The organism is Antarcticibacterium sp. 1MA-6-2, from assembly GCF_021535135.1.
GTDB lineage: Bacteria > Bacteroidota > Bacteroidia > Flavobacteriales > Flavobacteriaceae > Gillisia.
The window spans coordinates 57,672-115,342 of record NZ_CP091036.1 but is presented as its reverse complement, the minus strand read 5'-3'; the positions used below and the strand labels follow the sequence as shown (position 1 = coordinate 115,342).

Below are 57,671 nucleotides of genomic sequence, written 5' to 3'. Positions count from 1 at the left end.
AAATAAAGATTTAGCCCGGTTTTAGATATAGCTGGTTTTTTTTTCGATACAGAAATTAAAGACTTTAATTCTGAAGCCCAAATAATTTGATCTTTTGTTTTAGAATAATATAACGGCTTTTCCCCGAAAAAGTCCCGGGCAATAAAGACCTTATTAATGTTCTCGTCATAAATACTAAAGGCGAACATCCCATCTAACATTTTAAAAGCAGCAGTATGAAATTTCTCGTATAAGCGCAAAATCACCTCAGTATCCGAGGTAGTTTTAAAAGTTACGCCCTCTTTTAAGAGCATCTCTTTGAGAGTGGGATAGTTATATATTTCTCCATTAAAGACAATAGTTATTTTTCCATCATTTGATTGCATAGGTTGTTTTCCTGTGCTAAGATCAATGATTGAGAGTCTTCTCATGGCCATTCCTACTTTGACACTCCCCTTCTCTTTTACAAAAAATCCATCCTCATCTGGACCACGATGAATTATTTCCTGATTCATTCTGGAAAGCACTCTTGAAATGTCTAAGTTTTGTTGTTGATCCTTCAGTAATAATCCGTTAATTCCACACATAAAGAAATAAGCTTTAAAGGCAGGCAAATGTAATTTAAACTTACTTAGCTACTCTGAGGTTTTATGATTTATAGATGATTTTTCCTATCCCTTCCATGTTTTCTGATAAAAATTCATACCGGGAATGTAAGTAACTATAATGTTTTAGAATAAATTCTAAATCTTCTAAACTTTGCCGGGGCTGTTCCCCAAAATTATGTGGATGCCACCATAGATGGTAATATTCCCTATTTTTTGCCGCAATTTCTAGTTCCTGCATGATCCTTTGTAATTTAGCCTTTCTTAAAATTTCGTTACTCTCAACAGGTCTTAAAAATCGGCTTGCCTTCTGTTGGAGTGGAAGGTCCTTTACCTTTTTTAAATCTTTTCTGGAATAACTTTTCTTACCTAGTGGTGCATAAGCGTCCCCTGTGCGAGCAATTTTTGTAAAAAGCGAATTTGAATTTGAATCCTTCCAATACCATGAGGAAGGGTTAGAGCGAACATTTGTAACACCTAAGCCTTGACAAATTTCAAGGTAATCTGGTTTAAGCTGATTTCGAGGAAAAACAAGAGAACTCATTTTTAAATCAAACTTATCAGCCATTGAAATAGCTGTTTTAATATCCCATGAAAATTCATCTTTAGTTTGGCCGGGTTCAAGACAATAGTAATGTGAATAGGTATGTGTTGCTATTTCCTGCCCTGAAAAATCAGATATTAATTTTATCAGGTCAGGCGCAAAACAAAGTTCTTCAGTTCTTCTAGATTTAACGCTTTTTCCAAATTCATAGGCAGAGAGATTTTGATTATTGTATTTTGGTATTAATGTAGGAATATTTTGCTCCCACTCTTCCCAATTTTGATTAAACAACATACCTACAGTTGCCCAGGTAGCCTTGATTTTATACTTCTTAAATAAATCCAGTATTTTAGGAATAGTCCTCCTTGTATTTTCAAAGTATTCTCTCTTTTTATTGAAATCAACAACATCAAAAACTCCCCATAAAAGTTCAAAATCTAAAGAAATTATTAACCCCCCGTTGTCCTTTTTTTCTTTATTTATCTTCATATTATTCTGTGGCAAGTTGCTGCTGTTTTTCCTTTTCATTCAATTCTCTTCTAAGACGTAGCTTTCTTATCTTTAAAATCTTGTCGTACTTCTTTTGAGCCAGGTAGTAATAAATTACAAAGAAAAGAAAATACATTACCATAGACTTTTGTCTCATAATTATACCCAGGTTTGACATTACAAATGTCATTGCAAAAGAAGTCATAAAAAATATTACAAAACTCATTTTTACCAGGGAGGGAGACTTCATTATAAACTTAATAAAGTCCATTTTCAAAATTTTAAAAAAAAGTAGTAAGTACAGAAGATTTTCAAAAGATGTTATAATTCCCAGCATACTGGGCGCATCTATAAATAAAGGCCTAAACCAGAAGGTAAAAAGTTTGAAAGGAATAGAATAAGAAGACATATCTACTCCAGATCCTGAAGAACTTAAATCCTCTGCTCTTTTTTCTGTTGTTGCTTCAAAATCTTCAATAATATTTTCAGAATTTTCTAGCCCTAAAACTCCCAAAATTTGATCTTGTGCAAGAATTAATACTCCAGTCATTGAAACAAAAATCATGGCTTTTTTCCAAAATGCTATTTTTTCCTGGCCACTCATATATCCTAAAATTGTCCCTACAGCAACAAACATAAAAACGTGTGGACGAATGTGAAAAATTATTATTGAAGCTAAAATAAGGAGCACAATTCGAGATTTAGGATTAATTATGGCATAGGTAAACATCATTAAACCTAAAAAAATTGGAGCACCCTTCCCTAACGAGGCCGTCCAGAAATGCATATTTGGAAAGAAAAGAATAAGGGTAAAAAGATCTAGCTTTTTAAAAACTTTAATGTTCAGGGGAATCTTTTCCCGAAAAAAAAGATAAGCATATACAAATCCCAGGTAACCAAACCAGGCAAAGGTTAACATGAGCATTTCATAAGAAAACCCTAGTTTGTAAAATGGGTAAGAAAAAAAGTTTATAAATAAGGTGTCCGTACCAAATAGATCAAACCAGGAGCCAGTGTGTGTGCTCACGTCACGATAATACCTAAGAGAATCGGATGGGTTATTGGATGCATACCAACTATAAATACCATAAAAAACCAGATGGTATAAATATAACAGGTCCATCTTTTTAGTATCAAAAAACTTATGTTTTGTTTGATATGCGCGAAAGATCCCCTTATTAATGAGATAAAATATAACAATTAAAACAATTACTCCTACCATTCCTAAAACAATTCAAGGTCTCCAAGGCTGTACCTCCAATTTTCAATAGTTCTCAAAAATTCATATTCTTCCTCATCAAGATCTAATCTTCTCAAAGTAAGTACCGGACCAAAGCTGCCCACGATTGAAAACGGTAAGTTAAGAAACAAATTTGGTGAATATGAGACAACCTGCACTCCAAATTTCTTACTCCACTCATTAATTTTCTGTTTTATTTCTCTTTCAGTTTTTTTGTTTTGTTTAAAAATGCATTCAGCAATTCTTAATTCTTTTATTTTTCCCCTGTTTTTAACATAACCAGCTAAATAAAAGGAAGAATTTGAAAATACCTGATAATGTTGTAATGGATTGCTTTCATACCTCCAGAACAAATATTTTGCAGATTTTGGTGTAAAGATTTTACCCTGTTTTTTGAGGTCTACATTCCACTCATTATAAAGTGTGTCGACTGCCCCTGAAGAGGTCTTGGAAATTTGATAATTCGCAGGTGAACTATTAAATTTCCAGAAGGAATTAAGAGCGGGTTTAATGGCAACTTTAATCTTCCCGGTCTCGATCCATCCCATTTTTAAATAACCTGGTTTACTTTTCTCATTGGGAGTATTAAAGACAAATCCGTCTCCATTTTCCACGGCCGTTTCTACTGCATTCAGTGTAAGTTTTTTAAATATACCCCTCCCCTGAAATTCAGGATGAGTGGCCGTGTCTACCGCCCTAAATGCTGAATATTTTTTAAAACCTATACACCATTCCCATTTCATAAACGCCCGTACTCCAGCAATTCTACCTTCTTCTTCGGCAATAAAAATCAACGATGGACCAAATGGATTATTTACATGCTTAAAATCCCAAATTTCCCGGGAAAGAGGCAAATCTGCCTCTCCAAGGCTGGCTTTTAACACTGATACGATTTCGGGAAGATCCTGGGATGTAGCCTGTCTAATATGCATTGCAATTATTTTGTTTTTACTGTTCGCCCCGAATAAACATCTGTATAAGTAGTTTCTAAATCTTTGACCATTGACGCTAAACTGAAGGAGTTCTCTACCCGCTTCCTGGCCGCACTCTGCAGCTCTTTTCTTTTAAAGGGATCCTCCACAACACTTAAAGCCAATTCTCCTAAAGATTTCCAGTCATTTACTTCACACAAAAGACCATCTTTTCCTTCTCTCACTGCTTCCACAACTCCCCCTGCCTTAGTAGAAACGACAGCACATTCCATACTCATGGCTTCCAGAAGGGCTATAGGTAGTCCTTCAAAAATAGAGCTCATCATAAAGATATCCATTGCAGAAAAATAAGAAACCGTATCGGTTTGTAAACCAGCAAGGAAAACTTTTTTCTCAAGATTTAGCTCTCGTATAAGTTGGATTATTTCATTTTCCTTAGGTCCTGCACCTACAACAATTCCATAAACAGCAGGATTTTTTTGACTTACCAAATGAAATGCTCTTATCCAGCTAAGTTAAATTTTTTTGTTCTCTAAAAACTGCAATATTACCAATAACTACTGCAGTATCGGGAATGTTATACTCTTTTCTAATTCTATTTCTACTTTCATTCTTTCTGGTAAAACGAGTTGTATTAACTCCATTTAAAACAGTTTTTACTGTATTTTAGGATTAATATTTTCTTTTATTGATCTTGTTACATCTTTAGATACTCCCAGTGCAATTGTCTGTTGGTTAAAGGTAGCTCTATTTAAATATTTAGTGGCAAAATGATAACGCTCCTGAATATTATGTTCAGTATATATTACCTAGTATTTTTGTTTTTTTGTGCACAATACGACCTAAGAACCCAGACCAGGGTAAGTGGCAGTGGATAAGATCTATTTGCTCATCACGGCAGTACTTCACAACATCCTTATACCTTGCAAGAAGTTTAATATTATTGGAAGCAGGGAAACAATGAACTTTACCACCCGCTCTTTGGATTTCCTTTACCATTTGATCCTTCCATGGCAGGAAAAAAATATAATGAAAATCGAATCTTTCCTGATTGTGCAGTTTTAGTGTTTCTGGCAGTAACATTTCAGCTCCACCACGTCCCAGAGACTTGATAATGTGCAGTAATTTTATTCTTTGCATTAAATCTACAGATAAGTCCAGCAAAATTAACGCATTTGTATAAGGTCACAAGATTTTAAGAGAATTTTAGTGCTGCGAACTTTTATAGGTATTTATATATAAAATTTGTTACCTCTGCAGGAGTTGTTTATAGGCTTCTATAAAATGTGTAGTAATAAAATCATTCATAAAACCAGCCTTTACCATTTGATGAGCCGTGTCTATTCGTGTTTGAGAGGGATTTCTTAAAACTTCTATTGTTGCATTAGCAAAAAGATTTTCATCATTTAAGGGTATTAAAGCACCTGTATCAGGATTTACAATTTCCTCTATCCCTCCTACATCGTATGCAACGACCGGAGTTTTACAGTACATCGCCTCGATTAACACTCCCGGAAGACCTTCAATAATACTTGGCAAAACTAAAACATCTGCAGCCTTAATGTAACTTAATGGATTTGTAACAAAACCATAAAAGCTTATTTTATCAAAAAGTCCCAATTTCTCCGCTTTATTTTCAATCTCTTTTCTTAAAGGTCCATCACCTATTAAATGAAGATGTACTTTCATTTTAGATGCCTGGATAATTTTAAAAATTTTGAGAAGTCCCTTGTGATTTTTTTCAAAGCTGAATCCGCCTACGTGAACAATATGCTTTGTATTATAAGGTTTTAGATTTATTACATGAATATCTTCATCCTTTTCCAGTCCTACAGTAATTACAGAGGTTTTATTTTTTAAAAATGGAAAAATATTAAGAATATCCTTTTCTGATGCTTTAGAGACCGATATAATCTGATCTACCTTTTTGTACAGGAAAGAGTTTAACAATTTCTGTGGAAACGAGCGAATATACCTTCCAACTTCACTTGCATTTCTTACAACAATAGGAGCGTCCCAACGAAATATTACTTTAGAAAAAACAGAATACTTTAAAGTGTCCCCTGCATTTGCCTGCACAATATCAGGCTGGAAGGAATCAATAATATTTGCAAGTCGTTTCCACGCACCAAAATCATAGAGACGGTTTTTTAAGTTTGCACCCAAAGCAATAATTTCTCCGGAAAAATTGAGTTCCGCATCCCCGTCATAGATTGAAACTATAAGCACGTCGTGCCCCAATTTCTTTATATGATTTGATAACTGACACGCAAACGTCTCGGCTCCTCTATTTTGGCGTGTTTGAATGAGTTGAAGAACTTTCAATACTAAATAAATTATCAATTTTTAAAAAATCTGTGGAACCAGAAGGCCAAAAATTTTTGTAGGTCAAAAATAGAAAAAATAAACTTATAATGTAGGAAGTAGCTTTTCATGAAGCACAAAATTTTCTAAAATTTTATATAAAACTCTAAAGTTTAAAAAGTAAATTTCCCGCACCGGGCATACATTCTTAGGTATCTTTAATTTTTTTTAAATTTGCCGTCAAAAAACATGCAAAGAAGCTTTCTCACCAAATTACAAAGAGCGCCTAGGGCGATTTACCTAAAAGCGAGAATAGTTAAAAATTGGTTACTCTTTAAGATATCAAAAGATTGGGTAATCCTGGACAGAATAAGTCATAGTGTAAGGCTAAGCAATTTGGAAGATGACTGGTTGCAACGTTGGCAAAAATGTCGCAATAGGTTATGATGTATATTATGATGTTCATAATGCCAACTTAATTCATCTTGAAGATGATGTATGGGTTGCCGCCAGATGTTTAATTTTTTGTCACAAGAGAGACCTAACTACTTATCACAAAGGGGATGTTTATAATGACTTAGGATATAATAAAATGCTTAGTAGTTCTCAAAAAGGGTTGTGTTGTTGGAATGGGATCCATAGTAATGCCAGGTGTAACAATTGGAGAAGGAGCTATTATTGGCGCAGGCTCTCTCGTAATTAAGGATATTCCTGCCTGGACAATAGCCGTAGGAAATCCCGCAAAAGTTGTAAAAGAATTAACCGAAAGATCAGTTCAATAAATTAGTTATTGAAGCATAGTCTCCAATTCTCTGTTATATATTATTCAATAAGATGATTTTTTCTCTTCGCTCAATTTAATATAAAGCTGAAGAAGTTTGTTGTTATTTTCAGATTCCTGAAACTTCTCTTTATAATTAATATAACTTTTCCTTCCAAAATTGCTTCTCTCTTTTGGATTCTCTAGATAGAATTTTAGAGCCTCGGCAATGGATTTTACGTTATGAACATCAAAAAATTTTGCATTCTGATTTTCATTTACTACCTCCTGAAGAACTAGGTATATTATTACAGGCAATGGGAAGACTTAAGCAGCCTGTGCTTCAATTAATGCTCCTCCAAGACCTTCATAGAGGGATGGAAAAATGAAAATATCAGATTCTAATAGGCGTTCGGGAATATTTGTACTATAACCTTCGAAAGTAACATATTCTCCCAGGTTTCGTGTTTCCACAAAATCTTTTAAAACAGGAGTTACTGTTCCTTCTCTACCGTAAATTCTAATTTTAAAACTATAACCTTCCTCTTTTAAAATTTTTGCTGCCTCGAGCAGGAATATCTGACCTTTTTGAAATTCATGTCTTCCAACATTAATAAAATTAACTTCCTTATTGGGCAGTTCAATTCTATCTGCAAAATTTGAAAGGATAGGTTTCCTACCTCTAAAAATTACAGTAATTTTTTCAGGATTCAGTCCCAATTCATTAATATAATGTGTTTTTACGGTCTCCGTTATACTATGAAAATGATCAACTCCTTTTCGAGCCGTTACTTTATCACAGAATTTAAAAAATTTTAAAGCAGTCTGATTCACTTTTTTATCCAGTTTTCTTTCCTTGGAATAGGTAGTATTGACCAAACTTTCCAGGTGGATAAAATTTGTTATAAACTTTGCACATCGTGTTCTCAAATTGGAACGAAAAAGTATACTATGCACAAGACTGAACTTCTCCTTCTTAATTATTTGAGCAAGTAGTCGTACTTCTCCCAAAAATCCTCTCTTTTCTAAGAAAGAAATCTTGTAACCTTTTTGTAGCATTCGGGTTTGAACCCCTACATTCCTTTTATCTAGAACAATAATTTGAAATGGAATATCCTTTTCATAAAGATAATCGCATAATACCTCTGTTGATCTTTCAGCACCTCCTGAACCCAGGCTGTCTATTATTATGAGTATTTTCAATTTATTATTTGACACTTTATACTGCTTCCTTAACTAACTTTGTATATAATTGAAGAAGTTTCTCATTGTTAACTTTCTCCTGAAACTTTTCGTGAAAATTTTGAAGACTTTTTTTTCCGTACTCTTCCCTCTTATCAGGATTTAAGATAAAAAACTTTAAAGCCTCTACAATTGAATTAACATCATTTACATCAAAAAATTTGGCGTTTTGATCCTTAATAACAACTTCATGGAGCACAGGAATATTGTTGCAAACAATGGGCAAACCAGCAGCCTGAGCTTCTATTAATGCCCCTCCTAAACCTTCATAATGTGATGGAAAAGCGAATACATCGGAATTTAAAAGATGCTGCTGTATAGTACTGGTGTATTTTTCAAGAGAGACATACTCCTCCAGAGCATTATTTTGAATAAATGCTTTTAAATCAGGTGTTACTGTTCCTTCTCTACCAAAAATCTTCAGATGAAAATATAATTTTTCTTCTTTGAGAATCTTCACCGCCTGTAACAGGTAGATCTGTCCCTTTTGAAATTCGTGTCTACCAACATTAATAAGTTGGACTTTTTTTCCTTCCCGTTCAGGTCTGTCTTTAAAGTGAATAAGAATTGGTTTTCTACCACGTGGAATGACAGTGATTTTTTTAGGATTTAAACCTAATTCCTCTACATAATGTTCTTTTACAGTTTCTGTTATACTATGAAAATGATTTACTTTTGACGCCGAAGCCTTGTCGAGCATCTTGTAAAATTTAAGCGCAATTTGATTTACTTTTTTATCCTTTAACCTAGTCTCAGAATAGGTTGTATTCACTAAACTTTCAATATAATTAAAATTATTTAAACCCTTGGCAAATCTTGCACGAAGGTTAGACCTAAATAAAATACTATGAACGAGATTAAAATTGCCCTTTTCAATAATTTTTCGGAATGACTGTACTTCAGAAAGAAAATTACTTTTAGGCAGCAATTTTATAATATAGCCCTTCTCCTTCATTTTTTCCTGAGGTCCTATATTACTTTCATCCAAAATTAAAACTTCAAAGTAAATTCCCTCTTTATATAAGTAATCGCAAATTACTTCAGTAGATTTTTCAGCGCCTCCAGCACCTAAACTATCAATAAATATAAGTATTTTCAATATAAATTTTTTACAAAATTGTTATATAAAGCGGGATGCAATCCAGAAACCTTCACTTGAAACTCCTCGAGTGGAATATTTGTATCTACCCGAATACGTGAAATTCGCAATGGATTAATTTTATTTTTATTTAATTTATGATCGAAAAGGAAGGCCATTTTTATTCCTTTTTCCTTAAGCACTTCCTCTACTTTCAAATCAAAATTTCCATTAGGATAAGCAAAAATTTTATCTTTAAATCCCATAGAATTTAGAATTGAAATTGATTTACTTATCTCCTCCCTGACATTTTCTGCAGAACATTGGTCTAACATAGGATGTGTATGAGAATGGTTAGCTATATCCACCCCAGACTCCTTCATTTTGTTTAGTTGACTTTCGTTAAGCTGGACCCGAGTAATGGGAGGTTTTGAAGAGTTTTTTCTAAGTTCTTCGAGATAAGCCACTCTATCTTCGTTTTTCCAATTCTTCACTTCCCAGGATTTTTCAAACCCTTTTTCTTTACCTAAATAATATCGAATTTCTTCCCACCAAAAAGGTTTCTCGGTATTTATGAGGTCTGTTATCACAAAGCATACAGATGGTATAGAAAATTTTTCAAGCAGAGGAACACCTTTCTGCCATACCGAAAGGTCTCCATCATCAAATGTAATTAATAAAGGATTTTTTGGAAGTTTACGTCCTTCGAAAAAATGTTCGTTCAAAACATTAACATCAATAATTGAAAAATTTTTACTCAAATATTGCAACTGCGCAGTGAAGTTGGAAATATCTTCTACTCCGTGATAAGCCAGAACTCTCAGTTTATCAGAATTCAACTGAGTATAAAGTTTTGAAAAAATAAATAAAGATTTATAAATAAGAGATCTCATATAAATTGAGTAAAAAACTTTTTAAAACTAATTTTTAAAAATGTATAATAATTAGGTTTTATTAAAGTACTTTAAATAAAATAATTTGAAGTACTTTAATTTAAAAGAGTCTAAGATCAACTTGAATATTTTTAACTTTCTCCTTTTGGACGCGCTTTTAAAATTGCTTAGACTTTCTTCAATAAAATCTTTTCCCTCTCCTATAGATTTATGAAATGCTATTAAAGAAGCTGCATTTTTCACAAAACTTAAATGAGCATCGGGTTCTGCAATGAGCCAATCTCTATATTTAGTATACTGCATTTTCAAGGACCTCACTGCACTGTCTGGATTATACATCCTGTCCCCACTGTGGTGATGGTATAAAACAAGGTGTTCAGGCACAAAGTCTAGTGTGTATTTTCTGCAAATTCGCACAGCAATATCCCAATCCACCGCTGCAGGCATTTGAGGATCAAAATATGTGTTTTCACCTTTAATAATGGAAGAGGGAATCATCATAAAAGGAGACCCTACTCCTATACTTTTTCGTTTTGCCAATAAACTTTTATAATAGTCCTCTCTTTTGATTGGCATTCTCCTATTGTATTCTATTCCATCTCTATGATCAATCGCGCCACAAGAAACTATACCAAGATTGGGAATTTTTGTATTCAGAAAAACTTTTACCTGCTTTTCGATTTTAGTAGGATCATATTCATCATCCGAATCAAGAAAGGTTATGTAATCTCCAGTACAAATTTTCATACCTTCATTTCTAGCACCACTACAGCCCTGATTCTTTTCTAATTTTAGATATTTTATTCTTTCATCCCGGGATATATAGGATTTTACCACCTCTTCAGTATTATCGGTAGATTTATCATCTATAACCATCAACTCCCAATTTTGGTAGGTTTGATTCATAATACTTTCAATAGCCCTCCCTATACAATAACCTCTATTATAGGTGGCCATCATTACCGAAACTTTTTTGGAATTGTTAATCATTCTCTTTTTATTCATTAATTCGATTGCATCAAAAGTTTTTTAAGTACTCAAAAGCAGTAAAGATACTTCATTTTCCTACAAATCTGAAGCGTCTTATTTAATGGTAAACCAGCATTTGGATAGCAAATTATTTTTTGTTCTTTTTCTTTATCAAATTTTGGAGGTATTCTCTATTACCTTCTGGAATAAGAAAAAATACTGCTACCACTAATCCAAACACAAAAGTTTTTATAAGCAAATCCAATATGACGTGTTCAATTTTTAAAGAATTAACTCCTTTAAGAGCAATTGCTGTTACTGCACTACCAGCAATTGGTAACAAAAAAATTTCCAAAAATTTTAAAAATGATTTTTTTAAAGCAGTTTTTATAAGCATATAGTAAACCACAAAGAAATTGATATAGAAAGCCACAACTAAACCATATCCCACATCGATTAATTTCTCCCCATAGAAAACTCCATAGGCAATACCGCTTATCATAAAAACTGAACTAATTAAACCTGATTTGAATAGAAGGTTAGTTTTATTTGTAGCCTGGAAAATAGCGCTAGTAGAAGACATACATACCTGTATACCCACACTTAGTGCCAATATCTTAAACATAAGTACGCTCATCTCCCATTGGGATCCAAACATTATAAGAATCAATTGGGAGGCTGTAAAATATAAAAATACAGATAGCGGGAAACCAATACCCGCCAACAATTTTAACACACCCAAATAAGCTTTATAAATATAACCTGGATCATCCTGGTGTTTTGCCAACACGGGATGCATTACAGGAGTAATTACATGCGTCAGGTTATAAACCAGTAAATGCATTAAGGAATAGGATTTGCTGTAATATCCAAGAGGAGCATTTCCTAAATATTTCCCTATTAATATATTATCCAGGTTTCTTGAAAAATAATTAATAAAATTATATGCAAATTGATAACTCGAATAAGAAGCAATTCTTTTTAATGGAGATTTTTGAATTCTAGAGACTATTTTAACTGGATATAGAAAATAGAAAATAGAGAAACTGATAAAACCTGTCAGTACATTTTGAATAATTAGGGAAAAGTAACTAAAACCATTTAAGGCCATAATTATAGCTATTATTCCCGTCGCTGCCTGTACAGATATATTCACTACGCCCATTTGTTTAAATCGCAATTCTTTTTTATTAAGAGCTATTGGAACAATACTTAAAATGTTAAAAAAAATACTTAATGATAATAATCTTACTACAGGTACCAATTGTGGTTCATCATAAAACTCTGCAATCATGCCACCACTTAAAAAAGAAGAATACAGCAAGCACTAAAGCCATTAAACCTGAAAATGCGAAAATAGAACCTATGTCATCTTCAGTCAAATCCAAAGTTTGAACTATTGCAGGCCCAATTCCCATATTGCCGAGGAGATTAAAAAAACCAATAAAAACAAAAACAAGGGCTACTATTCCAAATTCTTCCGGTGTGAGAACTCTTGAAAGAATAGCTGTAATTCCCAGATTTATTAATACACCGGAATATTTAGAAATTGCATTGTAAAAAATTCCTTTCCACATTAATTTTCTAATGAATTAAAGGAATTAATAAAACAGGTTAGACTGAGAAGGACTCCAATTGAGGAACGGTAGCTATTTAATTGAAGAACATATAAATCTGTTTTGGTAAACATTTTTTGCTAATTTGCTTAAAATAAAAGTAGGGCCAAAATTAGCTTATTCCATATTAACAGGGCAATTTGAAATCACAAAGAATTCTAAAAAATGTTTTTATTCCATAGTTACACTGCTACTACTTACAAGTCTTAGGTTACACTCTTCTGCCTTATTAGACGCAGGTATAAAGTTTCAAAATCCCGTGCATTTTTTTCAGGGTTATATTCTTCTATAGCCAAATCATACGCATTTTGCCCAAGCTCTTTGCGTAACTGGGAGTGATTTGCTAGCGTAATTAATTTTTCTGTAAAGAAATCTTTATTGAAATCATTTATGATGTAACCAGTCACACCGTTTTTTAAGACTTCTTTTACTCCACCTACATTTGTGGCAACAGTAGGAACTTTTTGAACAGCAGCTTCCAATACCACTCCTGGTACTCCCTCCACTAAACTAGGTAGCACAAAACAATCAGCAGCAGAAAGCATTTCGAGAATATCTTTTCTAAAACCCAAAAGAAAAATTGTATTGTTTAAACCTCTTCTGGAAATTTCCTCTTTTATTTCCTCAAACAAAATTCCATCTCCCACGCATACTAACTTTATGTTCTGGTGGGTGGAAGCTATTTTTGTAAATACGTCAATAAGAAAAATATGATTCTTTTCAGGACTAAAGTTACCAATATGCATTATAATTTTATCGCCTTCACTTAGATCAAGACTGGAAAGAAGCTTTTGTTTTGAAACTTCACGATTAATCTCTCTCATAGGTATTCCCCTTCTAATTACAGAAGTTTTTTCCCGGGGGTACTTACATGTTTTAATAAAATCTTCAACAGCCTGTTTACCTACGGAAGAAACATGATCTATTCTCTTGAAAAAATATTGATATAAAAATTTGTGTGGTACTCCTCTTAACCAGTTACTTATCATACTAATGTTTCGGTAAACAATAGGGGTTTTTGGGAGAAAGAAAGATGCGGTAACCATATACTTTAACGTATCCGATCCATTGCACTGAATAATATCAGGACTTGTTTCTTTTACAAGCTTTACGATTTTCTTTACAAGTAAAGGAGAAAAAGATTTACTCTTTTCACTCATAAGATCTATATTCTCTGCATTAGGAACATGTAAAACATCTTTAGAATTTTCATATAGGCTTAGCGTAAATAATTTGATGCCCCAATTTTATAAGTTCTTCACTTAAGTTGGCCGCAAATACTTCTGCTCCCCTATATTGTCTCTTTGTGACCAGGTGAAGGATCTTCATAAAAGACTAAATTCCGATTTCTGTTTAGGTTCTTTTTTGAAGAAGCATAGGAAAAAATCCAAAATTATTCTTTGTGCCATAAATGAATTCATAATAGTTTGTAGGCAACAAAAAATGCCTGTAGTTGAGTAAATTTAAAAATAAAACCTTTTCTCATAAGTTCCAAAATAAGATTCCCATGTTGGAGTTAAGCTTTCTTAAATTACAAATTTTATTCACGAAACATAGTAGCTATTTTTGAAAGACATCTTACAAATCAATAAATTATCTTTTGTAAAAACCTTACTCAATTAAAAAGATTCATACGATTCTTTATTTTTAAAAAACAAAATTTTAAATTATATCTCCCAAAGATTCCAACGAATCGTATCCTAAACATACACATTTTGTAATTTTGAGAAGAAAATAATACCTGAGAATGCCATGTCCAAAGTCTTATATGTATGTTCGCGAAAACCTTTTACAGGATCTAAGATTGAAGCTAAAGTTCAGAGAATTTGCGAAGATTTAAATGCTGGAAACCTCGAAAGTAAGCCTTCAATACTATACCACGAGAAAAACATTGTATATGGTATTAGTAACCCAACTTCTACAATAAGAACAAAAGGATTAAATGTTTTATTGGGTAAGATCTTTGGGGAAGAAACAAAATGGTTTGATTTACTGGCCGAATCTCCTGACGGAAATTTCGTTATTTTAAGATCTAATGATAATAATGTGGAACTTGTGACAGATTACCTGGGAACCAGGAGTATTTGGTATTATTTTGATGAAGAAATTTTTATTGGCTCAACTTCTCAAAAAGCAATAATTCAATATTTAGAAAGTTTTGAGTTCCAGGATAGGATAATTCCCTGGATGCTGTCTACTGCTCTTTAGGCCCAAATCATAGTTGGGATAAAAGAATTAAAAAAGTACCCGGTAATGGATCCGTTAATGTTGACAGAAAGAATTGGAAGATTTCGACAAGATCCGGTAAAGTAGCATTTGTACTTACCACGCGTTCCCTAAAACAAAATAAGGAGCTTCTAAAAAAAGCATTACTAGAAACCTTCGGCAGCATTAATTTAGGATTGGATAAATGGGCTGTTACTTTGTCGGGAGGCCATGACAGCAGAGCCATAGCTTTCCTGCTTCAAAAATGTAAAACATATCAATCTCCGCTTAAAACTATTACCTGGGGAGCAGAAAGTAGCCTTGCCGATGCCCAAAGCGACGCATATGTTTCAGAAAAAGTAAGTGAAGTACTGAAAACCGAGCACAGGTTTTTTTCAACTGAACTTCCTGAAGTCCCCTTAGAAAACATTATCAGCAGATTTATACAAAATGGTGAAGGAAGAATTGATCATATCCCTGCCTACCTGGATGGTTTTAAACTGTGGAAAAGGATCTTTGAAGCGGGTATAGAAGGCATTATACGCGGGGATGAAATTTTTGGTTACAATCAAATTTATTCCCCTTTAGTGGTAAAAAGTTTTATGGGTTTGACTTTATGTTCAGATTATTCAAACCTAAAGAAATATGATTACATAAATTCTCTAAAGCAGGAGATGCCGGAGATTTTGAAGCAACAAAGAAATGAATCGCTTCCCACCTGGAGAGACAGAATATTTCAGCTTTACAGAATACCTTATATTCAGTCCTCATTAGCCGATATTAAATACCCTTATATTGAGCAAATCAACCCATTCCTGTCCAAGAGAATTGTAGAGGTTATCCGTACAATGCCCGATAGTCTTAGAACAAATAAGAGACTGTTTAAAAAGGTTATGAAACAGTGGGCTCTCGGTGTTCCCTTTGCGCAAAGAGCATCCACTTTAAAATTTACTGATATTTTGAGACAGGAAGATTTTGTTGAGCTGATCAAAAAAGAACTTTCCTCTGATTATGCTAAAAAGATTTTTCCGGAGACTTTTTTAAATGAAGTAATTAAGAATATTAAAAAGGGAAAACAAAATGAATCGCAGCAAAAAAGAGGTGCCGTTGATAGATTAAAGGGTTTAATTCCGTTAAAAATTAAAACTTACCTCGCACAGCAGAAGTCTTCTTTACATCTGGATGAAAATAAATTAGCTTTCAGAATTTTTATAATATGCAGGATGCATAAAGAATTAAGTTCTTAAGAAATTCCGCGACTCTTCCTATCACAACAAAGGGGGCACCAAAATGCTTTTTCAGGAACATCCGGCACTCCTCTGCTGTCTTTTCTGAAGAGGAGGAGTTCTCTACTTTAGATCAATTTTGTTGTACGTTTTCCATCCCTGAAAATCTCTTCCAGTAAGTTTCTTTAATTCTTCTACATCAGGATGTAATCTGCTTTTTAATTCCCTTAGAGTTTTTTCATTTAATCGAGGACGATCTATTTTTATTTTCAAAGCATAGAAAAGAAGGTGATACAGCTTAGCTCCAAACCTCGGCAAATATTTATGAGCTGCATCATAGTTCTTAATAAGGTACTTATTTGTACTTGGATTTGGATTCCCTGCCTTTGCCTTCTCTTCAAAATTGATCTCTTCTACTCCCAAAAATTTACAAATCTTATTAAGTGTACCATTAAGATCGGCTTTAAGATTATTAGTTTCAATAAATAAGATTTGATCCTTATTAAAGTACTTGAGGTAATAACTTATTTGATAGTAATACTGACTCGTCCTTAGGTATTGCTGATCCTTTAAAACAATTTCATCTATATTTTTCGGTGGAAATCTGTCGCGATACAAGTCGTGATGTAAGTGAGAAATAATTCTGTCTATAGGATCTCTAACAATATAGATAATTTTTGCCTCAGGTACGGTCTCGTATATCCGCTCCGCTACCCTGGGGAATATATGAGCCCAGGAATAGCCAGGGGTCGTATCGCCATTGATGGGTTTATCATCAGTAAACTGTTTCGAATACCAATTTACGGTTTGTCATAATGCCTTGAAAAATAATGAAGTTCCTTTAATTTGCTCATCCCGATCTTAGAGTGAAACTGCAGATTTGTATACAAAGTGGTGGTACCAGATTTCATGGCTCCGATAATAATAAAATCGGGTAAAGGCATCTTCTTATTTTTTAGATTTTAAAATACTTTTATCTTTAATCTTTCAATTCTGGCGCAGCTCTTAACTTAATACTTCATCGTAGGTGGTTTCATATTCTCTGGCAATATTGTGAATATCAAATTTTTGGATAGCCACCACTCTTGCTTTCCTGCCCAGGCTTTTCAGTTCCTCCTGATTTTCTAAAGAATCTAAAACTTTTTCAGTCAATTCTTCGACGTTTCCTCTTCCAAAGAAAATAGCAGTTTCTGTATCAACACATTCCTGATTTTCGGGAATATCTGAACATACTATAAGTTTTTCAGCAAGCATGGCCTCTATTAAAGAACCGGGTAAGCCCTCAAAATAAGAAGGATAAACAAACAGATCGGCTATTTTCAGAAGATCCGGAACATCCTGTCGTCTTCCGAGTAACTGGACATAATTTTCTAGTCCCAATTCTTTGATCCTTCTGTTTAACTTAGTTTCATAATTTCCGTGGCCAGCAATTAAAAGAACTATATCAGGATGTACTTTAATGATTTCAGGCAAGGCATCGATCATATCCATTTGACCTTTTCTTTCCAAAAGTCTGCTAACATTAAGCAGCACTTTCTTGTTTAGAACATTTAGAGATTTTTTCAGAGCATCTAATTTCTGTGGATCAAAGTCCGTCTGAAATTTTTGAACATCTCTCCCTCTAAATATCACCTTGACTTTATCTTTATTTACTAAAGTAGATTTTGCTTTCGCTTCTTTTATTGTTTCAGAATTCGAGATAAAAAAATCTACCTTTCTCGACGAAACCGCATCGTATAGCTGCACAAGCCGCATCTTCAAACTTTGAACAAAATTCAGGTTCTCAAATCGTAGAGGGTTGTAATTGTTATTAACGTAGCTGCTGATTAACGGAATTTTATATTTGGACTTCAGCCTGCGGGTTATTAAATCAGATTTAAATAAGGTTGAGTGAATGAGATCCGGTTGTTCTTTTTCATAAACCTCCCCTAATTTTTTGGCAGCGAGGCCAAAATTTTTCTCCATCGGGATGTTTAATGAATAAGCTTTTATTCCGGCTTTTTCAAGTACAGGCACCATCATATTTCCTTCATAAACGTGTGCAAAAACAGGGGTGTATCTTTTAAAATGTTGAGCTATTTCTACCAGACTTCTCTCTGCACCAGATCCCTGGAGTGTATCAATTACAAATAATACCTTTTTCTTATTCATCATTTAATTCAGTGTTTTTCCTCATCCATTTTCTTCTTCTTAAGGCAGGAATCTCAAAAATTAGAACCTTCGCAAGATTTCCTAAAGAAGGATGGGTTTTTAAATTCTCGTAAAAAACTTTCCGGCTCTTTTGGAACTTTCCGGCTCTGGTATAATTCACTGCAGAGGAAAGTAAAAGATCGTCTTTTCTAAAATGAAGCACTCCTCCCGTTTTATATTTATTGTATAAATGATAGGTCGCATCACCTCTATACTCATCTCTTAGTCGTGTCTGGGCTGCAGTTGGATGATTCTCATATCTAAAGTTAATATTATTGGTGTGCTCAATTGACAGATTGTTTTTTGTACAATAATCCAGGGCACGGGCAGTCATTTCCCAGTTTTCACTCTGCTTTAAAACAGGATCGTATCCTCCAATTTCTAAAAAAACGTATCGTCTAAGAGCAAAAGTTCCGGCGAGAGATGAATATCTTTCCGAAGATATCTTTGTATCTAACTTAGGAAGCTTTTCGTTGCCATTTCTTAAATAACCGCAGCTCACATATCCTACTTGTGTAGAATCTTTAATAAGATCCTGAAAATCATTTAACCAGTTTGCCTCCACCTCATCATCACTATCCAGAAAAGCTATGTAATTGCCCGTTGCGTTTTGTACACCAAAATTCCTGGCTGCCGTTACCCCTTTATTTTCCTGATAAAAATATTTGATCCTGGAATCCCCGGAATAATTTTTAAGCAATTCTACTGTCTCATCTTCAGACCCATCATCTACAATAATCAGTTCCCAATCTGTAATTTCCTGATTACAAATACTGTCTATAGCTCCCGGTAAGACATCGGCATTGTTATACGTTGGAATTATTACTGAAAAAAGAGGTTTCTGCATTACTTCTATATTACTGGTATCTGACAGTTTTAATTCCTGAAAATTAGGCTCCTTAATTCCCCTGAAAACATTAAGAAGGGTTTCATAGTTCTTTGTAAACGTGGAACCCGGAGGTAAATCAACAGCTTCCAGCGGAAGATAATAAAATTGAATTTGAGGATAAGCTGCTTAAGCAAATTCATCACAACAGAAGATTGAAAAGACATAATTATTCCCGGTAACTCCTTTTCAGATTCCATTTTTTCCTCGAACGGAATTTCATTGCGCACTATTTCTCCAAAGAATTCATAATGCTTCAGGTTTTTTTCTCTTCCCTGCGATGTGAGAAATAGTATATTTCTGATCCTTTAAAATGCTCCTTAATTTTCTTCAAATAATAAAGCTGTCTCTCCAATGTGATATATTCGATTTCTACCAGAGGACTGCCAATAAATAAGATCTTATTCCTGTCTACAGTTGAAGATTCTGAAGGTTTAAAGTGAAACGTTTCCAGGGTGTCTCCTTCAGCAACATCTATTTTTACAGGACTATAAAAATGCAGATTTTCTATAGGCTCAATATTTAACAGGTCTTTAATTATAAATTTACCACCCCCGAAAGGCACCGATTTTAAATTAATAGATTTATCTTTTTTCCTAAGTTCGGCCACTGTAAGGACCCGTGTACCATCACTCAGTAAAACTTTTCTTTTTGATTTGAATTGTTGAATAATAAAATGCTGCATCCAGGTGTGGTAATTAGCAAAAATCACTTCGTCAAAATATTCAAATTTCGAGGCTATATTTTTGACCTTTAGAATATTTTTAATCACCATGACATAATTCCATCCAGGGAAACTGTGGTCTGTAATCATTACCTCCAGAAGCTTAAACTCCGTATCACGTGAAAGCTCTTCACTAAATTCTTTATAACCTTTAAATTTCCTGATAGTAAGGAAAATAAAATTTTCTGCCGCAGGTTTATTTTTTATGTAATTCCTGGCAATGAGATAGTGGGTTCGATTTTTTATTACAAATAATCTTTTTTCCATATAATTAATAGCCAATTTAGGCTATCTGGTCCGGCATTAATCTGTTTTAGATCAAATTTGTATCAGGAGAAATTAAACTTCCTGAAGTTCCACCATCTTTTTAAATTTTACTGAAGATTCCATTAGTTCCTCAAAGTTTCCAATATTTTCAATGGATCCATTCTTCATAACTATAATTCTGTCAGAATTTTTGATTGTGGAAATTCTATGAGCCACAATAAGAATCGTATAATTCCCTTTAAGATCATCAATATTCTTCTGAATTTCCTTTTCAGTCTCTGAATCTAAAGCTGATGTAGCCTCATCTAGTATCAGGATCTCCACCTCCTTAAAAAGTTCACGGGCAATAGACAAGCGTTGCTTTTGACCACCACTCAAATTTACCCCGTTATTCCCAAGGATAGTTTGTTCCTTGTCAGGCAAACCATTTACAAAATCTAAAATTGCTGCCTGTTGAAGAGACTTCCAAAACCTTTCCTTATCTTCTGAACTGTCTGCCCAAAACGTAACATTGTTATATAAGGTATCACTAAAAATTACAGGATCCTGAGTAATATATCCAATTCTCTCCTGAAAATTTGCCATGTTAACTTCGCTACTCTTTTGATCATTAATATAGTAATCTCCTTTATCTACAGGTAAAAGTCCCGCAATTATATTTACTAAAGTAGTCTTTCCACTACCACTTTCGCCTACAAAAGCAATAGTCTCATTCCTTGGGATTTTGAGATTTATGTTTTTAAGTACGGGTGTATCTCCATAATAGAAAGAGACGTTTGAAAGAGTCATTTCCTTCACAGTATCCTTCAGCGAATTTTTACTTTGAGTTTCCTTATTCTCTTTAAGTTCTTTAGTAAAAGCCTGCATATTTTCTAAAGAACTGGCGACCCCTAAAAACTTGTTCCATCTGGCCTGCATCTGCATTAAGAAACTAAGAGCACGATAAAAGAAGAATAAACTTGCTAAAATTTGTGCCAGTGAGGATCCTAAAATTTCTGTCTGCACATAAATTACTATCACTACGACCAAAATAAGCAATGGTTCCCGGGCTGCCATTAATATAGAATCCAGGACACCGATTTTGACGTTACTTTTTTCAATTTTTAAAACTGATTCTTTCAACTTTTTACCATAAGTGTTTAAGGAACCTGTAGCTTTTAAGTACTTGTAGTTGCCAACATTCTGGATGATCAGACTTTGAAAAATATTATTTTCACTAAGTAAGCTTGCGGGAGGCTCCTTTTGTCTTTTTGTACAGATTTTTATACAGGAAATTTGTAAGAGCTCCTCCTATAGTCACTAAAATAGCAAATTGAGGATCCATCGCAAATGCAAAAGACATATAGACAATAACCATAACTCCAAACTGCACGGCATAAAAATAATTTGCAAAAGAAAAAGCTACCCTATCAACCTCTCCGGTTAGGGTGTTTTGAATTCGGCCAACATCTGCTGAAACAAAATATTTATAAGCCAAATTATTTAATCCTTTGATATTCTGGAACCTAACCTTTTTAATAAATTTTTGAAGAGTGATCATTCTATACACTCCATTGATATATTGCATGATCCCTTTTAAGAAAAACATAATAGTCATGAAGCCAAGAATAGTAGCGAGAGATAATGATAAACCAATATCGTTAACAAACTCAAGGAGGAAACTTAGACGTCCCATACTCTCTGCCTCTACTCCACTACTATCACTTACCATTTCAAGCAAGGGTATAAACATCGCAAGACCGAATCCGTCGAGCAAACCCACGAAAATACTTAAAGCTACTATTACAACTATTCTATAACCTGAATAGGAATAAAAATAGGCGAGACTTTCAAAATATTTTTTTGCTAATCTTTTGATCAAAATTTATTTTTTAAATTTATTAGATAACCATTATATAGATTACTAGTCCTGCGAAGTTTTTACCTCCAAAATCTTTTCGGCCACCAACCAGTCTATTTCGTTATCTATGTCTATGGAGGAATACTCATCCATAACATATTTCTTTATTTTTGAAAATTTACTAATAGGTCCGTCTTTAAGAGACTGAACATTAATAATATAAATAGCGCCATTCAATTCCCAAACCTTTGGACAATCCTGCCTCCTGGTAAAATTTCCCGGTTTTGAACTTTCCAGGTAACCCTGCTCATTTTCCTCCTTCAAAACATAATAGGGATTTGCATCTGTTTCTTTTACTGAAACTAACATGTCCATATCATTGCTGAACAATTCAAGAGCTTCCTGAATATGATGTGCTTCCCGAAGAGGCGAAGTAGGCTGTAAAAAGACAATGACATCAGGATTTAGGCCGTTGCTCTCTGAAAATTTCAACGCGTGCAGAAGAACCTCCTGGGTGCTTAAGCATTATCTGTCGCAAGTTCACCCGGCCTTAAAAAAGGAACTTTTAGTCCGGTTGTTTCCGCTGTTTTTTTTATTTCCTCATCATCTGTGCTTACAATGATTTGGTCATCGGGAAAAACTTTACGGGCAGCTTTAATGGTATAGTTAATCAATGGTTCCCCGTGGAGTTTTTTAATATTCTTCCCCGGTAGTCCTTTTGAACCACCTCTTGCGGGAATAACTGCTAAGATCATTTACTATGTTTTACAAGTTCCTGCGCCTGTTCATAATCTACAGGCTTACCTATATCAATCCAAAAGCCAATAATAGGCATATGTACAATGTTTCCACCGTTTTCTACAAGATCCTGCATAAGATCTGTAATGTCATAAAATTCGTTTTTAGGGATCTTTTGGATTAATTCCTTCTTCAGTATATAAATCCCCGCATTGGAATGATAAACAAAGGAAGGTTTCTCTTTAAATTCAATGACTTTACTTTCCTCTGTTTCAAATACTGCATATGGAACATCAATTTTATATTCAGTTGATGCAATGGCCATATCTGCTTTACTTTCTAAAACCTCACTATACAGATCTTCAAAATCTACATTTGTGAAAAGGTCACTGTTCATCAACAGTATGTGCGAAGATGAAAAATCCTCGACCAAACTTAAAGCTCCGGCCGTTCCCAAAGCTTTTTTTCCCAGATATATTCTATGCTTATACCCTTCTTACTGCCATCTCCAAAATATTCCTGAATTTGGTCTCCTAAATATTTAACTGAAATATAAATCTTTTTAATTCCATAAGATATAAGCCTGTCAATATTGTGCTCAATTATAGGCTTACCTCCCAGAGGCAACATTGGTTTAGGAATAGTATCTGTTAAAGGGCTAAGACGTTTACCTCTTCCTCCTGCCATAATCATACATTCTAAAGGCAAAACAGATTTTATTTTTTCCAGGTCCAGGATCTTCACAATTTTCTTGTTCTCATCCAGAACAGGAAGAATTTTTATGTCTGTTCTCCGATAATTTTTTAGATCAAAATATCCCGGTCTGTCGTATTCAAAAACAAAAGATCTATTGCAGACTTCCGAAACCTGTTTGTTCACATCAGCATCATTAGCCAAAGATCTTCGAATATCACCATCTGTTAAAGATCCCAGGACTGATCCGTCTTCGTTTATAACGAAAAGGATCAGCCTGCTATATTCTCTTATATCATTAAGTTTCTTGAGAGCATCTATAATGGTTTTGTCCCGGGGGATAAGAATATTGTCGAATTTCATTGGCTCCTATTTATCGATAAATTTTAAAAGTTGAAAAGCTTCAGCATATTCCACACCTACACTAGCACCCCGAAAAACAGCCAGGGATTTAATATTTCTTTCTGAACGCGGAAAAGGATGTTCTGCTATTTCTGATGCGTATACGTTCATTACCTCCAGCTTCTTCTCCATATATTCGGAAATATCAACGTAGTAATTTGGAATAAATGCTTTTTCAGGAAGCGCCGGAGCGAATTCTGTTTCAGATAAACATTCATACATCATCACCTTTTTCACGTAGGGATATCTAAAAGATTTGGTACAGGCCAGTACTGCATCAAAAGTTATCCTGTGATCGGAATGCGCATCAGATCTGTTAACACAATAAATAACTTCAGGTTTAACTTCATTAAATACATCTGATACTTCCGGAACCATTTTTATAAGGGAAGAAGAGGAAAGGGTCATGGTTGGGTAGTTCAGAAGAAATGTTTTTTTTATGCCCAACTGCTTTTCAACTTTATTAATTTCTTCCTGCCGGGAAGCCACTCTTTCTTCCGAAAACCCCTGGTCTGTTGAGATATTAGTCGTTATTAACCAATACACTTCATCACCTCTTTCAACGTGTTTCAAAATAGTACCGCTTAGCTCCTAAAACTTCGTCGTCTGGATGTGCAGAAATTACAATTATTCTTTCCATATTACTTTTTATCTCCAAGAAATAAAACTACTGCTTCCCCGTCTATCACCAATTCTCCGTTCTCTTTCTCAACCCAAGTTCTTAGTTTTATTACTAGGTTTATCTTCTCTGATTTCTTTTATTTCAATACTTGCAGTTACCTTATCCCCTATAAATACAGGCTTTAGGAACTGAGTGTTCTGGTTAATATAGATAGTTCCGGGACCCGGAAGTTTAGAACCCAATAACCCTCCAATAAGAGAAGTGACAAAAGGTCCTTGGACAATTCGTTGCTTAAACCGGGAATTATGCGCGTAATCTTTATCAAAATGAATGGGATTATCATCCATAGACATTTTGGAAAAATTAAGCACCTCCTCTTCATTGAAAACTTTTTCTATGGAAACTTTTTGTCCTATTTCAAACATATTGAAGTACCTTAATAAGTTATATTTTTATAAATCAGATTATCGTCAAAAACCAAATCTGCCAGCACTTTTACAACCTTCTCTCCAGAGTTACCCTCGCCGTAAGGATTCTTTTTCTGCTTCACCTTTTCTAAAAATTCTGAATCTGTTCTGGCTTTTGTAATTGCGTCTGTTATTTGATCAAAATCGTTATCGACAAATATTACATTATCTCCGTGTAATCTACCTCTTTGACGCATTCCAATATTTATTGCAGGTAAACCAAGGGAAGCTACTTCCACTACTCCCGAACTTGAATTCCCTATAAGAAATTCCGCGTGACTCATAAGGCTCACGTACATCTGTAGTTGAGATTTTGGAACAAAGTAAATTTCTCCGGGTACTTCTTCGAGTATTCCTGGTATGCTTTAATAATTTCGTCACTCCCGGCATCGGAATTTGGATAATTTATATAGCAGTGCCCCTCATACTTCAGAATAGATTCAAGAGTGGTTCTTATATGCTTCCTTTGTTCCTCAACCTGTGTAATAATTGAATGCTGAATTAAAACACAGTATTCCTGATGCATTTCCCCGTCACCTAAACGGGAAAGTGTTTCCTCCTGAGTAAGAATATCGGTTGAAAGAAGCCTGTCTATTGCGGGATTCCCAACAAGAAAAATTCTCCAATCATCCTCCCCAAGTTTAAGCAAGGTCTGTTTGTGCTCCTCCAGGCTTGGGAAATGTATGTGGGCATATTTACTGGTGGCGTATCTTGTACTGTTGTCAATGTTGCCATCCTTGGCAATATCCCCTCCAAAAAAGTGAGCCACAGGAATATCCAAATAAGCACCTGTTAAAGCTACAGAAATTGATTCTTCCCTGTCTCCTGCAACCAGGATTATATCAGGTGAAATCCTGCTGAAGGATTGCGCTAAACCGGAAATTTGATTCCCAATAGAAACTGCTCTTCCCAGTTTTTTATCTGAATCAATTAAATTATAAACCTTATCTGCAACAAAAAAACCATCCTTTTCCACGTACTGTGCTGTTAGTCCGAATTTTTCTGAAAGATGCGGACCTGTAATTAAAATCTGGAAGTCAAATCTGGCATCTTCATTTAATTTCTGATAAACAGAAAACAAAAGATCATAATCTGATCTGGCACCAAGTAACGGCAAGGATCTTTCTTTTCTCCATATTTAAAATATATCTGAATCCCCCATTGATATATACCAGTTTCTATAATCTGCTATTTGGCTAAATCCTTCAGAAAATTCTTTGGTGCACATATAAGTAAGCGGCATCCCCGGTGAAAAACCAAGTCTTTCCATAAGTAAATGCCTGGGATCGAAAAGAGACATCCAAAGATTAAAGTTGGAATCGGTCAAACCTTTTTCAGAATAATGATTATCAACGTGGATAAGGATTTCCTGAAGCAGCTTTAGATCGGGAGCACAAAAAAGATCCACAATATCTAATTCAGGACCTGTGGAAGGATCCGGCTGGAAGATCTTAGTGATCACCACACCCACACATGCTCCATCCTTACTAATTTCAAGGCAGCTATAATCATTTATCGGGCAGTCTCTATATCTCCAGTTCAGATACTTGGTGGAGCGGCTTACAGAAACAGAAAAACCAAGTTCAGAAATAATATTTTTTATAAAACCTGAGTGAGAATCGTCAAAGGTTTCAATGTTTTTTACTGAAGTAGTAAGTACAGTCTTTTTTAAATTTCCGGTACTTAAAGACAGGTTTGGAACTATGGCGACATCTTTCCACTCAATCTTTTTTACGAGTCCGTAATGTGAATTCTTATTCGGAAAACCCAAGACCATATTTACCCCGTGCTCTCTGTTCACTCTGTCATAGAGCTCCAGAGAAAGAGTAGAAAAAATTCCTTTCCCCTGAAAAGATGGATGTGTCATTGTAGTTCCTGACAGACTTGCCAGAACCTCCTTATCGCCCACCACCATTTCCAGCGCAGATACTGCATAATGCCCCGCCAGCACATCATCTTCCCACATAAGGTTGATCATCTCGGGGTCCAGAAAAGGATTATTTTTAAAACGCCAAAGCCAGAATTCTTTTGATAATTTTTTCTTGAAAGCAAGTTCAAACAGCTCTAAAATCTGTTCTTCATCTCCTTCTTTATATCTCTTTAATTCCATAATTAGATACTTATAAATTCATCTTCAGAAAAATCAGCCTTTGCCGTAGTATTGAGCACATTGTCCCATTCCATAGGAGAGATACCTGTTCCGGGCCTTTTTACTGTAAGATTTTCTTCAGTAAGTAATTCTCCCTTTTTTATATCTTTTTTAGCCACGATACTCTTTCGACCAAACTGTATGTTCTTCTTTTCTGAGGGTGAAGGTTCTTTGACTCCGCTCCCTGCAATGGCCAGTTCAATATTCCTAATAGCACTCACCATAGCCTTTAGTTCATCAGGTTCCAAAGAAGCTCTGTGATCAGGTCCGGGCAAATTTCTGTCGAGGGTGAAATGTTTTTCAATCACTGTCGCACCCAAAGCCACGGCGGCAATGGGAACTTCTATGCCGAGAGTATGATCTGAATAGCCAATCGCTACATCCAGGTTTTTCCCTATGCTGTTCATTGCCTTCAGATTTACATCGGCTAAGCGGAGTGGGATATTCTGTATTACAATGTAGAATGGTTATATCTTCTTTTTTTATTCCTTCAGAAGTTAAAACATTAAAAGCAGCTTCTACTTCCTGCATATTAGCCATTCCTGTAGAGAGTACTACCGTTTTACCAAAACTTGCTATTTTCCGCAGATAGATCAGGTTCGTCAGTTCCCCTGAAGGAACTTTAAAAAGTTCGATCCCAAGATTATCTAAAAATTCCAGGCTGTCAAGATCAAAGCCTGTTGAAAGAAATTTTATTGATTTCGAGTTACAATAATCGATGAGGGACTGGTGCATTTCTTCAGAAAGTTCCAGTTTTTTAAGCATTTGGTATTGAGAATCTGTGTCCCCCGTATTGGAATTCTGGTACTCTGCACGTTGCGCAGATTTGGTAACCAGCTTATCAGCTTTAAAAGTCTGAAACTTGACATAATCGGCACCTGCTTCCGCAGCCGCATCGATCAGTTTTTTAGCCTGTTCAAAATTACCGTTGTGGTTAACTCCTGCTTCCGCAATAATTAGTACTTCTTTCCTCATATAACTCTTCCTGGATTTCCTACAATTTTATTATTGTTTTCTATGTTCTTTAATACGACCGTGCCTGCTCCTATAATGACATTATCTCCTATTGTCACACCTTCTTTTATTACTGAATTGGCACCAACAAAGGAACCACTGCCAATGGACACATTACCCGCCAAAACAGCTCCCGGAGCTATATGGACTGCATCTCCTAATCTACATTCGTGCTCAACTACTGCTCCCGTATTCATTATACAATAATTTCCAATTGTGGCGAGTGCATTTAAATGAACTCCACTGCTAATGAAATTACCTATTCCCATTCGGGACAATCTGGAAACAGTGGACGAAGGATGAATAACATTTAAACAATTACGATTATTCGCTGTAATTAGCTCTCCTGTTTTTCTTCTTATCCGGTTATCCCCTATTCCAAGTATATAATCATATTCTGCAGACCAATTATATGCTTCATCACCTTCAAATCCTGCATACTTCAGGTCAAAAGGATTTATTGTCCTCTCATTTTTTTCGCAGTAATATTTTAAATCAAGACCCATTGCCAAAGCCGCATCTGCCACTACTAATCCGTGCCCGGAATATCCGACTATAACAATTCCTTTTTTATTCAAATTCCCGCTGTTGTTCAAATGCTTTACATTTTGGCATCTAAATATTTTCCTTTTTCGAGATGATCAAAATTTGGAATCATTTCATTAAAAAGCTCTGCGATTTCCTCCTTCGACCATTCCTCATTTTTTCTCATCCTCTCGATCTCCTTTTCAAAATGCTCGAGCTTCTCATTTTGCACATCTAAAGAATTTTTTATGATCCCAAGACTTTCAAATCTGTGGAGGTCCAGGATTTCTTCATCGGTAAAAAATTCTTCAAAATCTTTTTCTCCTGTGGTATCACTTGGAGCGAAGAGACACGGCCATTTTCCTTGCTGCGGGAGCTCATCCATTAAATTTCTCGCCTCATCTTCATTTTCGCATTCGTATGCTTCGTATCCTTTTTGCTCCAGGTATTTTACTGCTATATCTGAAAAACTTATTAGATGTAACTTTTCACTTAGCTTCGGGAAGAACACATCCCTGTTTTCCCCAAAAATGCAGGACATCAAGCATAATTCACCCGATTCCTGAGGTGTAACAAAATATCTCCTTACATCATTAGGAGCAACGATAGGCTGATTTTTCTGTAGTCTTTGATTAAAGCTGTGCAATAGTGAACCGTCAGAAAAAGCTACGTTGGCGAATCTTGCTGTTGAAATTGTAAAATTCTGGCTCCTGCGCATCAGGAACATTTCCATAATTCGCTTGGAAGCACCCATCATATTTACAGGGTTTGCGGCCTTATCTGTAGATACGCAAAAATATTTTTTAGTCTTCTTTTCTATACTTTGAAGAATGGTCTCATCTGTATTAAAAATGTTCACATCTATCATCCGCATTAGCGTAAATGGATCTTTTTCACTGCGGACATGCTTAAGAGCTGAAAGATTTAAAACGTAATCGTAATCTCCATCTGCCTTAATGAAAGATTTATATTCAACTGAACCAATATCCAGGGCAAATGTTCTAAAGTCTCCTGAGATATAACCAAAAGAACTTCTTATATCCCTCACAACTTCAACCAGATTATTTTCGCTAATATCAACTACATGAAGTTTCTTCGGATTCCTTTTAAAGATCTCTTTTGTTACAGCCTGGCCTATAGAACCCGCACCTCCCAAAACAAGAAATGAAGAACTGGTAATAATCTCCTGCAACTCATTTTCGTGCTCGCGAATGTCAGCATCAAAAAGGGCTTTTGTTCTTCCTATAAGTTTTAAAATATCCAATTTGTAAATTTTTTAAGCCAATTACCTTTTACACAGCGAATTTACGCATATGTTAAAGCTTAAGGTTCTTTTAATATTATAAAAAAAATATAAAACCCTTCCTACCGAATAGGAAATTTGACATTATTAGTGAGTATCCTGTTATTCCTCCAAAGGCTTCAACTGAAAATCAAAATATTTATTCCACTCACTTTTGTTACCGGAGAAAAATTGTCCATAGTAGGTAAAAATTGGAAAAAGAGGTTTTTCCTCTTCGGAATATTTCACGACAAGTCTTTGATCTGGTTCTGTATATTTATAATCTGAAAGATTGTATTGGTAACTATAGGGTTCGATCATTGAAAACAAGTCAATCGCTATAAATTTGTTCAGAATTTCTTCAGGAATTATTACTATATTTTCTTTTTCATTCTTCTGTTTAAGCATTCCCGCAAATGCATAGAATTTCACCGGATTTCCTTTTTGGGTAAAGTCTAAAGTTGCATCTTCAAGCAAAATGGTTTGGGAAGATTGGCTGCTAAGATCTTCTGCAGCAAAATAATCCCGAAAAACTTCCTGCTTTACATATCCCTTGAAAAAGCTAAATTGGATGAATACATTTAAACAAATAAAAGCTGCAATACTTCCAGATAGCAGCACACGTTTAGCAAGAGGCGACTTTAGGAGAAAAATTAGTGCACAAAAGCTGAGACTGGCCCCAAACCCAATTAGGAGTTGATGCCGCGACATATAATCTATATAAGTGGGATATTTGTTCACCATCAAATAAGGAAAAGCTCCTGCAAAAAAGATTATTATTCCCCAGGCGAGCATTTTCCAGGAAACTTGTATTTTAAGATCGATATTGGACAAAGCAGAGTAAATCCCAAAAGCTGTGGCTGCAAAAAGTATCCAAAGTTCAGGATATTCAAAAGACTCCGTCACGAACGGGAACAGATCTGTAACAAAGATCTTTAAAAGAACTGCTGTTCTGTAAGGAATTTGAATTAATGTTTCCAGGTTGACCTCGTTATAGCCAAGTGCTTCATATTGCTGAGATGGCATAAAGAAGTTAAGCCTCATTATCCAAAAAACGATAGGCAATAGAAAAAAGTCTATTCTCTTAAGGATAATAATAAACCAATTCTTTACATTTTCTAAGCTAAAGGGATAGGTAAAGCTTGTATAGAAAAAAGCAAAAAACAAAGGAACAACGTAAAAGAATAGTAGAGAATTGGTAAAAAAGGAAAGGAAAAAAAGAGCAATGACAATAGCCTATAGCCAATCCCTTTGCTTTCTCTAAACCTGAATAAAAAGTATGTTGCAACAACAAAGAGAGTTAAACAAAGCGTATAGGGAAATACGATCATCGTTATTTTCGAATCGTAATACGGGAATATTGTGAATATTAGAACCGAAAATAATAGGTAGATCCTGTTATTCCCTTTTGGTGAGACTCTATCTGTTATTCGAAATAATGTAAAAATTGAAAGTAACTGAAGTAAAAAAGTAAGCAGGTGATACAGAAATGGGGATCCTCCCAAAGACTTCAGAAACAGGTGAACATAACCAAAGACAATAATTCCGTTACCGTAATACTGGCTCATTATTCCTTTATCACTCATATTATAAAGCCCCCAGTCATCCCAAAAAATACCGGGATTGATCAGCATTAAAAAATTAGATAAAAAGAAAACCAGATATGTTATTTTTTCAATTCTGCCGAACATTAAGAACTTTAATTAGATTAAAACTTTTCAGTAGAAGAGGCGAAAACTCTACCGCTGCAAATTTGGGGACGGAAAGCCTTTTAAACGAAAATCTTCAGAATTCTCCTTTTGATGATTTACTTCTTCAGAAATAATATATAGGGGTCTGTTCTTTACTCCTTCGAAAATTTTTCCGACATAAAGCCCAACAATTCCCAGTGTAAGTATTATAATCCCCGAAAGCAACCAGATAGAAATAATTAAACTGGTAAATCCTAAAACATCTACTCCATCAATTAACCATTTCAGAAAATAAAAGACCGCCACGAGAAAGGAAATAATGGAAATAATTAGTCCTGAAGAAACCAGCAGTCTCAATGGCTTGTCCGAATAAGCAAGAATAATATCTGTGGCCAGTTTAAACAGTTTTCCCACACTGTAATTTGACTTACCTTCCTCCCTGTAATTATGCGCAACTTCAACTTTAGCAGTTTTAAAACCAACCCACTTCACCATTGTAGGAAAATATCTTATAGATTCCCTCATTGAGACTATGGCATTCACCACCTTTCTACTGTAAATACCAAAGCTACCCACAGTTTCATCCTGTTCGGCTCCGGTAAGGTAACCTAATGTCCTGTTGAAGCTCTTTGAGAACAACTTTTTTAAAGCATTATCTTTCCTCTCCATTCGCTGTGCCAGCACAAGATCGTAACCTTCCTGTGCTTTTAAATACAACTTCTCAATTTCTTCAGGTTGGTCCTGTAAATCGCAATCCATAACCACTACCCAATCTCCTTTAGCAAGATCTAATCCGGCGGTTACAGCATAATGTTGTCCAAAATTTCTGCTGAGTTTATAACCTTTTAATTTTGGCCTCTCTACCGCATATTGCTGGATTACTTCCCAGGAATTATCAGGTCCGCCGTCCTCTACAAAAATTATTTCATAGTCAGCCGTGATCACCTCAACGCTGGCTTCAATGCGCCGGATAAGTTCAGGAATAATTTTTCCAGCATTGTAAATAGGGCTAACAATGGAAATATGTGGCATAAATAAGTTTTTAGTCGTTGTTTACCTCAAATTTTTAGCCGCCAGGGTTCTTACCTCCTGCAGTAAACGAGCCTGATTAACATTTGCGTTATATTCGTCACTAAGCATCCTGATTACCTTTAATAAGCTCAGAAAAATGAACAAGCATATTCCTAAAGTGATTATCAGGGTTCAGTTTTATTTCCTTTGGTCCCTCTGAATTTGTTTCAAGAAGTATAGTAGGAGTTACTGCCTCCCCGGCAGTAAAAATTCTGTTGGTATAAAGTCTACCTTTAGATCCCACTAATTCCACACTACACTGATAGTAGTTATCAAAACCAAAAGCTATTTCTGAAAACAATTTTCCATTCTTTTGCTGAAGAAAAGCTCCTCCCCAAATGTCAACTTCCTGATCTTCGTTATTGAGCACTGCAGAAGTAACCTGAAGGTCATTTCCCAGCAATAATTGAGAAATCTTCACCGGATAAGCTCCGGCATCCAATAGAGCACCTCCACCAAGTTCTTCCTTGTAACGGATATTTTCCTTATCAGGAAAAGGCGGAAAACAGAAAGTACTTCTTACAATTCGCAGTTCTCCTAGTTTTCCATCCTTTAAAACGTCTAAAACATATTTCAACTGGGAGTGGAACCGAAACTGGAAGTTTTCTACAAGAACAAGATCTTTTTCCGAAGCAAGCTTATTAAGTTCAACTACCTCTTCGTAACTACAACCCAGAGATTTTTCAACCAGCACGTGAATACCTCTTTCAAGGGCTTTTCTCACCCACTCAAAATGAAGGGAATTTGGTAAAGGAATATAGACGGCATCCAAAGAAAAATTATCCAAAAGATTATCATATCCTTCAATTAATTTCTGTTGATCAACATCCTGCTTTTTAGAGGCACTTCTTGATCCAATACCAACCAGCTCAAATCTTTCCTGAAGAGATTCTATGGCCGGAATGACAGATCGAACGGCAATATTAGCGGCTCCAAGAACACCTATTCTTATTTTGTTTGCTTTTTCTTCCATTAAAGGTCAAAGGTTAACGCAGACAACAAGCTTCTTGCCTGAATATTCACGTAATTATTATGTTTCATAAAAGTTTGCATCTGGCTGTAGGTCATCCAGATATAATTCTCCGGTAGTTCTATCGGGAAACCCTCATCTGCAAAAATAACCATGCTCTTGTTCTGCTCTCTGTAAAAACGTCCACCCTCTTCAGATTGAAAAGTATCAAAAATGATATTTTCAGGCTTCGCGTTAAGAACTTCTTTTAAAAACGGAAGTGCTCCCAGTGAATATTCAGTTCTGTAGTTATCTGTAAGGCATTGTACTGTTGGGGCAAACTCAATAACATCAAAATTTCCGCATTCTAATTTTGCCTGAACTATAAAATGTAGTACTCCATTAATGCTCTTACAAATAAAGGCACAGATTCCTTCCTGCACTGGTCTCACCATAGGCTGGCTCCAGTTGATCACTTCCCTGTTCCCTATTTTTATATCGGCAGCTATTATTTCAAAATACTTCCTATCCTTATGATGTATAGAATTTTCTCCTATAACCCAGTCTTTAAGATCACTTAGCGGCATCTTCTGAACTTCCAGGTCGTAGTTACACTTTTGATTGGTAATGAATAATATAACATCGTTGAGACTGTTGTAGCTCTGTGCCTCATAAGAAGAAGATCTTAATAATGCCTCAGTATATTTTGTGAAGCAAATGTTACTCATCGTTCTTATCACTTCGATACTTTCGAGAGAAAAATCCCCCAGAGGAATACCTGAAATTACCGTACGGGTATCCATATTTATAACATTATCATAGCGCATTAACTCCTTTATCTGAGCTAATGTGAGCCAAAGGAAATTTTCAAGAACCTCAATTTCCTTTTCTATTTTGATAATAATATTTCTATTACGCTTTTTTAGAAATCTCGCCCCCTGTTCTGACTGGAGCTGATCCAGTAATATCTCTTCTTTTGTGGCATTCTGAAAATATTCGAGATATGCAGGAGCATTTCCTTTATGTACCCGGGAATAATTACTCCTGGTTGCCTGAAGGGACGGCGATAATTGTACATAATTGATGTTTCCGGGTTCAATCTTTGCCTGCATTAAAAAATGAAGCACTCCGTTAAATTCTTTGGTAATAAATCCCAAATAGCCTATTTCCGGCTGATTTATAATTGGCTGTTGCCAATGATGAACATTTCCTGCGTTGGTCTTAACATCGATCCCATCAATAGAGAAAAACTTACCCGATTCGTGATGCAACTTTTCTTCAGTCAGTTTCCAATTTTTGAGTTTGTAAAATGGAATTTGGCTCACCTTTACTTCCACCATTTCATTTTGATCCCTTATCCACTCTAATGCATAGGAGGTTTTGTTCAGAGAATTCTCCCTGTCCAAAAGACTTTTTAGAAATAAATTAATGTGGTCGTTCATCCTTAGCGGAATAGTATTTATTATTTGCTCTATTTCTGATCAAGATTTTTAAACTTCCGGAAATCGTCGTAATCCCTAATGACAATGTTATCTTCATATGTGAGCGAAGCCAAGACCAAACATACCGCACCGTATGAAAAGTCGATTAACTCCCGCCAGATTCCCGGCACTACATAAAGCCCATAATTAGGCTGATTAAGTTTAACTACTCGTTTATTTACACCATCATCAAGAAGCATATCAAAACTTCCACCCGTCGCTACTATTAATTGATAAAGGTCTTCGTGGGCATGCGCACCCCGGGATCCTCCCTCAGGAATATCGTATAGATAATATATACGTTTTACATCAAAAGGAATAGTTTCTTCACCTTTTACGGTTATCATATTACCTTCAGGACCCGAAATTGTCTCTAATGGTACAAGATGGCAGTCGTGAACTGTAAAATTTTTCATAGATTCTTCATCTTTTGAAATTCTTCGTAATCTCTAATTATATCTTCCTGGTCATTACTGGCAGATCCAAGGAACATAACCATAGCATTGGTAGAGAAATTACTCATTTGTATCCAGTTAAGCAGGCACGTATAAACCTTTATTGGCAGCATTTAATTGAAATTTTTCCTTTATTCTTCCGTTGTCCAGAACAACATCCAAACTTCCGGAAAGAGGAATAATAAAATTTTCCTGATTTTTATAGGCATACCCTTTCATTGCAGTATCCCCCGGCACACGATAGAGCCAGGAGGTTCTCTTTATAGCAAAAGGAATATGTAAATCTTTCTCGATATAGGTGAGATTACCTCTCTCGGGGTTTGCATTCTTTGAAAGAGTAATTATATGAGGTTCCAAATTCATAACTTATATAAATTTATCTACTGAAATTGTCAATTTCTTTTACAGGAATAGTTGATGCTATTTCCCTTAAGTAAGTACCATATTTAGATTTACCATATCTTTTAGACAATTTATGAAGAGTAGGTTTATCAATAAAACCACTTCTATAGGCCACTTCTTCTATACAACCTATCATCGTACTCTGGCGATTTTGCAGTACCCTAATAAATTCTGTCGCGTCGTCAAGAGACTCAACCGTACCTGTATCAAACCAGCTGCTACCCCTGGTCATAACTCCCACTTCGAGTTCATAAGCGTCCAGGTACATTTGGTTAATTGTAGAAATTTCTTTTTCTCCCCTTGCTGAAGGTTTTACATTTTTTGCGAATTCCACCACCTTATTATCGTAAAAGTATAGTCCCGGAATCGCGTATTTCGACTTCGGCTTTTTCGGTTTTTCTTCTATACTCTTTACTTTATTATCCTCGTCAAATTCCACAACTCCATATCGCTCCGGATCTTTAACAGGAAACGCAAAAATTGATGCTCCGTTAATATTTACTTTACTTCTTAAAAGATTGACCAAACCACTTCCGTAGAAAATATTATCACCTAAAACCAGCGCAACTTTATCATTGCCAATAAATTCTTCTCCAATTGTAAAAGCTTCTGCAAGCCCCTTAGGCTCCTCCTGTACTTCATAAGAGAATTTACATCCCACCTGTGACCCGTCTCCCAGAAGTTTTTTAAAAGCTTTCTGATCATGAGGTGTTGTAATTAAAAGAATTTCTTTTATTCCCGCTAACATTAAAACTGAAAGCGGATAATAGATCATAGGTTTATCATAAACAGGTAGAAGTTGCTTACTTACTGAAATTGTAATGGGAAACAATCTGGTTCCGGTTCCGCCTGCAAGTATAATTCCTTTCATTTCTTGTCTTTTAAATTAGCTCCCTTAGACTTTTACAGCTTTAAGAGTATTTAGTAATTTTTCTGAAATTTCCGAGAGTTGAGGAAGTGAAGTATGCTTCTCAACTTCTGAAGGAGAATTGAAATCCTGAAGTTGAATTTTTTTTGTTTCAGCTTTTACTGACTGGTAGTAATCATTAAATTTAAAACCTCCTCCTGCCAGCTTACCACTTAAAGGAGCCCAGGCAGAAGGAATTCCGTATGCGTGAGATAAAATGACTCCATGAAGAGAACTCGACACAGTAAAATCACAAGATTTTAGATCTGCCACAAAAGTTTCCATGGGTGAGAAAACATCGATATTTTTAACGTCACTTTTACTACTCCATTTCTCCACAATTTCCAGATCTTTGTCCACATAATGCGGTATAAGTCCCATTCTATACTTCTTTTCAACAGTGGGTTTGTAAAATTGAGGTAGTAAAATTGCTGGGTCACCATAAACTTCAGGCACTTCCAGGCCCATTTTAATAAGTTTCCCTCGTGTAAGAGGTCCGCGGCAGGAGATCACTTTTTTAGGCTTTACTACCATTTTTGAAGTTTCCCGTTTAAATCCCGACCCCATTACAGTAAGATTTTTTACAGCAGAATTATCCAGAACACTTCCTATAAATGAATAAACAGGTGGTACACCAACGTTTAGCACTTCCCGGTAACTCACTACTTCTTTTTTAAAAATCTTTTCAAACAGGTACTCGTTTAAAACATCTCCAATGTTATTGGAAGTATACTTGCCGCTGGACCATTTTACAATACGTTTATTACTATTGGTAAGGACTCCTACGTGTTTTTTTATTCTTCCTAACATTAGTTTGATTTTGTTATATCTTTTTAGCTCATGTATTTACCTACCATTGAGTCCTGAAACTCAATACGACTTTTCTGAAGTATTTATAACCACCTCGTTTTTTAAGTCAATTGAATTATAAGTCTTCCAGCTTTTGAACTCCTTTCCTGAAATCTTTTTTAGTTCGTTAATGTCAGTAGCTAATCTGTATTTAAGTTCTAAAAGAGTGGTCTCGCTCAATATTGGTCTTGCTATTTTTTCATTTGCAACGTAGAACAATAAATGATACAGTCTTGACATTTGCCGCGGCAAATATTTGTGAGCAATATCATAGTAACGAATGAGATATTTTCGGGAACTTTGGTTTCGGGCCTTAATCCATTTCGAGAAGTCAAATTGTTGTGCTCCTAAAAATCTGCAAATTTCGTTCAATGCCTGATTTGTATCCTTTTGCAAAGAACTTGTTTCCATGATAAGGATATTTTCCATATCAAAGTACTGCAGATAATAACTTAATTGGGTATAATACTGGCTAATCTGAACATAGTTGGAATCAGCCAAAACGACCTCATCAACATTTTTATACTTAAACCTTCCCCTGTACAGGTCGTGATGTAAATGAGAAATTATTCTGTCAATTGGATCTCTTAAAAGATAAATAAGTTTAACATTGGGAACAGAATCAAAAATTCTTTTAGGCACTTCAGGAAATACGTGGTTCCAGGTATAAGTAGAGTGTAGACTCTCCATTTAGCCTTTTATCATTTGAAAATTGATCCATATAATAAGATAAGGGTTTGTTAAAGAACTTATCAAAATAATGAGGTTCTTTTAACTTGCTCATTCCAATTTCAGGATGCAATTGCAGGTTGGAATGGAGAGTGCTTGTACCTGATTTCATAGCACCGATTATAATAAAATTTGGTAGAGGCATAATTTTCTATCAAAAATTAAATAATCATACCTGCAGCAACTGTCTCATTTGTAGATTCATCTATAAGAATAATGCTTCCTGTATTGCGGTTATCTCTATAAGAGTCTATCATAAGTCTATGTGTGGTACGAATGGTAACACGTGCAATGTCATTCATCTTCAAATCTTTATCTTCTTTAATACGATCATATGTATTAATATCGATCTTATAAAGTACATCTTTTATCATGGCTCTTTCTTCATTAGAAGTATGCTGGATAATATACTTCGTCCTTGGTTTTGCTGAAGTATTATTTAACCAACACAGCATCACATCAAATTCCTGGGAAGTTTCCGGTTGGTTATTTTTTTTAACAATCATATCACCCCTACTAACATCAATATCATCTTCTAGTGTTATAGCTATAGACATTGGAGCATACGCCTCATTCAGTTTCTGCTCCCCACAATTAATTGATTTTATTTTTGAAGTAAATCCAGAAGGTAATACCGCTACCTCATCTCCCACTCTATATATACCACTTGATACTCTTCCTGCATATCCACGATAGTCGATGAACCCATCCCGTTGTGGGCGTAGAACTGTTTGAACTGCAAAACGAGCATCTATTTTGTTTAAGTCACTGCTAATATGTAAAGTTTCCAAAGTATTTAAAAGAGTTCCACCCTGGTACCAATCCATATGCTTCGATCTATTAACCACATTATCACCTAGTAAGGCACTAATAGGAATAAATTGAACATCTTTCACAAGTAGTTTAGAAGAAAATTCTTCAAATTGGGAATTAATCTTATTAAAAACTTCTTCAGAATAATCTACAAGATCCATCTTATTGACACAAACAACAATATGTGGAATATTAAGCAATGATGCTATAAAGGAATGACGTTTAGTTTGTTCTATTACCCCGTGCCGTGCATCTATAAGTATTAAAGCAGCATTCGCTGTTGAAGCTCCTGTAACCATGTTCCTCGTATACTGGATATGTCCTGGAGTATCTGCTATAATAAATTTTCTCTTGGGAGTGGTAAAATATCTATACGCAACATCTATGGTAATACCCTGCTCTCTCTCATCCTTTAATCCATCGGTAAATAAGGCCATATCTACACCTTCATAACCTCTTTTTTGACTGGTTGCAGTGACAGATTGTATCTGGTCCTCAAAAATAGATTTAGAATCATAAAGTAATCTCCCTATTAAGGTACTCTTCCCGTCATCAACGCTTCCTGCAGTTGAAAATCTTAATAATTGATTATTGTTTATTTCCATAGTTATAGTAACACCTTAACTTATTGTAGATAAAGAAGGTTGTTTTAAAATTTTTAAATTGTCCTAATCTTTGTCATTCTAGAAATAACCCTGTCTCTTCCGGTCCTCCATTGCTGTTTCAGATCTTTTATCATCAGATCTATCACCTCTTTCCGTCTTCTTCATCGCTGCTACTTCAAGAGCAATTTTCTCCAGAGTATTTGCTTCAGATTCTATTCCTCCGGTAATTGTAATGTCTCCCAAAGTTCTAAATCTTATATTTTTTGTTTCTACTCTCTCACCTTCATCCAAAGTAAGATGTTCAGAAACCGGTATCCACGAATTATTCCTCCATACTACTTCCCGTCGGTGCGCCAGGTAAAGAGATGGAATGCTTATATTTTCTCTTTTAATATAATTCCAAACATCCATTTCTGTCCAGTTGCTAATAGGAAAGGCTCTGAAATGTTCACCTTCAAAATGTTTTCCATTCAACAAATTCCATAACTCCGGTCTTTGATTTTTTGGATCCCACTGTCCAAAATCATCCCTGTGGGAGAAAAAACGTTCTTTCGCACGGGCCTTTTCTTCATCGCGACGTCCTCCACCTATAGCACAGTCGATTTTATGTTCTTCAATAGTATCAAGAAGAGTGGTGATTTGAAGAGCATTTCGGGTAGCACTTTTTCCTTTTTCTTCGGCTACCCTTCCTCGATCAATCGATTCCTGCACAGATCCCACAATTAATTCCACACCTAATTCTCTTACTAATTGATCCCGAAATTCCATTGTCTCTGGAAAATTATGACTAGTATCTACGTGAACTAATGCAAAAGGAATTTTACTTGGAAAAAAAGCTTTTTTTGCAAGGTGTGTTACAAGAATGGAATCTTTTCCTCCGGAAAAAAGAATAACGGGTCTTTCAAACTGAGCCCAAACTTCCCGGAGGATATAAATTGCTTCAGATTCTAACTCGTCGAGGTAATTAAGGTAATACTTATTCATGTTCTTTTATGTCTAATTTTTTAGAGAGATATTGAAGTATAATTTTTTCTGATTCTTCTATACTTTCTGTTTTACCATCAATTTCTATATCTGGATTCACGGGTGATTCATAAGGGGCATCTATCCCAGTAAAATTAGAGATTTCTCCTGCTCTTGCTTTCTTATACAATCCCTTAACATCTCTTTTTTCACATTCTTCAATTGGTGTATTCACAAAAACCTCAACATAATCATCGTCGCCAATTATATTCCGTATTAAATCTCTGTCTTTTTGCAAAGGTGAAACAAATGATGCCAGCACCACAACTCCCGAATCTACAAAAAGCCTGGCAACTTCGGCAATCCTTCGCAGATTTTCTCTTCTATCTTCTCTTTGAAAACCTAAACCTTTATTAAGTCCTAACCTGATATTATCACCATCCAGGCTATAGGTATGGACCCTTTTGTTTATAAGAGCAACCTCTATAGCGTTGGAAAGTGTAGACTTGCCAGATCCAGACAGGCCTGTAAACCATACCACAAAAGAACTGTGACCCTTTAAATCATTTCTCGCAGCTCTGTTAATATGAAAACTATGTCCTGTAATGTTACTGCTCATTATTTAATCCTTTCTCCTGTTCTCAAGACCGAAATCTATTTTATACCAAACTCTCTCATGTAGGTAGTAAAGAACCATTTTCGTAATTACCTCTGCTATACCTACCTGTAAACCAACCATAGGATCACCGGAAATTATCCAAGCCAAAATCATAGTATCTATAGTACCAACAATTCGCCAAGTCACAGTTTTAGCCAAATGCCTTTTCCTACTATCACCATTTTTAGTTACACCTGCCTTAACATTAAACCAAAAACGCTCGTGGAAATAATAAAGCAGCATCTTAGTTATTACCTCTGCTAATCCAATTTTTAACCCGGTCAAAGGATTTCCTGTTACAAACCATGACAAAAGAATTGTGTCAATGGTTCCTACCATTCGCCAGGTTATACTTTTTGCAATATGGCGTTTATATGCTTTACCCAAGATTAGAAACTAAAAAATAGTTGTTTAATAGATTCTCTCTATTATAAAGCATTGGTTCAGACGTAGTTTTATCAATAACTTTAATGCCAACTGCTTCACAAATAGCCTGACCTGCAGCTGTGTCCCACTCCATTGTAGGGGCAAAACGAGGATAAACCTCTGCCAATCCTTCAGCAACGAGGCAAAATTTTAATGAACTCCCTTTTGAGACTATTTCTATTTCTTTACCAGAGGTTTTTTTTAACGAGTCAATATAATCCATAGTCTCAGTGTTCATATGGGACCTACTACCAACCACTCTTATCTTGTTCTTATTATTGGAAGGATGTAACTCATCTGCACGAGATAAAGCTAATTCCATATTCTCTTCCTTTTTCAATTTAACCCTGTAACTTTTGTTTTCCTTAACATTTGCAAAATACATAGTTTCCGTTACAGGAATATAAATTACTCCCAGCACGGGTTTATTATTTTCAATAAGTGCTATATTTACAGTAAATTCTCCATTTTTCTTAATAAACTCTTTAGTTCCATCAAGCGGATCTACAATCCAACATTTACTCCACTTTTTCCTTTGATCATAAGGCAGCTCCTTATTTTCTTCACTTATAACAGGTATAGTTGTTTCTTTAAGAAAAGAAAGAATTACCTCATTAGCATTTTTATCTGCTATTGTTAAAGGAGAATTATCAGTTTTTTGAACTATCTCAAATTCACCACTATTGTAGATCTTCATGATCTCTTCTCCTCCAGCAAAAGCCGCTTTCATTGCTAAAATTAATTCTTTATTTTTCATATATTCCTATAGCTGTAAATTCATAGTACAAAAAATTCAATTATTTAGATTTAAAATTGGGTTTTAAGTTTTATAGTAGGATCTGTACCAATCAACAAATGCCCCAACTCCTTGTTCAATAGGAGTTGAAGGATTATAATCAAAATCCTTCTTGAGTGTTTCTACATCTGCCCACGTTCTATTCACATCTCCGGGTTGCATTGGCAACATTTCTTTCTTTGCCTCCTTTCCGAGATTTTTTTCAATCTCATTAATAAAATCGAGCAACTTTACAGGTTTACTGTTACCTATGTTGTATAGTGAATAATTTGCAACTTCGCTAAGTTGCTTCAGGTTCTGCTTTTATCACCTTAACAATTCCCTCTATAATATCATCTATATAAGTAAAGTCCCGCTCAAGATTACCCTGATTAAAAACCTTAATTGGCTGGTCTTTTATAATGGCATCAGTAAATAAAAACATAGCCATGTCGGGACGTCCCCATGGGCCGTAAACTGTAAAAAATCTTAATCCCGTAGTTTTAAATCCGTATAAATGACTATATGTATAAGCCATTAACTCATTGCTTTTCTTTGTTGCCGCATATAAACTAATAGGATGGTCTACATTATCTTCTACAGAGAAGGGAACTTTCTCATTTTGACCATAAACGCTTGAACTACTGGCATACACAAGGTGCTGAACATTATTATTCCTGCAGCCTTCCAAAATATTTAAAAATCCAGTTATATTAGAATCTACATAAGCTTCCGGATTTTCAATACTATACCTTACCCCTGCCTGTGCGGCCAGATTACAAACTGCAGAAAAAGAATGATCTTTAAATAGGACGGGCAGATTTTCCCTGTCTTCTAGGTTTATTCTGATAAATTTAAAATTAGAATACCGTTCACTATTAGCTTCCAAATTATATTTTTCTGCTTCTTTACGACTAACACCTAATTCTTTTAATCTTCCAAATTTTAAGTTGATGTCGTAATAGTCATTGATATTATCTATACCAACCACCTGATAGCCGTCATCCAAAAGCTTTTTCGCCAGGTGAAAACCTATAAAACCAGCAGCGCCTGTAATTAAAATTTTACTCATTAAAAATCAAAATTAGTTACCTATTACAAAGGTTTCAAAACCTAAATTATCCAATTCTTTTTTATTGAGAAGCCTTCTACCATCAAACAAAAAGGCAGGTTTTAACATATTTTTATAGATATTTTCCCACTCAAGGTTTTTAAATTCATCCCACTCAGTTAAAACCGCAATAGCATGTGCCTCTTCACAAGCTTGTTGAGGAGTAGATACAACCTTAAGGAGATTGCGATTCTCCGCTTCACTCCTGGTTCCCAGATAATCAAGATCAGCATAAATTTGCTCTGCCCTCACTTTTGGATCATACACTACAATTTCTGCCTGCTCATTAAGTAAGTAATCTGCTACATAAATTGCGGCAGATTCACGGGTATCATTAGTATCTTTTTTAAAGGCCCAACCTAACATGGCTATTTTTTTTCCGGCGACAGTATTAAAAAGAGTTTGAACAATTTTTGCTGCAAATCTTCTTTTTTGATGATCATTCATTGTTATTACCTGTTCCCAGTAATCGGCCACTTCATTTAAGCCAAAACTTTTTGAAATATAGACCAGATTAAGAATATCTTTCTGGAAACAAGATCCACCAAATCCAACAGAAGATTTTAGAAATTTTGAACCTATTCGAGAGTCCATACCAACTGCTTTAGCGACCTCATTAACGTCAGCCCCAGTCTTTTCGCACAATTCACTCATCGCATTAATACTGGAAACCCTTTGAGCAAGAAAAGCATTTGCTGTAAGTTTAGATAATTCAGAAGACCAAACATTCGTAGTCAAAATATTCTCCCTGGGAACCCAGCTGGAATATACTTTCACTAATGCCTGCATAGCATCCCTACCTTCGGCTGTGTCTATATCTCCTCCAATAAGAACCCTGTCCGGAGCCATAAGATCTTCTACCGCTGTACCTTCTGCTAAGAATTCAGGATTTGAAAGGATTTGAAATTTAACGCCATTGCTTGTATTATCGAGGATCTCTTTTAAGGCAGCAGCGGTTCGAACTGGTAAAGTTGATTTTTCAATAACAATTTTATCATTCTTGGCAACTCTGGCTATTTGTCTTGCACAAAGCTCGATATATTTTAAATCTGCCGCCATTCCTTTACCAATACCATAAGTTTTGGTTGGTGTATTAACCGAAATGAAAATCATGTCGGCTTTCTCTATTGCACCGTCAACATCTGTGGAAAAAAATAAATTTCTTCCTCTTGCTTCCTTAACGATATCTGAAAGTCCTGGTTCGTATATTGGAATATTATTTACATCCTCATCATTCCAGGCGGCGATCCTTTTTTCATTAATGTCTACTACAGTAACCTGTATTTTAGGACACTTTTGTGCAATAACGGCCATGGTAGGACCTCCTACATAGCCAGCTCCAATACAACAGATATTTTTTATTTCCATTTTTTAAATTTAAAATCTGCTTTCTCCTTAAGATGAATCTGAACAGATGGGGGTATACAATTTTTAACTCGCTCTTTTATTACTACTATAATTTCCTATCACATTTATCGCCTAAAACACCTTTAACATCATAAACAACCGCATTTGGTTTCTTCAAAATTTCGAGATCCTGAGAGAGAAATTCTTGATGTGCGACAGTAAGTACAATTGCATCAAAGTCTGTATCTGGTAAGGTTCTGGTAGTTTCCAATCCATACTCGTGTTTAACCTCGACAGGATTGGCCAAAGGGTCATAAATTATTACTTCCGGACCATATTCTCTTAGATTCTTTATCACGTCCACCACTTTTGTATTTCTTACATCTGGACAATTTTCTTTAAAGGTTATTCCCATAACGAGAATTTTCGCACCTTTTACTCTTATGTCATTCTGCAACATTAGTTTTACAACTTCAGCCGCCACATATTGGCCCATACTGTCATTCATTCTCCTTCCAGCAAGAATAATTTCGGGATGATATCCTATTTCCTGTGCCTTTTGAGCCAGGTAATAAGGATCAACACCTATACAATGTCCTCCAACAAGACCTGGTTTAAATGGCAGGAAATTCCATTTGGTCCCGGCAGCTTCCAATACATCCTGAGTATCAATATTCATCATATTGAAGATCTTAGCCAATTCGTTAACGAAGGCTATGTTGATGTCCCGCTGTGAATTCTCTATAACCTTTGCTGCCTCTGCTACTTTAATCGTTGGAGCCAGGTGAGTACCTAAGCAGTAATGACCTGCCCATATAATTCATCTACTTTTTTGCCTATTTCGGGAGTAGATCCTGCAGTAACTTTTAAAATCTTCTCTACAGTATGTTCTTTATCTCCCGGATTTATACGTTCTGGTGAATAACCTGCAAAAAATTCTTCATTAAATTTTAATCCACTTACTCTCTCCAGCACAGGTATGCATTCATCTTCTGTTACTCCTGGATATACAGTAGACTCATAGATGACGATATCTCCATTTTTTAAAACCTTACCCACAGTTTCACTACTTTTGTATAGCGGTGTTAAATCGGGACGGTTATTTTTGTCCACAGGTGTTGGTACAGTAATGATATAATAATTGCAATTCTGTATATCCTCAATGTTTGTTGTACACCATAAACCATTTTCCCTCCAGTCTTCTGAAGACGAATTATCTGGATGTGCGGCTAAAAGGGCACTCTGCAAAAGATCATCCTCAACCTCCAGGGTACTGTCGTGACCGTTCCGTAATTCATTAACCCTTGCCTGGTTAATATCAAAACCAATAACGGGAAATTTTGTAGAAAATAACCGGGCGAGAGGAAGTCCAACATATCCCAGGCCTATAACTGCAATTTTTATTTCTTTGTTCATTATTATTTCTTCGTTTACCTAAAATGACAATTTAATAACTCTTTTTTATTGTAAATTATTCCAGTACCAGTTTACTGCTTCCTTTAGACCAGTTCTAATATCATACTGTGGATCATATCCTAATTTCGATTTAGCTTTTTCTACTGAAGCAAGAGAGTGAGGAATATCCCCAGGGCGATTTGGACCATGTTTAATAGGAACTTCTGCTATTTTAGAATCATATTCAGAAAGGTATTCTTTGAGGAGGCTTGTTAATTCAAGAAGATTAGTTCTATCACCAAAAGCGGTATTGTAAACTTCATTTAAGGCATCACCCGATTCTACTGTGAGCGCCAGAAGATTCATTTGTATAACATTATCAATATATGTAAAATCTCTGGAGTAAGTTCCGTCCCCATTTATAACTGGTGATTCATAGTTCATTAATTGAATTACAAATTTGGGAATTACAGCGGCATAGGCACCATTAGGATCTTGTTTTCGGCCAAAAACATTAAAATATCTCAAGCCAATTGTATCCAGATCATATGCGTTTTTAAAAATTTCTGCATATAATTCATTTACATATTTTGTTATCGCATAAGGAGAAAGAGGTTTCCCAATAACATTTTCAATTTTTGGTAGATTTTCTGAATCTCCATATGTGGAAGAACTGGCAGCATAAATGAATCTTTTAACTTTAGCATCCCTTGCTGCTACAAGCATATTAAGAAATCCAGAGACATTTACATCATTAGAAGTAATTGGATCTTTTAGAGAACGGGGAACAGAACCTAAAGCTGCTTCATGTAGAATAAAATCCACTCCTTTGGCTGCTTCATGACAAGTGCCCAGATCCCGAATATCACCTTCTATTAAAGTAAAACGAGGATTATCTATAAAGATGGAAAGATTTTCTTTTTTTCCAGTAGAAAAGTTATCAAGACAAATAACTTCTGCCTCTAATGCAAGCAGGGTTTCACAAAGATTAGAACCTATGAAACCTGCACCACCAGTAACTAAAACTTTTGAAGAACTTAATTGGGGAAATCGTTCTTTAACCATTAATATTTTATTTTAACAAATTCAGGGGCAAATATAACACTTCTTAAACAAGCGTTTCCTTTTGAACTCTTAAAGAATTGTAAAATCAGTACCCCAATTGAAACTAATCCTTTTTCACGCAGGGATTTTCAAATCTAATTGCTTTATAGAAACAGGAGTCAAAATGAATAAATTAATTTGCACTTAATCATACTTCTCCTGCCTACTTACTCAAATGAAAATTGTTAATCATCATTTTACTTCTCCCCAAAAGTAAACCTGTGTTATAGGATCAATTCCAATAGCTGGATGACTACAAGGGTTTTCGCTTTTGAAATAAATTGAGCAGCTCCAGAAAACTACTATTCTTAAAAAGGTGTGCAGTTCCTAAATAAATTCCCAGACCAATAAATCCACCTACCAGAATTCTCACAATATCACCAAATTTCAATAATGTATAAGTATCTATAAAAAAAACAACAGCCCCTGATAATGCTGCATAAAATAGAATGGGAAGAATATCTTTTGTTTGGTCAAAACCCGAATAGTCAATGAATTTTCCTGTATAGTGGGTATTTATAAAAAAAGCGAAAATAGATACTACCACCTGACCATACAATAATGCTATTATTCCTAATTTTAGAGTAACCACAATAGCCGCGGCAATTAATATTTTTTTATAAATTTCTAGTTTTAAGAACAAATCACTTCTCCCTTTTACATTCAATACATTTAAATTATAAGCATGTATAGGATATAATATACTTATGGCACATAAAATTTGAAAATATGGAACAGCTGGCAACCACTTCTCAGTAAATAAAAATCGAAAAACTAGCTCGGCAAGAACAGCTAATATAACCAGGACAGGTGCTACAACAAATACAACCATTTGCATTAGTTGCTTATATACCCGTTTCAGTCTTATATTATCATCTTTAATATTAGCAAAGAGAGGGTAGGTCACCCTGTTAAGAGCCACTGAAATGTTGGTTACAGGTAGTTGCTTTGTGGTTTCTGCACGGGAATAAAAACCAACTTGCGCAGCAGTAAAGTATTTCCCTATGACAATTAGATAAATATTGTCAAATATTTTATTTAAAAAACCGGAAACAGTTAATTTATAACCAAAAGAAAAATGTTCCCTAAATTTTTGAACATTAAAAATAAGACTTGGCATCCAGCCTGAATAGATCCACAAAAGTGTTGTGCTTACAGCAGTAGTTATTAAACTACTCCCAACCAAACTCCACACTCCATATCCCGTATAAGCCATAACTACCCCCACAATGCCTCCAAAAATAGCTGCTGGAATGGCTACCAAAGTTTGGGTCTTAAAATCCATTTCTTTCGTTAATCTTGCAAGTTGTACTGTAGCAAACGCAGAAAAAATAAAGCTTAGCCCCTGCACTCTTACGATAGGAATAAGAATGGGTTTTGAGTAAAACGAAGCAATTAATGGAGCTGAAAAAAACAGAAGAAAGTACGCTAAAATACTCGCTGCGAGATTAAAGAAAAAAACAGTGGAATAATCCTCCTGATTAAAGTCACTACTCCTTATTAAAGACTGCGAAAGTCCTGCAGTGGAGAAAAGATTCCCTAAAGCTACAAAGATTGCAATCATTCCTATTAATCCAAATTCTTCGGGAAGTAATATCCTTGCAAGAATTAAAGAAACCACAAATCCTATCATTTGATTCCCAAACTGCTGACTAAAAGTCCATATCAAACCTGTAATCGCAGTTTTCTTTAATGACATAAATTTTAGATTTTATAATCAAATCTTGAATTTATGATTTGACTACCTAATGTGATTTTTCTACCTATACTGCTCCTCGTAATATTCCTGATATTTTCCTGATGTAACATTGCGCAACCATTCCTCATTTGAAAGATACCAGTCTACTGTTTTTTCAAGCCCCTCCTCAAAAGTAACAGAAGGTTTCCACCCTAATTCCTTATTGATTCTCGTTGCATCGATTGCATATCGTTTGTCGTGGCCAGGGCGGTCTTTGATAAAAGTGATTAGTTTTTGTGAACTTCCATTTTCCCTGTTAAGTTTTTTGTCCATAACAGTACATAGTAGCTTTACAAGCTCAAGATTTTTCCACTCATTAAAACCACCTATATTATAAGTATTCTTTACCTCGCTTTTATGAAAGGCTAAATCAATGGCTATTGCATGGTCCTCTACGTATAGCCAGTCACGGGTATAATTACCATCCCCATAAACTGGTAAAGCTTTATTTTGCACTATATTATGTATAAAAAGAGGAATTAATTTCTCCGGAAATTGATTAGGACCATAATTATTTGAACAGTTAGTAATAATGTATGGCAAACCATAAGTTTCCCCATATGCCCGAACAAAATGATCTGATCCTGCTTTTGAAGCAGAATAAGGAGAATTGGGATCGTATGCAGTTTCTTCATTAAAAAATCCTGTTTCTCCCAAAGTTCCGTAGACTTCATCGGTACTTATATGGTAGAAAAGTTTGTTCTCATAATTATCCTTCCACAAATCTTTGGCTGCATTTAGAAGATTCATGGTACCTATAATATTTGTTTTCACAAATGATAAAGGATCTGTAATAGAACGATCAACATGGGATTCTGCCGCCAGATGGATGACACTGTCGAATTTATGCTGAAGAAATAGCTCTTTCAACACTGCAGCGTCATTTATATCTTCTTTTATGAAAGTGTAGTTACTAGCATCTTCAATATCCTTAAGATTCTCCAGATTCCCGGCATAAGTAAGAGCATCCAAATTAAAAATTTGATAATCAGGATATTTGGTTACAAAGAGCCTGACCACATGAGAACCTATAAAATCGAGCACCACTAGGTTATGAGAATTTTTCTGTTCATCCTTTATTTTACTTTTGCTCCGGCTACACTTCATAATCTGCCAGACACATATTTAATTTAATTTCAGCAAAAGTATCAATTCAATTTATATTTCTTATAATGCTCTAAAGTATTATCTTGAAATCGCACAATTTAGTAGTATGAAATTCTTAAAATCCTATTGGTTCTATATTATAGCAGCAGCAATAACAATATTTGGTTTAATCACAGGCTGGTACTTCTTCCTGTTTTTAGCCATTCCTTTTGGTTTTTTTACCAAATCTAATAGGGAGGATAAGCCATAAACCCGCGTTAAACTTATACTAAACAAGGTTTTTCAATTGGAAATCCTCTACAATGAGAGTACCTTGAATACCTAATAATATTTATTCAAATGAAAGATTACGGCACATTATCGCAAGCTATTAACAAGCTAAAATTAGAAGAAGGTTATGAATATGATTTTAATCTTCTTGATGACCAAATAGAAATTAAAAGTGAAAAGGAAACTTTTAGTGTTGAAGAATTTAACGTGGACAAAGTCTTACGATTTGAAGGTCCAAGCAGCCCAGATGACAATGCAATCTTATATGCCATTTCTACTGAAGGAGGAAAAAAAGGGGTATTAGTTGACGGTTATGGAATAAGCAGTGGCCAGGTATCCAAAAAGATGCTTGACAAATTAGATCTAAAAAAGCACAGGCCTATTTAGCAGTTAAACTTGTACTAAAAGAGGATAGTGGTTTTTTAAACCAGACCAGCTATCGTAATTTTGTATAGAAATTAAACTTTTAATAAATAAAAACTATGAGTTATTTAGGATTAGATGAAAAAGCGACTGCTGAAACAGTAAAAGAATTAAACATCCTTTTGGCTGACTATCATCTTTATTATCAAAAGCTAAGAAATTTTCACTGGAATGTAATTGGTAAAAACTTTTTCGATCTTCACGAAAAATTTGAAGAATTATATGATGATGCAAAATTAAAAGTAGATGAAATTGCAGAAAGAATTCTTACTCTCCGGTTTCAACCTACCAGTAATTTAACAGATTACCTGGAAGCATCTAATTTAAAAGAATCCCGATCAGATATTTCTGATTCAGAAATGATTAAAATCCTGCTGAAGGATCACGGAACTTTACTTACTCAAATGAGAAAAGTCGTTAAAACAGCCGAGAGCGGGGAAGACGAGGGTACAATAGACCTGATAGGAGCTTACATTAGAGAGCTCGAAAAAACTAGCTGGATGTTAGATGCCTGGAAAATGAAAACCAGTGAAAATCATAAACCGACTTAATCCATATAATTAAAACGAAGATTTGGAGGAATTTAACCTTAGGAATTCATTTAATAACCTTTGGAAGAAATTAGCGGAATGGATGGATTCTATAATCCTGAGTCTGCCAAATTTCATCCTGGCTATTATTGTTTTTATACTTTTTATTTTTATTGCAAAATATGCTGCCAGGATTGTAGACAGGCTTTTACGATTCAAAGTGAGGCAGGATTCAATTCGAGAAATAACTGTAAAAGTTTTAAAGGTTATAATAATCCTGGTAGGTTTCTTCATTGCTCTTGGCCTTTTAAACCTGGATAAAGTCTTAACTACTGTACTTGCCAGTGCAGGAGTTGTGGGTCTGGCAATAGGCCTTGCCTTGCAGGGCACGTTGAATAATACTTTTTCAGGAGTAATTTTAAGTTTTATACCTGAACTACAAATTGGCGACTGGATTGAAGCCGAAGGATATGCAGGTTTTGTTACTGATATCACTTTACGTTGTGTCATTATTAAAGAGGCAGACAATAATTATGTTGTTATACCCAATTCCAAGCTTATAGAAGGCGCTTTTAAAAATTACTCTCGTACACCAAGGTCGCGGGTAATGCTTGATTGTGGAGTTGCTTATAATTCAGATCTTGAATTCGTGCAGGACCTCACCAAAAAAACAATGGCAGAGCTTTTTCCTCAAAATGGTACTGAGGAAATCGAATTTATGTTCAATGAGTTTGCAGACAGTTCTATAAATTTTGTGGTTAGATTTTGGGTTAATGCCACGAAGAAGAAAGATGTTTTAATAGCTAAAAATGCTGCCATAATTGCACTTAAAAAAGCATTTGACGCCAACGATATTAATATCCCATTCCCTATAAGGACTATAGATTTTACGAACAAACTGTCAATTAATAAACCTGATCCCGAAAAATAGTTTGCCTCAGTAAATTTGATTCATTTACTTCAGGTTTTCTTTAGAGAAATTTACGATTGAATAAAAAAGGCGGCTCTCGTGCCACCTTTTTATTCAATCTATCTTAAAGATGTTATGAAAATTAGTTATTGGGCTTTTAGAAGTTAAGGCCAAATCCAAAGGAAAACCTTAAACCTTCTTCACTCCTAAATAAACTAAAGGTCCCATTTACTGCCTCTGCACTGTTTATCCAGATACCTCCACCGTAACTATCATGCCACAGGTTACTCTCTAAAGTTTCGGCCCAAACCCGGCCTATGTCATAACCTCCAAAAACTCCAATTTGAAATGGTAGAAAAGAAGTTTTAAATTGATTAAAGCTATATCTAAGATCTCCTCCTGCAGCAAAGGCTGTTTTCCCTGCAAATCTTTGCAACCTATATCCTCTTAATCCTGTATTGCCACCAAGAACTGCCGCCTGATAGAATTCATAATCATCCCCAATATTAAACTGAGCCTGCACCCTTGAATTAAGTACCAGTTTTCTATTTCGGGACAGGGCATTAAAAAACTCCCAGTAGGGTTTTACATACCCAAAGTTTCTGCCAACGTCCTGAGTATTCAATTTTCCTCCAAGTGCTAATTCAAATTTCATCCCCCTGGTAGGGTTGAGCGTATTATCATAGCTCTCATACCTGTAAGTTCCTTCAAGTCCAGCAAAATATTTTCTCTCATAAAAATCAGGATCTTCAGGATTAAATTCTTCGTCTAAAAATCTCCCTTCAGTCTCATCGACTTTTATACCTTCAAAAGAAGCCATATAAGAAAAGAAACTTCCAAAAGGAGATTGTCTTACAAACCCGGCCCGTGCTTCAATCCTGCTCACCCTGCTCCTATTATAATCCAGACCCAGTTCATCATCAAAATTAGGAGTCTCATTACCAAACCCAAAAAAGTTTGTTGCAAAAGTTGGACTGGTGTAATTTGCTCCAACCCGTAAATTATAATTTCCCAAAATTAAAGCGAACTCACCAGTGTACCCAAGATCAAAGCCATTAGTTCCAAAATAATATCCTGCAGCAAAAGTATGTTTTGCAGTGAATGGGTTTCTTTTGAAACCATTTACCACAAAGGAACTTTGAACTCCAATTTTAAATCCATCATCTGGATTATACCCAAATCCGGGAGTGAGCGTACCCGAAGTAAATACCTTTTTATCTTTATCAAAAGTATTTTGTTCGTAATTATTCCTGAAACGTATTTTAGCCTGTCCCTTTGATTCTATAGTATTTGGCCTGGTGCCATGGTCATAAATTTTAACCCTTCTCCCACTGTTATCGGCTATCCGGTAAATATCATTATTATGGCCACCAATGACCCGAAGAAATATTAACTCACCTGAAGGATCTCCTTTAATTTCAAAGATGTCGTCGTCATCTAATCCATAAACCCATATTTCTTTTGTTTCTTTTTTGAAATATGTTTTTTCACTTACTAGATCAGCTTTTTCTCCATCTTTAATTCTAGAAACCACAATTTTCGTCTGCCCGTTTTCTAATCGGGTAATTTCTATATAATCATCTTTATCTGTACCTGTGACTACGGCTAAAGTTGCCATATGATCATAATATCTTTCGGTAATATCAACTAGATTCTCTCTTCTTCCTTTTAAACTTTTAATTATGAAATCTGTAGCTTCTCCCCTGGTTTCTTCAGGTAGTTTTGAAAATGCTTCTTCTATAACTTCATCTGTTAGATTCTCCTGAATAAATTTTGCCTGATTAATCCAGGTATCTTTCCCCACATTTTGAGTTAATTCCCTGTCTAAGCCTATTGCAGCAATATTAAACCATTTTACGTCCTTAATATCATCTCCATAAACTGCAAACTGTTTGGAGAAGTAGCCAGGGCACGAAGGGTTCCAAAGAAAGCACCATCAAAATTTGAAAAAACCTGATCGCGATCTCTTGGAATGGGTTCAAAAGTTCGGTTTCCTTCTTCATCTTCAATTTCAGCCCATCTCCATTGATCCTGATGCCTATCCCAATCTCCAATGAGCATATCAAAGATCCTTGCCCGCACATAAGCTTCTTCATTAAGGCTGTATTTCTCATCCCGCCGCAAGCGCTCAAACATACCCGATGTACTTTGAATATCATGGTTAGGTTTTCCAAAACTTTCCTTTCCCATCCAATTCTCTTCAGGACGTTCTTCAATCATATACACTGCATCTCCGTGAACAGCATTGTATTTTTCAAGGGCCTTCTGCCTGGGAAGGTAAAAAACTTCAGGATTCGTATGATAAATACCTAAAGCAGAAGACATGGTAGGGATTGCAAGAAAGGCATAAGGATGAGAGGCCGTGTAAAGATCATTCAAAAGATCTTCAGCAATGGTGTTTTCAAACTTTTCCTCTACAGGCCTGTCCTTAAATGCAACTGCCTGGATGTACTGCACAGCACTTTTCCTTATTCTTCTTAGATTATATTCCCTGTCAAGACTATCCTTGACCCGCAAAGAAATGGTTTGGTGCCCTCCTCCCATTCTCATAGGTTCCAGCCCTCCATAAAGACTGTCAAGATTTGCAACCTTCAAATTAACAGGAGTTCCATAAAGTTCTCTGTACCTCTCCCCCCACACGGTTTTAAAGAAATCTCCTTTATCTGTTTCCTCTTCCGGATAAATGGAAGTGGTAACAGTTTCTGGAAATTCTTCAGGTAAATTAGAGATATCATAACCTGCCGGAGCCGGATGTACTTCTTTTTGGTAAAGTAACTTCGCCTTATTGTTTTCATTTCCGTAGAAACTCACCCAGGAAGATCCATCTTTAAAAACATCATAGACGGCAAAACCCTGATCTCCATATGCAAATAACCCATCATTACTTAAAGAGACGTAAGTTCCTTTGGAACCTGCACCAGAAACAATTTGTTTAATATTTCCATTTTGGATATATTGAAGGGAATGTTCGTGTCCTGATATAAAAATAAGTCTTTCAGCATCCTTTCCAATCGTCTCCAGTCTTTGAACCATTGATTTATAACGCTCATTTTGAGCATCCTGAATAGAGACACCTCCCGTTGTACGAATTAAGGAGGCCAAAGATCCTAATATTGGTACAGGAATCTTTTTTTGAGATGGATATATATGCTGATTAAAATTGTACTGACCACCATGCACCCCATTAGTATATAACGGATGATGTAAAGCAATAATAACTGTTTTATTCTGACTTTTCTTAAGTTCAGATTCTACCTCAAGGAACATTGCTTCCCTGGTCTTAATTTCGGCACAATCTTTATTTACAAGAGGATGATTGTCCCAATTTGTAAGGTACCATTGCGAATCAATTACTATTAGCTGGATATCATCACTCACCTCAATGATCTCCATACCACATCCAATTTCCGGGGTCCAGATGAGTTGATCTCCAAGCTTTTCCTGAAGATACCCAGCCTGTCTTTCCAGCCCGGGAATTCCCTTGTTATACCAGTCGTGATTTCCCGGTATAACAATGACATTCCCATCATATTTTTCAATTGCATCCAGCTGGGCATCCAGGCGATATTCTGCCTCTTCACGGGTTGGAGCACCTTCTTCGGGCATTCCAACAGGATAAATATTATCACCCATAAACATGGTGTAATTATCCTTCACCTTGACCGAATCCATATAATCTTTTAATGCAACTAAACCTTTAGAAGTTCCTCCCGGTAAGGAATAACCGCCGTCTCCTAATAAATAAAATGATTTATCGATTTCCTTCTCGTGAGGATAACCAAAATCTTCTTTTGGTTCACCGTCCCGGTATTTTGGTTTTGTAGTGGCACAGCCATAAAGGAGGATAAGAACCAGGAACGTTAGAAATATGTTATTTTTTTTCATGAAAATTCTGAGGATGTTTTTTTTTGTAATTTGGCGTGACCAATATTCATATTTAATGACCGATTTAATAGCTAAAGCAGATAATTTCGTACTTGAATTATTCAAAGAAAAATTGTCAAACTCTTACATTTATCACAACTACAACCACACACAAAGAGTGGTTAAAAGTACTAAAGAATTAATCGAGAATTCCGAAATAAATGTTAAAGCAGAAGAAGCTCTATTGCTTGCCGCATGGCTGCATGACACCGGATATACTGTAAAGTTTCAAGGTCACGAGGAGGAAAGTGTAAAAATTGCGAGAAGCTTTTTAGAACGAAATAATGCCGACCCGGAAACAATTGATATGGTTGTAAATTGCATTAAGGCTACTAAATTTGATGATCCCCCACGGGATGAGTTGGCTAAAATAATTCGGGATGCAGATAGTTCTCATTTGGCCAAAGAGTATTTTGATGAAACCAGTGAATTTTTACGCCAGGAACTGCAATTATTGAATATTAAAAATTTTTCTGCTGTAGAATGGGTGGAAGAAAACATTAAACTTTTTACCGAGAAGCATTCATTTTACACTGATTACGCTACTAAAAACTGGAAGCCCATGAAGGATCACAATCTTTCAGCACTTCTGGAAAAGAAAAATAAAAAACAAGAGAAGCTTAAAAAGGAAGAAACTAAAGCAAAACTTAAGGCTAATTATAAAAATGATAATCCAGAACGTAGTATTCAAACAATGTTCAGGGTTACATTACGTAATCACATTACCTTAAGTGAAATTGCTGATACTAAAGCTAACATCCTTCTATCTGTAAATGCGATAATTATTTCCCTTGCGCTCGCTAATATTATTCCAAAATTAGATGCTGTTACTAATAAACATCTACTTATTCCCACCCTTATATTAGTAGTTTTTAGTGTAGCTTCTATTATTCTATCGATTATGTCTACAAGGCCAAATGTTACCTCAGGAGAATTTACCAAGGAGCAGGTCGAGAATAGGGAAGTAAATCTTTTATTCTTTGGAAATTTTCACAAAATGCCATTTGAACAGTTTAAATGGGGAATTAACGAAATAATAAAAGACAAAGATTATGTTTATGAGTCTTTGATGCTTGACCTGCACTTACTGGGAAAAGTACTTCAAAGGAAGTATCTCTTACTGCGTATCACCTATACCGTCTTTATGATAGGCATTA

General features: G+C 35.3%; 56 protein-coding genes and 5 pseudogenes (2 of these 61 cut by a window edge). 7 read left to right on the top strand and 54 right to left on the bottom strand.

Annotated elements, in window-relative coordinates; translation table 11 throughout:
* The 7 genes from asnB to LZ575_RS00500 form a co-directional block, all read right to left on the bottom strand.
* Positions 1-566, bottom strand: the 5' portion of a protein-coding gene (asnB, locus tag LZ575_RS00530; protein WP_235327595.1) for an asparagine synthase (glutamine-hydrolyzing). Its footprint begins 1,336 nt before the window's first position; only the first 566 of its 1,902 coding nucleotides appear in the window; the start codon lies at positions 564-566; the stop codon falls past the left edge of the window.
* A 61-nt stretch (positions 567-627) separates the two neighbouring features.
* The gene (locus LZ575_RS00525; protein ID WP_235327593.1) at positions 628-1,656 is read right to left on the bottom strand and encodes a polysaccharide deacetylase family protein; all 1,029 of its coding nucleotides are present in this window, start codon (positions 1,654-1,656) and stop codon (positions 628-630) included.
* The gene (locus tag LZ575_RS00520) at positions 1,619-2,839 is read right to left on the bottom strand and encodes a hypothetical protein (protein WP_235327591.1); all 1,221 of its coding nucleotides are present in this window, start codon (positions 2,837-2,839) and stop codon (positions 1,619-1,621) included. Before LZ575_RS00520 ends, LZ575_RS00525 begins: the two co-directional genes overlap by 38 nt.
* Positions 2,840-2,841: 2 nt before the next feature.
* Positions 2,842-3,789, bottom strand: a complete 948-nt coding sequence (locus LZ575_RS00515; RefSeq protein WP_235327589.1) for a GNAT family N-acetyltransferase — start codon at positions 3,787-3,789, stop codon at positions 2,842-2,844.
* A gap of 5 nt (positions 3,790-3,794) precedes the next feature.
* Positions 3,795-4,280 carry a glycosyltransferase gene (locus LZ575_RS00510; RefSeq protein ID WP_235327587.1) on the bottom strand — a complete coding sequence of 162 codons (486 nt, stop codon included), beginning with the start codon at positions 4,278-4,280 and terminating at the stop codon, positions 3,795-3,797.
* A gap of 304 nt (positions 4,281-4,584) precedes the next feature.
* Positions 4,585-4,953, bottom strand: a complete 369-nt coding sequence (locus LZ575_RS00505; protein ID WP_235327585.1) for a glycosyltransferase — start codon at positions 4,951-4,953, stop codon at positions 4,585-4,587.
* An 84-nt stretch (positions 4,954-5,037) separates the two neighbouring features.
* Positions 5,038-6,132, bottom strand: a complete 1,095-nt coding sequence (locus LZ575_RS00500; protein WP_235327583.1) for a glycosyltransferase — start codon at positions 6,130-6,132, stop codon at positions 5,038-5,040.
* 605 nt (positions 6,133-6,737) lie between these two features.
* Between LZ575_RS00500 and LZ575_RS00495 the strand changes: the two genes are divergently transcribed.
* On the top strand, positions 6,738-6,875 hold the full coding sequence (locus LZ575_RS00495; RefSeq protein ID WP_235327580.1) for a hypothetical protein: 138 nt from the start codon (positions 6,738-6,740) through the stop codon (positions 6,873-6,875).
* A gap of 44 nt (positions 6,876-6,919) precedes the next feature.
* Here the strand turns inward: LZ575_RS00495 and LZ575_RS00490 are convergent, their stop codons facing one another.
* The 8 genes from LZ575_RS00490 to LZ575_RS00460 form a co-directional block, all read right to left on the bottom strand.
* The gene (locus tag LZ575_RS00490; RefSeq protein WP_235327578.1) at positions 6,920-7,171 is read right to left on the bottom strand and encodes a glycosyltransferase; all 252 of its coding nucleotides are present in this window, start codon (positions 7,169-7,171) and stop codon (positions 6,920-6,922) included.
* Positions 7,172-7,180: 9 nt separating this feature from the next.
* Positions 7,181-8,056 carry a glycosyltransferase gene (locus LZ575_RS00485; RefSeq protein ID WP_235327576.1) on the bottom strand — a complete coding sequence of 292 codons (876 nt, stop codon included), beginning with the start codon at positions 8,054-8,056 and terminating at the stop codon, positions 7,181-7,183.
* A 16-nt stretch (positions 8,057-8,072) separates the two neighbouring features.
* Positions 8,073-9,194: a glycosyltransferase family 4 protein gene (locus LZ575_RS00480; RefSeq protein ID WP_235327573.1), complete on the bottom strand. Its 1,122-nt coding sequence runs from the start codon at positions 9,192-9,194 to the stop codon at positions 8,073-8,075.
* Positions 9,191-10,012 carry a polysaccharide deacetylase family protein gene (locus LZ575_RS00475; RefSeq protein ID WP_235327571.1) on the bottom strand — a complete coding sequence of 274 codons (822 nt, stop codon included), beginning with the start codon at positions 10,010-10,012 and terminating at the stop codon, positions 9,191-9,193. Before LZ575_RS00475 ends, LZ575_RS00480 begins: the two co-directional genes overlap by 4 nt.
* A gap of 105 nt (positions 10,013-10,117) precedes the next feature.
* Positions 10,118-11,071: a glycosyltransferase family 2 protein gene (locus LZ575_RS00470; RefSeq protein ID WP_235327568.1), complete on the bottom strand. Its 954-nt coding sequence runs from the start codon at positions 11,069-11,071 to the stop codon at positions 10,118-10,120.
* Between the two features lie 112 nt (positions 11,072-11,183).
* Positions 11,184-12,329, bottom strand: a complete 1,146-nt coding sequence (locus LZ575_RS00465) for a lipopolysaccharide biosynthesis protein (RefSeq protein ID WP_255702717.1) — start codon at positions 12,327-12,329, stop codon at positions 11,184-11,186.
* Entirely contained in the window at positions 12,310-12,612 is a 303-nt protein-coding gene (locus tag LZ575_RS22155; protein WP_255702716.1) for an oligosaccharide flippase family protein, read from the bottom strand. Before LZ575_RS22155 ends, LZ575_RS00465 begins: the two co-directional genes overlap by 20 nt.
* Positions 12,613-12,857: 245 nt before the next feature.
* Entirely contained in the window at positions 12,858-13,811 is a 954-nt protein-coding gene (locus tag LZ575_RS00460) for a glycosyltransferase family 4 protein (RefSeq protein WP_235327566.1), read from the bottom strand.
* A gap of 592 nt (positions 13,812-14,403) precedes the next feature.
* Between LZ575_RS00460 and LZ575_RS00455 the strand changes: the two genes are divergently transcribed.
* Both LZ575_RS00455 and LZ575_RS00450 read left to right on the top strand, forming a co-directional pair.
* Positions 14,404-14,859: a hypothetical protein gene (locus LZ575_RS00455; protein ID WP_235327564.1), complete on the top strand. Its 456-nt coding sequence runs from the start codon at positions 14,404-14,406 to the stop codon at positions 14,857-14,859.
* Positions 14,860-15,053: 194 nt separating this feature from the next.
* Positions 15,054-16,103: an asparagine synthase-related protein gene (locus tag LZ575_RS00450; protein WP_235327562.1), complete on the top strand. Its 1,050-nt coding sequence runs from the start codon at positions 15,054-15,056 to the stop codon at positions 16,101-16,103.
* Positions 16,104-16,205: 102 nt separating this feature from the next.
* Here LZ575_RS00450 and LZ575_RS00445 read toward each other — a convergent pair whose 3' ends face one another.
* The 37 genes and pseudogenes from LZ575_RS00445 to rfbB all read right to left on the bottom strand — a co-directional run bounded on the left by LZ575_RS00445 (position 16,206) and on the right by rfbB (position 50,457).
* The gene (locus LZ575_RS00445) at positions 16,206-16,733 is read right to left on the bottom strand and encodes a sulfotransferase domain-containing protein (RefSeq protein ID WP_235330794.1); all 528 of its coding nucleotides are present in this window, start codon (positions 16,731-16,733) and stop codon (positions 16,206-16,208) included.
* A 354-nt stretch (positions 16,734-17,087) separates the two neighbouring features.
* Positions 17,088-18,236 (bottom strand): glycosyltransferase family 4 protein, encoded by a 1,149-nt coding sequence (locus LZ575_RS00440; RefSeq protein WP_235327560.1) that lies wholly within the window; start codon positions 18,234-18,236, stop codon positions 17,088-17,090.
* A complete protein-coding gene (locus tag LZ575_RS00435) occupies positions 18,226-19,119 on the bottom strand; it encodes a glycosyltransferase family A protein (RefSeq protein ID WP_235327558.1) in 894 nt (297 codons plus the stop codon). The genes LZ575_RS00440 and LZ575_RS00435 overlap by 11 nt, the downstream gene beginning before the upstream one ends.
* Positions 19,120-19,414: 295 nt before the next feature.
* On the bottom strand, positions 19,415-20,149 hold the full coding sequence (locus tag LZ575_RS00430) for a hypothetical protein (RefSeq protein ID WP_235327556.1): 735 nt from the start codon (positions 20,147-20,149) through the stop codon (positions 19,415-19,417).
* A gap of 72 nt (positions 20,150-20,221) precedes the next feature.
* Positions 20,222-21,271 (bottom strand): ABC transporter ATP-binding protein, encoded by a 1,050-nt coding sequence (locus LZ575_RS00425; RefSeq protein ID WP_235327554.1) that lies wholly within the window; start codon positions 21,269-21,271, stop codon positions 20,222-20,224.
* A gap of 94 nt (positions 21,272-21,365) precedes the next feature.
* Positions 21,366-22,010, bottom strand: a complete 645-nt coding sequence (locus LZ575_RS00420) for an ABC transporter transmembrane domain-containing protein (RefSeq protein ID WP_235327552.1) — start codon at positions 22,008-22,010, stop codon at positions 21,366-21,368.
* 42 nt (positions 22,011-22,052) lie between these two features.
* On the bottom strand, positions 22,053-22,481 hold the full coding sequence (locus tag LZ575_RS00415; protein WP_235327550.1) for a hypothetical protein: 429 nt from the start codon (positions 22,479-22,481) through the stop codon (positions 22,053-22,055).
* A 26-nt stretch (positions 22,482-22,507) separates the two neighbouring features.
* Complete coding sequence (locus tag LZ575_RS00410; protein ID WP_235327548.1) at positions 22,508-22,744, bottom strand: cytidylyltransferase domain-containing protein; 237 nt, start codon at positions 22,742-22,744, stop codon at positions 22,508-22,510.
* Positions 22,741-23,714 (bottom strand): annotated as a pseudogene (locus tag LZ575_RS00405) (nucleotidyltransferase family protein). Before LZ575_RS00405 ends, LZ575_RS00410 begins: the two are co-directional and overlap by 4 nt.
* 75 nt (positions 23,715-23,789) lie before the next feature.
* A complete protein-coding gene (locus LZ575_RS00400; protein ID WP_235327546.1) occupies positions 23,790-24,395 on the bottom strand; it encodes a PIG-L deacetylase family protein in 606 nt (201 codons plus the stop codon).
* 135 nt (positions 24,396-24,530) lie between these two features.
* Entirely contained in the window at positions 24,531-24,869 is a 339-nt protein-coding gene (locus LZ575_RS00395; protein WP_235327544.1) for a MaoC family dehydratase, read from the bottom strand.
* An 11-nt stretch (positions 24,870-24,880) separates the two neighbouring features.
* Positions 24,881-25,992, bottom strand: a pseudogene (neuC, locus tag LZ575_RS00390) (UDP-N-acetylglucosamine 2-epimerase).
* Positions 25,993-26,049: 57 nt separating this feature from the next.
* Entirely contained in the window at positions 26,050-27,021 is a 972-nt protein-coding gene (locus tag LZ575_RS00385; protein ID WP_235327542.1) for a GNAT family N-acetyltransferase, read from the bottom strand.
* 2 nt (positions 27,022-27,023) lie between these two features.
* Positions 27,024-28,035, bottom strand: a pseudogene (neuB, locus tag LZ575_RS00380) (N-acetylneuraminate synthase).
* Complete coding sequence (locus LZ575_RS00375) at positions 28,032-28,652, bottom strand: acetyltransferase (RefSeq protein WP_235327540.1); 621 nt, start codon at positions 28,650-28,652, stop codon at positions 28,032-28,034. Before LZ575_RS00375 ends, neuB begins: the two are co-directional and overlap by 4 nt.
* Positions 28,653-28,675: 23 nt before the next feature.
* Positions 28,676-29,863, bottom strand: a complete 1,188-nt coding sequence (locus tag LZ575_RS00370; RefSeq protein WP_235327538.1) for a UDP-N-acetylglucosamine 4,6-dehydratase — start codon at positions 29,861-29,863, stop codon at positions 28,676-28,678.
* Positions 29,864-30,004: 141 nt separating this feature from the next.
* On the bottom strand, positions 30,005-30,907 hold the full coding sequence (locus LZ575_RS00365) for a hypothetical protein (RefSeq protein WP_235327536.1): 903 nt from the start codon (positions 30,905-30,907) through the stop codon (positions 30,005-30,007).
* A 713-nt stretch (positions 30,908-31,620) separates the two neighbouring features.
* Positions 31,621-32,604 (bottom strand): glycosyltransferase family 2 protein, encoded by a 984-nt coding sequence (locus tag LZ575_RS00360; protein WP_235327534.1) that lies wholly within the window; start codon positions 32,602-32,604, stop codon positions 31,621-31,623.
* Between the two features lie 100 nt (positions 32,605-32,704).
* Positions 32,705-33,616, bottom strand: a complete 912-nt coding sequence (locus tag LZ575_RS00355) for a Gfo/Idh/MocA family protein (protein ID WP_235327532.1) — start codon at positions 33,614-33,616, stop codon at positions 32,705-32,707.
* Complete coding sequence (locus tag LZ575_RS00350; protein ID WP_235327530.1) at positions 33,616-35,034, bottom strand: NDP-hexose 2,3-dehydratase family protein; 1,419 nt, start codon at positions 35,032-35,034, stop codon at positions 33,616-33,618. Before LZ575_RS00350 ends, LZ575_RS00355 begins: the two co-directional genes overlap by 1 nt.
* Positions 35,035-35,063: 29 nt before the next feature.
* Entirely contained in the window at positions 35,064-35,489 is a 426-nt protein-coding gene (locus LZ575_RS00345; protein WP_235327528.1) for an FdtA/QdtA family cupin domain-containing protein, read from the bottom strand.
* The gene (locus LZ575_RS00340; protein ID WP_235327526.1) at positions 35,486-35,596 is read right to left on the bottom strand and encodes a WxcM-like domain-containing protein; all 111 of its coding nucleotides are present in this window, start codon (positions 35,594-35,596) and stop codon (positions 35,486-35,488) included. The genes LZ575_RS00345 and LZ575_RS00340 overlap by 4 nt, the downstream gene beginning before the upstream one ends.
* Before the next feature lie 10 nt (positions 35,597-35,606).
* Positions 35,607-35,891, bottom strand: a complete 285-nt coding sequence (locus LZ575_RS00335) for an FdtA/QdtA family cupin domain-containing protein (RefSeq protein ID WP_235327524.1) — start codon at positions 35,889-35,891, stop codon at positions 35,607-35,609.
* A gap of 13 nt (positions 35,892-35,904) precedes the next feature.
* Complete coding sequence (gene rfbA, locus LZ575_RS00330) at positions 35,905-36,801, bottom strand: glucose-1-phosphate thymidylyltransferase RfbA (RefSeq protein WP_235327522.1); 897 nt, start codon at positions 36,799-36,801, stop codon at positions 35,905-35,907.
* A gap of 24 nt (positions 36,802-36,825) precedes the next feature.
* Positions 36,826-37,647: a polysaccharide pyruvyl transferase family protein gene (locus LZ575_RS00325; RefSeq protein WP_235327520.1), complete on the bottom strand. Its 822-nt coding sequence runs from the start codon at positions 37,645-37,647 to the stop codon at positions 36,826-36,828.
* Between the two features lie 60 nt (positions 37,648-37,707).
* The gene (locus LZ575_RS00320; RefSeq protein ID WP_235327518.1) at positions 37,708-38,376 is read right to left on the bottom strand and encodes a sulfotransferase domain-containing protein; all 669 of its coding nucleotides are present in this window, start codon (positions 38,374-38,376) and stop codon (positions 37,708-37,710) included.
* A 200-nt stretch (positions 38,377-38,576) separates the two neighbouring features.
* Complete coding sequence (locus LZ575_RS00315) at positions 38,577-39,833, bottom strand: sulfate adenylyltransferase subunit 1 (protein WP_235327516.1); 1,257 nt, start codon at positions 39,831-39,833, stop codon at positions 38,577-38,579.
* A 78-nt stretch (positions 39,834-39,911) separates the two neighbouring features.
* Positions 39,912-40,817, bottom strand: a complete 906-nt coding sequence (cysD, locus tag LZ575_RS00310) for a sulfate adenylyltransferase subunit CysD (protein ID WP_235327514.1) — start codon at positions 40,815-40,817, stop codon at positions 39,912-39,914.
* Positions 40,810-41,415 (bottom strand): adenylyl-sulfate kinase, encoded by a 606-nt coding sequence (gene cysC / locus LZ575_RS00305; protein ID WP_235327512.1) that lies wholly within the window; start codon positions 41,413-41,415, stop codon positions 40,810-40,812. The genes cysD and cysC overlap by 8 nt, the downstream gene beginning before the upstream one ends.
* A gap of 3 nt (positions 41,416-41,418) precedes the next feature.
* Positions 41,419-41,793, bottom strand: coding sequence for a DUF2061 domain-containing protein (locus LZ575_RS00300; protein ID WP_235327510.1), 375 nt, complete (start codon positions 41,791-41,793; stop codon positions 41,419-41,421).
* Between the two features lie 40 nt (positions 41,794-41,833).
* The gene (gene cysQ, locus LZ575_RS00295) at positions 41,834-42,637 is read right to left on the bottom strand and encodes a 3'(2'),5'-bisphosphate nucleotidase CysQ (RefSeq protein WP_235327508.1); all 804 of its coding nucleotides are present in this window, start codon (positions 42,635-42,637) and stop codon (positions 41,834-41,836) included.
* 63 nt (positions 42,638-42,700) lie between these two features.
* Positions 42,701-43,727, bottom strand: a pseudogene (locus LZ575_RS00290) (NAD-dependent epimerase).
* Positions 43,728-43,739: 12 nt separating this feature from the next.
* Positions 43,740-45,134, bottom strand: coding sequence for a nucleotide sugar dehydrogenase (locus tag LZ575_RS00285; RefSeq protein ID WP_235327506.1), 1,395 nt, complete (start codon positions 45,132-45,134; stop codon positions 43,740-43,742).
* Between the two features lie 85 nt (positions 45,135-45,219).
* Positions 45,220-46,529, bottom strand: a pseudogene (locus tag LZ575_RS00280) (nucleotide sugar dehydrogenase).
* Positions 46,530-46,574: 45 nt separating this feature from the next.
* Positions 46,575-47,573, bottom strand: coding sequence for an SDR family oxidoreductase (locus LZ575_RS00275; RefSeq protein WP_235327504.1), 999 nt, complete (start codon positions 47,571-47,573; stop codon positions 46,575-46,577).
* A 292-nt stretch (positions 47,574-47,865) separates the two neighbouring features.
* A complete protein-coding gene (locus LZ575_RS00270) occupies positions 47,866-49,311 on the bottom strand; it encodes a lipopolysaccharide biosynthesis protein (RefSeq protein ID WP_235327502.1) in 1,446 nt (481 codons plus the stop codon).
* 60 nt (positions 49,312-49,371) lie between these two features.
* Complete coding sequence (rfbB, locus tag LZ575_RS00265) at positions 49,372-50,457, bottom strand: dTDP-glucose 4,6-dehydratase (protein ID WP_235327500.1); 1,086 nt, start codon at positions 50,455-50,457, stop codon at positions 49,372-49,374.
* 339 nt (positions 50,458-50,796) lie between these two features.
* Between rfbB and LZ575_RS00260 the strand changes: the two genes are divergently transcribed.
* From LZ575_RS00260 to LZ575_RS00250, 3 genes are all read left to right on the top strand, one after another.
* Positions 50,797-51,114 carry a phosphoribosylpyrophosphate synthetase gene (locus tag LZ575_RS00260; RefSeq protein WP_235327498.1) on the top strand — a complete coding sequence of 106 codons (318 nt, stop codon included), beginning with the start codon at positions 50,797-50,799 and terminating at the stop codon, positions 51,112-51,114.
* Positions 51,115-51,209: 95 nt separating this feature from the next.
* Positions 51,210-51,701, top strand: coding sequence for a Dps family protein (locus LZ575_RS00255; RefSeq protein ID WP_235327496.1), 492 nt, complete (start codon positions 51,210-51,212; stop codon positions 51,699-51,701).
* Positions 51,702-51,723: 22 nt separating this feature from the next.
* Positions 51,724-52,611 (top strand): mechanosensitive ion channel family protein, encoded by an 888-nt coding sequence (locus tag LZ575_RS00250; protein ID WP_235327494.1) that lies wholly within the window; start codon positions 51,724-51,726, stop codon positions 52,609-52,611.
* Between the two features lie 136 nt (positions 52,612-52,747).
* Here LZ575_RS00250 and LZ575_RS23030 read toward each other — a convergent pair whose 3' ends face one another.
* Both LZ575_RS23030 and LZ575_RS23025 read right to left on the bottom strand, forming a co-directional pair.
* The gene (locus tag LZ575_RS23030) at positions 52,748-54,394 is read right to left on the bottom strand and encodes a hypothetical protein (RefSeq protein ID WP_311195910.1); all 1,647 of its coding nucleotides are present in this window, start codon (positions 54,392-54,394) and stop codon (positions 52,748-52,750) included.
* A 50-nt stretch (positions 54,395-54,444) separates the two neighbouring features.
* Positions 54,445-56,475 (bottom strand): metallophosphoesterase, encoded by a 2,031-nt coding sequence (locus LZ575_RS23025; RefSeq protein ID WP_311195908.1) that lies wholly within the window; start codon positions 56,473-56,475, stop codon positions 54,445-54,447.
* Between the two features lie 55 nt (positions 56,476-56,530).
* On the opposite strand from LZ575_RS23025, the gene LZ575_RS00240 reads away from it, so the two are divergent.
* Positions 56,531-57,671 carry the 5' portion of a Pycsar system effector family protein gene (locus LZ575_RS00240; protein ID WP_235327492.1) on the top strand. It continues 44 nt past the right edge of the window, so only the first 1,141 of its 1,185 coding nucleotides appear in the window; it begins with the start codon at positions 56,531-56,533; the stop codon falls past the right edge of the window.

What these genes read in the sequence shown, in the direction of transcription:
- LZ575_RS00340 (WP_235327526.1), bottom strand. Translation starts at nt 35,596, where the DNA reads ATGAGTAATTTCTCTACCAATGCTATGGTTATGTTCCTTGGATCTGCC.
- LZ575_RS00275 (WP_235327504.1), bottom strand. Translation starts at nt 47,573, where the DNA reads ATGGTTAAAGAACGATTTCCCCAATTAAGTTCTTCAAAAGTTTTAGTT.
- LZ575_RS00255 (WP_235327496.1), top strand. Translation starts at nt 51,210, where the DNA reads ATGAGTTATTTAGGATTAGATGAAAAAGCGACTGCTGAAACAGTAAAA.
- LZ575_RS00300 (WP_235327510.1), bottom strand. Translation starts at nt 41,793, where the DNA reads ATGGTAGGAACCATTGACACAATTCTTTTGTCATGGTTTGTAACAGGA.
- LZ575_RS00285 (WP_235327506.1), bottom strand. Translation starts at nt 45,134, where the DNA reads ATGGAAATAAAAAATATCTGTTGTATTGGAGCTGGCTATGTAGGAGGT.
- LZ575_RS00360 (WP_235327534.1), bottom strand. Translation starts at nt 32,604, where the DNA reads ATGCCACATATTTCCATTGTTAGCCCTATTTACAATGCTGGAAAAATT.
- LZ575_RS00260 (WP_235327498.1), top strand. Translation starts at nt 50,797, where the DNA reads ATGAAAGATTACGGCACATTATCGCAAGCTATTAACAAGCTAAAATTA.
- LZ575_RS00455 (WP_235327564.1), top strand. Translation starts at nt 14,404, where the DNA reads ATGTCCAAAGTCTTATATGTATGTTCGCGAAAACCTTTTACAGGATCT.
- LZ575_RS00465 (WP_255702717.1), bottom strand. Translation starts at nt 12,329, where the DNA reads ATGATTGCAGAGTTTTATGATGAACCACAATTGGTACCTGTAGTAAGA.
- LZ575_RS00395 (WP_235327544.1), bottom strand. Translation starts at nt 24,869, where the DNA reads ATGTTTGAAATAGGACAAAAAGTTTCCATAGAAAAAGTTTTCAATGAA.
- LZ575_RS00320 (WP_235327518.1), bottom strand. Translation starts at nt 38,376, where the DNA reads ATGGAGAGTCTACACTCTACTTATACCTGGAACCACGTATTTCCTGAA.
- LZ575_RS00355 (WP_235327532.1), bottom strand. Translation starts at nt 33,616, where the DNA reads ATGGAAGAAAAAGCAAACAAAATAAGAATAGGTGTTCTTGGAGCCGCT.
- LZ575_RS00435 (WP_235327558.1), bottom strand. Translation starts at nt 19,119, where the DNA reads ATGCAGAAACCTCTTTTTTCAGTAATAATTCCAACGTATAACAATGCC.
- rfbA (WP_235327522.1), bottom strand. Translation starts at nt 36,801, where the DNA reads ATGAAAGGAATTATACTTGCAGGCGGAACCGGAACCAGATTGTTTCCC.
- LZ575_RS23025 (WP_311195908.1), bottom strand. Translation starts at nt 56,475, where the DNA reads ATGAAAAAAAATAACATATTTCTAACGTTCCTGGTTCTTATCCTCCTT.
- LZ575_RS00520 (WP_235327591.1), bottom strand. Translation starts at nt 2,839, where the DNA reads ATGGTAGGAGTAATTGTTTTAATTGTTATATTTTATCTCATTAATAAG.
- cysQ (WP_235327508.1), bottom strand. Translation starts at nt 42,637, where the DNA reads ATGAAAAATAAAGAATTAATTTTAGCAATGAAAGCGGCTTTTGCTGGA.
- LZ575_RS00460 (WP_235327566.1), bottom strand. Translation starts at nt 13,811, where the DNA reads ATGAGTGAAAAGAGTAAATCTTTTTCTCCTTTACTTGTAAAGAAAATC.
- LZ575_RS00515 (WP_235327589.1), bottom strand. Translation starts at nt 3,789, where the DNA reads ATGCATATTAGACAGGCTACATCCCAGGATCTTCCCGAAATCGTATCA.
- LZ575_RS00525 (WP_235327593.1), bottom strand. Translation starts at nt 1,656, where the DNA reads ATGAAAAGGAAAAACAGCAGCAACTTGCCACAGAATAATATGAAGATA.
- LZ575_RS00325 (WP_235327520.1), bottom strand. Translation starts at nt 37,647, where the DNA reads ATGTTAGGAAGAATAAAAAAACACGTAGGAGTCCTTACCAATAGTAAT.
- LZ575_RS00410 (WP_235327548.1), bottom strand. Translation starts at nt 22,744, where the DNA reads ATGATCTTAGCAGTTATTCCCGCAAGAGGTGGTTCAAAAGGACTACCG.
- LZ575_RS00430 (WP_235327556.1), bottom strand. Translation starts at nt 20,149, where the DNA reads ATGGAAAAAAGATTATTTGTAATAAAAAATCGAACCCACTATCTCATT.
- LZ575_RS00470 (WP_235327568.1), bottom strand. Translation starts at nt 11,071, where the DNA reads ATGAATAAAAAGAGAATGATTAACAATTCCAAAAAAGTTTCGGTAATG.
- LZ575_RS00385 (WP_235327542.1), bottom strand. Translation starts at nt 27,021, where the DNA reads ATGGAATTAAAGAGATATAAAGAAGGAGATGAAGAACAGATTTTAGAG.
- LZ575_RS00440 (WP_235327560.1), bottom strand. Translation starts at nt 18,236, where the DNA reads ATGATGAATAAGAAAAAGGTATTATTTGTAATTGATACACTCCAGGGA.
- rfbB (WP_235327500.1), bottom strand. Translation starts at nt 50,457, where the DNA reads ATGAAGTGTAGCCGGAGCAAAAGTAAAATAAAGGATGAACAGAAAAAT.
- cysD (WP_235327514.1), bottom strand. Translation starts at nt 40,817, where the DNA reads ATGAATAAGTATTACCTTAATTACCTCGACGAGTTAGAATCTGAAGCA.
- LZ575_RS22155 (WP_255702716.1), bottom strand. Translation starts at nt 12,612, where the DNA reads ATGTGGAAAGGAATTTTTTACAATGCAATTTCTAAATATTCCGGTGTA.
- LZ575_RS00315 (WP_235327516.1), bottom strand. Translation starts at nt 39,833, where the DNA reads ATGGAAATAAACAATAATCAATTATTAAGATTTTCAACTGCAGGAAGC.
- LZ575_RS00345 (WP_235327528.1), bottom strand. Translation starts at nt 35,489, where the DNA reads ATGAAAAATTTTACAGTTCACGACTGCCATCTTGTACCATTAGAGACA.
- LZ575_RS00270 (WP_235327502.1), bottom strand. Translation starts at nt 49,311, where the DNA reads ATGTCATTAAAGAAAACTGCGATTACAGGTTTGATATGGACTTTTAGT.
- cysC (WP_235327512.1), bottom strand. Translation starts at nt 41,415, where the DNA reads ATGAGCAGTAACATTACAGGACATAGTTTTCATATTAACAGAGCTGCG.
- LZ575_RS00335 (WP_235327524.1), bottom strand. Translation starts at nt 35,891, where the DNA reads ATGAATTTGGAACCTCATATAATTACTCTTTCAAAGAATGCAAACCCC.
- LZ575_RS00350 (WP_235327530.1), bottom strand. Translation starts at nt 35,034, where the DNA reads ATGAACGACCACATTAATTTATTTCTAAAAAGTCTTTTGGACAGGGAG.
- LZ575_RS00365 (WP_235327536.1), bottom strand. Translation starts at nt 30,907, where the DNA reads ATGCCATCTCAGCAATATGAAGCACTTGGCTATAACGAGGTCAACCTG.
- LZ575_RS00495 (WP_235327580.1), top strand. Translation starts at nt 6,738, where the DNA reads ATGCCAGGTGTAACAATTGGAGAAGGAGCTATTATTGGCGCAGGCTCT.